General features: G+C 52.6%; 59 protein-coding genes and 1 tRNA gene (2 of these 60 only partly in view). 21 read left to right on the top strand and 39 right to left on the bottom strand.

Features of this window, described 5'->3' with window-relative positions; genetic code table 11:
- Both pgaB and pgaA read right to left on the bottom strand, forming a co-directional pair.
- Positions 1-1,592, bottom strand: partial view of a poly-beta-1,6-N-acetyl-D-glucosamine N-deacetylase PgaB gene (gene pgaB / locus ACOTZB_RS17250; RefSeq protein ID WP_421627896.1) — the 5' portion only. Its footprint begins 346 nt before the window's first position; 1,592 of the gene's 1,938 nt are visible here — the first part of the coding sequence; it begins with the start codon at positions 1,590-1,592; its stop codon lies off the left edge, out of view.
- An 8-nt stretch (positions 1,593-1,600) separates the two neighbouring features.
- On the bottom strand, positions 1,601-4,039 hold the full coding sequence (gene pgaA / locus ACOTZB_RS17245; protein ID WP_421627895.1) for a poly-beta-1,6 N-acetyl-D-glucosamine export porin PgaA: 2,439 nt from the start codon (positions 4,037-4,039) through the stop codon (positions 1,601-1,603).
- Between the two features lie 672 nt (positions 4,040-4,711).
- Between pgaA and ACOTZB_RS17240 the strand changes: the two genes are divergently transcribed.
- Positions 4,712-5,263 carry a helix-turn-helix domain-containing protein gene (locus ACOTZB_RS17240; protein ID WP_421627957.1) on the top strand — a complete coding sequence of 184 codons (552 nt, stop codon included), beginning with the start codon at positions 4,712-4,714 and terminating at the stop codon, positions 5,261-5,263.
- A 190-nt stretch (positions 5,264-5,453) separates the two neighbouring features.
- Here the strand turns inward: ACOTZB_RS17240 and tssD are convergent, their stop codons facing one another.
- Entirely contained in the window at positions 5,454-5,921 is a 468-nt protein-coding gene (gene tssD / locus ACOTZB_RS17235; protein WP_421627894.1) for a type VI secretion system tube protein TssD, read from the bottom strand.
- Positions 5,922-6,176: 255 nt separating this feature from the next.
- Here tssD and ACOTZB_RS17230 point away from each other — a divergent pair, with 255 nt between their 5' ends.
- The gene (locus ACOTZB_RS17230) at positions 6,177-6,569 is read left to right on the top strand and encodes a hypothetical protein (RefSeq protein WP_421627892.1); all 393 of its coding nucleotides are present in this window, start codon (positions 6,177-6,179) and stop codon (positions 6,567-6,569) included.
- A gap of 260 nt (positions 6,570-6,829) precedes the next feature.
- On the opposite strand, the gene ACOTZB_RS17225 is transcribed toward ACOTZB_RS17230, so the two are convergent.
- The 6 genes from ACOTZB_RS17225 to ACOTZB_RS17200 all read right to left on the bottom strand — a co-directional run bounded on the left by ACOTZB_RS17225 (position 6,830) and on the right by ACOTZB_RS17200 (position 12,628).
- Positions 6,830-7,312, bottom strand: coding sequence for a Mov34/MPN/PAD-1 family protein (locus tag ACOTZB_RS17225; RefSeq protein WP_194401767.1), 483 nt, complete (start codon positions 7,310-7,312; stop codon positions 6,830-6,832).
- A complete protein-coding gene (locus ACOTZB_RS17220) occupies positions 7,299-9,104 on the bottom strand; it encodes a ThiF family adenylyltransferase (protein ID WP_421627891.1) in 1,806 nt (601 codons plus the stop codon). Before ACOTZB_RS17220 ends, ACOTZB_RS17225 begins: the two co-directional genes overlap by 14 nt.
- The gene (locus ACOTZB_RS17215; protein WP_194401769.1) at positions 9,023-10,324 is read right to left on the bottom strand and encodes a CBASS cGAMP synthase; all 1,302 of its coding nucleotides are present in this window, start codon (positions 10,322-10,324) and stop codon (positions 9,023-9,025) included. Before ACOTZB_RS17215 ends, ACOTZB_RS17220 begins: the two co-directional genes overlap by 82 nt.
- Positions 10,321-11,409, bottom strand: a complete 1,089-nt coding sequence (locus tag ACOTZB_RS17210) for a CBASS cGAMP-activated phospholipase (RefSeq protein WP_194401770.1) — start codon at positions 11,407-11,409, stop codon at positions 10,321-10,323. Before ACOTZB_RS17210 ends, ACOTZB_RS17215 begins: the two co-directional genes overlap by 4 nt.
- 191 nt (positions 11,410-11,600) lie before the next feature.
- Entirely contained in the window at positions 11,601-12,194 is a 594-nt protein-coding gene (locus ACOTZB_RS17205; protein WP_194401771.1) for a hypothetical protein, read from the bottom strand.
- Entirely contained in the window at positions 12,191-12,628 is a 438-nt protein-coding gene (locus tag ACOTZB_RS17200; RefSeq protein WP_194401772.1) for a diadenylate cyclase, read from the bottom strand. Before ACOTZB_RS17200 ends, ACOTZB_RS17205 begins: the two co-directional genes overlap by 4 nt.
- Before the next feature lie 283 nt (positions 12,629-12,911).
- On the opposite strand from ACOTZB_RS17200, the gene ACOTZB_RS17195 reads away from it, so the two are divergent.
- Complete coding sequence (locus ACOTZB_RS17195) at positions 12,912-13,823, top strand: helix-turn-helix transcriptional regulator (RefSeq protein ID WP_421627890.1); 912 nt, start codon at positions 12,912-12,914, stop codon at positions 13,821-13,823.
- On the top strand, positions 13,816-14,250 hold the full coding sequence (locus ACOTZB_RS17190) for a hypothetical protein (protein WP_194401774.1): 435 nt from the start codon (positions 13,816-13,818) through the stop codon (positions 14,248-14,250). Before ACOTZB_RS17195 ends, ACOTZB_RS17190 begins: the two co-directional genes overlap by 8 nt.
- A 64-nt stretch (positions 14,251-14,314) precedes the next feature.
- On the opposite strand, the gene ACOTZB_RS17185 is transcribed toward ACOTZB_RS17190, so the two are convergent.
- The 7 genes from ACOTZB_RS17185 to ACOTZB_RS17155 form a co-directional block, all read right to left on the bottom strand.
- A complete protein-coding gene (locus ACOTZB_RS17185) occupies positions 14,315-14,707 on the bottom strand; it encodes a hypothetical protein (RefSeq protein ID WP_194401775.1) in 393 nt (130 codons plus the stop codon).
- A 62-nt stretch (positions 14,708-14,769) separates the two neighbouring features.
- Positions 14,770-15,096, bottom strand: a complete 327-nt coding sequence (locus ACOTZB_RS17180; RefSeq protein ID WP_194401776.1) for a hypothetical protein — start codon at positions 15,094-15,096, stop codon at positions 14,770-14,772.
- 94 nt (positions 15,097-15,190) lie between these two features.
- A complete protein-coding gene (locus tag ACOTZB_RS17175; RefSeq protein WP_265095231.1) occupies positions 15,191-15,409 on the bottom strand; it encodes a DeoR family transcriptional regulator in 219 nt (72 codons plus the stop codon).
- The gene (locus tag ACOTZB_RS17170) at positions 15,409-15,900 is read right to left on the bottom strand and encodes a hypothetical protein (protein ID WP_421627888.1); all 492 of its coding nucleotides are present in this window, start codon (positions 15,898-15,900) and stop codon (positions 15,409-15,411) included. The genes ACOTZB_RS17175 and ACOTZB_RS17170 overlap by 1 nt, the downstream gene beginning before the upstream one ends.
- A gap of 12 nt (positions 15,901-15,912) precedes the next feature.
- Positions 15,913-16,344 carry a DUF2787 family protein gene (locus tag ACOTZB_RS17165; RefSeq protein WP_320715364.1) on the bottom strand — a complete coding sequence of 144 codons (432 nt, stop codon included), beginning with the start codon at positions 16,342-16,344 and terminating at the stop codon, positions 15,913-15,915.
- Between the two features lie 91 nt (positions 16,345-16,435).
- Positions 16,436-16,873, bottom strand: a complete 438-nt coding sequence (locus ACOTZB_RS17160; RefSeq protein ID WP_194401778.1) for a hypothetical protein — start codon at positions 16,871-16,873, stop codon at positions 16,436-16,438.
- Between the two features lie 3 nt (positions 16,874-16,876).
- Entirely contained in the window at positions 16,877-17,251 is a 375-nt protein-coding gene (locus ACOTZB_RS17155) for a hypothetical protein (RefSeq protein WP_194401779.1), read from the bottom strand.
- A 75-nt stretch (positions 17,252-17,326) separates the two neighbouring features.
- On the opposite strand from ACOTZB_RS17155, the gene ACOTZB_RS17150 reads away from it, so the two are divergent.
- From ACOTZB_RS17150 to ACOTZB_RS17140, 3 genes are all read left to right on the top strand, one after another.
- Positions 17,327-18,502: a hypothetical protein gene (locus tag ACOTZB_RS17150; protein WP_421627887.1), complete on the top strand. Its 1,176-nt coding sequence runs from the start codon at positions 17,327-17,329 to the stop codon at positions 18,500-18,502.
- Positions 18,503-18,810: 308 nt separating this feature from the next.
- The gene (locus ACOTZB_RS17145) at positions 18,811-19,665 is read left to right on the top strand and encodes a tyrosine-type recombinase/integrase (RefSeq protein ID WP_063162089.1); all 855 of its coding nucleotides are present in this window, start codon (positions 18,811-18,813) and stop codon (positions 19,663-19,665) included.
- Positions 19,666-19,763: 98 nt separating this feature from the next.
- Positions 19,764-21,533 (top strand): DUF927 domain-containing protein, encoded by a 1,770-nt coding sequence (locus ACOTZB_RS17140; RefSeq protein WP_194401781.1) that lies wholly within the window; start codon positions 19,764-19,766, stop codon positions 21,531-21,533.
- 148 nt (positions 21,534-21,681) lie between these two features.
- On the opposite strand, the gene ACOTZB_RS17135 is transcribed toward ACOTZB_RS17140, so the two are convergent.
- Positions 21,682-22,293 carry a hypothetical protein gene (locus ACOTZB_RS17135; RefSeq protein WP_194401782.1) on the bottom strand — a complete coding sequence of 204 codons (612 nt, stop codon included), beginning with the start codon at positions 22,291-22,293 and terminating at the stop codon, positions 21,682-21,684.
- Positions 22,294-22,631: 338 nt separating this feature from the next.
- Positions 22,632-23,828 carry a tyrosine-type recombinase/integrase gene (locus tag ACOTZB_RS17130; RefSeq protein WP_421627885.1) on the bottom strand — a complete coding sequence of 399 codons (1,197 nt, stop codon included), beginning with the start codon at positions 23,826-23,828 and terminating at the stop codon, positions 22,632-22,634.
- Between the two features lie 163 nt (positions 23,829-23,991).
- Between ACOTZB_RS17130 and ACOTZB_RS17125 the strand changes: the two genes are divergently transcribed.
- Positions 23,992-24,114, top strand: a complete 123-nt coding sequence (locus tag ACOTZB_RS17125) for a hypothetical protein (protein ID WP_421627884.1) — start codon at positions 23,992-23,994, stop codon at positions 24,112-24,114.
- A gap of 866 nt (positions 24,115-24,980) precedes the next feature.
- Here the strand turns inward: ACOTZB_RS17125 and ACOTZB_RS17120 are convergent.
- The 5 genes from ACOTZB_RS17120 to ACOTZB_RS17100 form a co-directional block, all read right to left on the bottom strand.
- Complete coding sequence (locus ACOTZB_RS17120) at positions 24,981-26,459, bottom strand: HNH endonuclease (protein WP_421627883.1); 1,479 nt, start codon at positions 26,457-26,459, stop codon at positions 24,981-24,983.
- 472 nt (positions 26,460-26,931) lie between these two features.
- Positions 26,932-27,330 carry a hypothetical protein gene (locus tag ACOTZB_RS17115; protein ID WP_125183079.1) on the bottom strand — a complete coding sequence of 133 codons (399 nt, stop codon included), beginning with the start codon at positions 27,328-27,330 and terminating at the stop codon, positions 26,932-26,934.
- Positions 27,327-27,629 carry a hypothetical protein gene (locus tag ACOTZB_RS17110; RefSeq protein ID WP_032619060.1) on the bottom strand — a complete coding sequence of 101 codons (303 nt, stop codon included), beginning with the start codon at positions 27,627-27,629 and terminating at the stop codon, positions 27,327-27,329. Before ACOTZB_RS17110 ends, ACOTZB_RS17115 begins: the two co-directional genes overlap by 4 nt.
- A gap of 800 nt (positions 27,630-28,429) precedes the next feature.
- Positions 28,430-28,505 (bottom strand) — tRNA-Phe (locus tag ACOTZB_RS17105).
- Positions 28,506-28,600: 95 nt separating this feature from the next.
- Positions 28,601-29,317 carry a DUF554 domain-containing protein gene (locus ACOTZB_RS17100; protein ID WP_421627881.1) on the bottom strand — a complete coding sequence of 239 codons (717 nt, stop codon included), beginning with the start codon at positions 29,315-29,317 and terminating at the stop codon, positions 28,601-28,603.
- A gap of 181 nt (positions 29,318-29,498) precedes the next feature.
- On the opposite strand from ACOTZB_RS17100, the gene ACOTZB_RS17095 reads away from it, so the two are divergent.
- The gene (locus ACOTZB_RS17095) at positions 29,499-31,634 is read left to right on the top strand and encodes an ornithine decarboxylase (RefSeq protein ID WP_421627880.1); all 2,136 of its coding nucleotides are present in this window, start codon (positions 29,499-29,501) and stop codon (positions 31,632-31,634) included.
- Positions 31,635-31,688: 54 nt separating this feature from the next.
- On the opposite strand, the gene ACOTZB_RS17090 is transcribed toward ACOTZB_RS17095, so the two are convergent.
- Both ACOTZB_RS17090 and ACOTZB_RS17085 read right to left on the bottom strand, forming a co-directional pair.
- Positions 31,689-32,381, bottom strand: coding sequence for a response regulator (locus ACOTZB_RS17090; RefSeq protein WP_337281105.1), 693 nt, complete (start codon positions 32,379-32,381; stop codon positions 31,689-31,691).
- Positions 32,371-33,996, bottom strand: a complete 1,626-nt coding sequence (locus ACOTZB_RS17085) for an ATP-binding protein (protein WP_421627878.1) — start codon at positions 33,994-33,996, stop codon at positions 32,371-32,373. The genes ACOTZB_RS17090 and ACOTZB_RS17085 overlap by 11 nt, the downstream gene beginning before the upstream one ends.
- Positions 33,997-34,341: 345 nt before the next feature.
- On the opposite strand from ACOTZB_RS17085, the gene ACOTZB_RS17080 reads away from it, so the two are divergent.
- Genes ACOTZB_RS17080 through citG form a run of 8 tightly spaced genes read left to right on the top strand, consistent with a single transcriptional unit; the run spans position 34,342 to position 41,656 of the window.
- Positions 34,342-35,703 (top strand): 2-hydroxycarboxylate transporter family protein, encoded by a 1,362-nt coding sequence (locus ACOTZB_RS17080; protein ID WP_047650160.1) that lies wholly within the window; start codon positions 34,342-34,344, stop codon positions 35,701-35,703.
- A 17-nt stretch (positions 35,704-35,720) separates the two neighbouring features.
- A complete protein-coding gene (locus ACOTZB_RS17075; RefSeq protein WP_021242089.1) occupies positions 35,721-36,584 on the top strand; it encodes a fumarylacetoacetate hydrolase family protein in 864 nt (287 codons plus the stop codon).
- 10 nt (positions 36,585-36,594) lie between these two features.
- Positions 36,595-37,617 carry a [citrate (pro-3S)-lyase] ligase gene (gene citC / locus ACOTZB_RS17070; RefSeq protein ID WP_193805657.1) on the top strand — a complete coding sequence of 341 codons (1,023 nt, stop codon included), beginning with the start codon at positions 36,595-36,597 and terminating at the stop codon, positions 37,615-37,617.
- Positions 37,618-37,633: 16 nt separating this feature from the next.
- Complete coding sequence (gene citD, locus ACOTZB_RS17065) at positions 37,634-37,927, top strand: citrate lyase acyl carrier protein (protein ID WP_008499773.1); 294 nt, start codon at positions 37,634-37,636, stop codon at positions 37,925-37,927.
- Positions 37,924-38,799 (top strand): citrate (pro-3S)-lyase subunit beta, encoded by an 876-nt coding sequence (gene citE / locus ACOTZB_RS17060; protein WP_194401890.1) that lies wholly within the window; start codon positions 37,924-37,926, stop codon positions 38,797-38,799. The genes citD and citE overlap by 4 nt, the downstream gene beginning before the upstream one ends.
- A 10-nt stretch (positions 38,800-38,809) precedes the next feature.
- Positions 38,810-40,327, top strand: a complete 1,518-nt coding sequence (gene citF, locus ACOTZB_RS17055) for a citrate lyase subunit alpha (RefSeq protein ID WP_368525393.1) — start codon at positions 38,810-38,812, stop codon at positions 40,325-40,327.
- A 2-nt stretch (positions 40,328-40,329) separates the two neighbouring features.
- Positions 40,330-40,869, top strand: a complete 540-nt coding sequence (gene citX, locus ACOTZB_RS17050) for a citrate lyase holo-[acyl-carrier protein] synthase (RefSeq protein ID WP_421627875.1) — start codon at positions 40,330-40,332, stop codon at positions 40,867-40,869.
- Positions 40,847-41,656, top strand: a complete 810-nt coding sequence (citG, locus tag ACOTZB_RS17045) for a triphosphoribosyl-dephospho-CoA synthase CitG (protein WP_421627874.1) — start codon at positions 40,847-40,849, stop codon at positions 41,654-41,656. The genes citX and citG overlap by 23 nt, the downstream gene beginning before the upstream one ends.
- A gap of 18 nt (positions 41,657-41,674) precedes the next feature.
- Here citG and ACOTZB_RS17040 read toward each other — a convergent pair whose 3' ends face one another.
- The 4 genes from ACOTZB_RS17040 to mutY form a co-directional block, all read right to left on the bottom strand.
- Entirely contained in the window at positions 41,675-42,931 is a 1,257-nt protein-coding gene (locus ACOTZB_RS17040; protein ID WP_421627872.1) for a nucleoside permease, read from the bottom strand.
- Positions 42,932-43,156: 225 nt separating this feature from the next.
- Positions 43,157-44,233 (bottom strand): membrane-bound lytic murein transglycosylase MltC, encoded by a 1,077-nt coding sequence (gene mltC / locus ACOTZB_RS17035; protein WP_033146615.1) that lies wholly within the window; start codon positions 44,231-44,233, stop codon positions 43,157-43,159.
- Between the two features lie 56 nt (positions 44,234-44,289).
- Positions 44,290-44,562 carry an oxidative damage protection protein gene (locus ACOTZB_RS17030; RefSeq protein ID WP_008499765.1) on the bottom strand — a complete coding sequence of 91 codons (273 nt, stop codon included), beginning with the start codon at positions 44,560-44,562 and terminating at the stop codon, positions 44,290-44,292.
- Between the two features lie 26 nt (positions 44,563-44,588).
- A complete protein-coding gene (gene mutY, locus ACOTZB_RS17025) occupies positions 44,589-45,641 on the bottom strand; it encodes an A/G-specific adenine glycosylase (RefSeq protein ID WP_421627871.1) in 1,053 nt (350 codons plus the stop codon).
- A gap of 144 nt (positions 45,642-45,785) precedes the next feature.
- Between mutY and trmB the strand changes: the two genes are divergently transcribed.
- From trmB to ACOTZB_RS17010, 3 genes are read left to right on the top strand one after another with little or no spacing between them, the layout of a single operon-like run.
- Positions 45,786-46,505, top strand: coding sequence for a tRNA (guanosine(46)-N7)-methyltransferase TrmB (gene trmB / locus ACOTZB_RS17020; RefSeq protein ID WP_033146613.1), 720 nt, complete (start codon positions 45,786-45,788; stop codon positions 46,503-46,505).
- Positions 46,505-46,831, top strand: coding sequence for a YggL family protein (locus ACOTZB_RS17015; RefSeq protein ID WP_014885198.1), 327 nt, complete (start codon positions 46,505-46,507; stop codon positions 46,829-46,831). The genes trmB and ACOTZB_RS17015 overlap by 1 nt, the downstream gene beginning before the upstream one ends.
- 56 nt (positions 46,832-46,887) lie before the next feature.
- Complete coding sequence (locus ACOTZB_RS17010; RefSeq protein ID WP_058841913.1) at positions 46,888-47,604, top strand: DUF2884 domain-containing protein; 717 nt, start codon at positions 46,888-46,890, stop codon at positions 47,602-47,604.
- Between the two features lie 82 nt (positions 47,605-47,686).
- Here ACOTZB_RS17010 and ACOTZB_RS17005 read toward each other — a convergent pair whose 3' ends face one another.
- The 6 genes from ACOTZB_RS17005 to ACOTZB_RS16980 are packed head-to-tail and all read right to left on the bottom strand — an operon-like array spanning position 47,687 to position 51,402.
- On the bottom strand, positions 47,687-48,025 hold the full coding sequence (locus tag ACOTZB_RS17005; RefSeq protein WP_421627868.1) for an endonuclease domain-containing protein: 339 nt from the start codon (positions 48,023-48,025) through the stop codon (positions 47,687-47,689).
- Between the two features lie 56 nt (positions 48,026-48,081).
- On the bottom strand, positions 48,082-49,230 hold the full coding sequence (gene hemW / locus ACOTZB_RS17000) for a radical SAM family heme chaperone HemW (RefSeq protein ID WP_126329739.1): 1,149 nt from the start codon (positions 49,228-49,230) through the stop codon (positions 48,082-48,084).
- Complete coding sequence (locus ACOTZB_RS16995) at positions 49,223-49,816, bottom strand: XTP/dITP diphosphatase (RefSeq protein ID WP_048979374.1); 594 nt, start codon at positions 49,814-49,816, stop codon at positions 49,223-49,225. Before ACOTZB_RS16995 ends, hemW begins: the two co-directional genes overlap by 8 nt.
- A gap of 3 nt (positions 49,817-49,819) precedes the next feature.
- Positions 49,820-50,116 carry a DUF167 family protein YggU gene (gene yggU, locus ACOTZB_RS16990; RefSeq protein WP_023333349.1) on the bottom strand — a complete coding sequence of 99 codons (297 nt, stop codon included), beginning with the start codon at positions 50,114-50,116 and terminating at the stop codon, positions 49,820-49,822.
- A complete protein-coding gene (locus tag ACOTZB_RS16985; protein WP_023309130.1) occupies positions 50,113-50,679 on the bottom strand; it encodes a YggT family protein in 567 nt (188 codons plus the stop codon). The genes yggU and ACOTZB_RS16985 overlap by 4 nt, the downstream gene beginning before the upstream one ends.
- Positions 50,680-50,700: 21 nt before the next feature.
- Complete coding sequence (locus tag ACOTZB_RS16980; RefSeq protein ID WP_193805664.1) at positions 50,701-51,402, bottom strand: YggS family pyridoxal phosphate-dependent enzyme; 702 nt, start codon at positions 51,400-51,402, stop codon at positions 50,701-50,703.
- A 17-nt stretch (positions 51,403-51,419) separates the two neighbouring features.
- Here ACOTZB_RS16980 and ACOTZB_RS16975 point away from each other — a divergent pair, with 17 nt between their 5' ends.
- Positions 51,420-52,400, top strand: coding sequence for a type IV pilus twitching motility protein PilT (locus ACOTZB_RS16975; protein ID WP_421627865.1), 981 nt, complete (start codon positions 51,420-51,422; stop codon positions 52,398-52,400).
- Positions 52,401-52,410: 10 nt separating this feature from the next.
- Here ACOTZB_RS16975 and ruvX read toward each other — a convergent pair whose 3' ends face one another.
- The 4 genes from ruvX to rsmE form a co-directional block, all read right to left on the bottom strand.
- On the bottom strand, positions 52,411-52,827 hold the full coding sequence (gene ruvX, locus ACOTZB_RS16970; protein WP_021242076.1) for a Holliday junction resolvase RuvX: 417 nt from the start codon (positions 52,825-52,827) through the stop codon (positions 52,411-52,413).
- On the bottom strand, positions 52,827-53,387 hold the full coding sequence (locus ACOTZB_RS16965) for a YqgE/AlgH family protein (protein WP_008499752.1): 561 nt from the start codon (positions 53,385-53,387) through the stop codon (positions 52,827-52,829). The genes ruvX and ACOTZB_RS16965 overlap by 1 nt, the downstream gene beginning before the upstream one ends.
- Before the next feature lie 87 nt (positions 53,388-53,474).
- The gene (gene gshB / locus ACOTZB_RS16960) at positions 53,475-54,422 is read right to left on the bottom strand and encodes a glutathione synthase (RefSeq protein WP_045329321.1); all 948 of its coding nucleotides are present in this window, start codon (positions 54,420-54,422) and stop codon (positions 53,475-53,477) included.
- Between the two features lie 19 nt (positions 54,423-54,441).
- Positions 54,442-54,942, bottom strand: the 3' portion of a protein-coding gene (gene rsmE, locus ACOTZB_RS16955; protein ID WP_045403915.1) for a 16S rRNA (uracil(1498)-N(3))-methyltransferase. Its footprint extends 231 nt past the window's final position; the window shows 501 of its 732 coding nt (coding positions 232-732); its start codon lies beyond the right edge, outside the window — the gene reads right to left on this strand; the stop codon is at positions 54,442-54,444.

Below are 54,942 nucleotides of genomic sequence, written 5' to 3'. Positions count from 1 at the left end.
AGATTCTGCGCAAACCACGCTTCGCTTTCGGGCTGCAGAATGGGTAAGGCGAACATATTGCGCGCGGTTTTTATCTGCGGGCCACGGATATGCTTCACCGCCAGGCTCAGGGCGTGGGTAAGTCCGATAAGCGTCTGGCTTTTCTGACGCGTGGTGTTCTGACCGGCATCGTCCACGTCCGTCAGCGCCGCATCGTCATGGAACAAAATCCCGTTGAAGCTGGCATAGCGGGCCAGATCTTCATAGATGTCCGTCACCTGCTGGCGCACCTGCGGGTCCCACGGGGAAAGCCGGATATAGGGCTCGGTGGCTTCGCGCAGTTGGCCGGTTTGACGATCCCGGCGCTGCACGCGCGGCAGGGAAGGATCGAGATCGAACGAGAGCACCGGCATCCACGCGAAGACTTTTACCCCCGCGCGGGTTTGCAGCTGCCAGGCGACAAAATTAAAGAGATCGGCCCGGACCGGCAGCCGGCGGTTGGGGAAATAGAGAGCCTTGATCCTGCCGTCGCCCTGCGGGTCGGCAAACGCCTGCAGGAAAACATGGCTGATCTTCATGTCGTAGACCCGCTGGATCAGCCTGTTGATGTTTTGGGTCTGCTGGGCCGGATCGGGATCGTAAACGTAGTCGAGATCGACGTGCATGACGCGCACCGGATCGCGCTCCTGAACCTGGCTGACCGTGCTGGCAAACGCCTTGAGCGAGGGATTTCCGGCGATCAGCAGACGGGGGATGTTGCCCAGATCCTGCACGTTCCCCAGTCCGTCCTCAAGGGTGAAGGCCAGCTGATAACCCTGCTGTCTGGCGATAGCGAGCGACGTACCGTTAGCGGCGCCGTAGGGCCACACCCAGGCGCGCGGCGCTTTGCCCGTCACCTGCGTGATTTTTTCAGTCACTTTGCGAACGTCATCGCCGATCCGCTGGTTGAACTGCCGATCGGTTTCATAGCGACCCGTCGCGCTGTCATAAAAGCGATTGGCGATCGCCGGCTCGCGGCTGCCCTGCGGGTTGGCCGGAATGCCGTAATGCGAAGCCCAGGTATGAGATCCGATCTCAATCAGCGGGGACTGGCTGAGCTCGCGCACCATGTCCCACGTCGCGAAGCGATCCCGGGGCGTCATCAGGCCGCCAAAATTCACCTTTTGATTCGCTGGCGTATCGACCCAGCTGCCCACCGGCGCCCACAGCGCGGGAACGTTCCAGGCCTGAAGCAGCGGCCAGACGCGGGTGTAAAAGCTGCTGTAGCCGTCGTCAAAGCTAAGCAGAACTGCTTTTGGCGGCAGCGTTTTTTTCCCGTCATGCGCGTCCAGAATGTCCTGCACGCTGATGGCGTGGTAGCCGTTGTGCAGCAGCCAGCTTATCTGCTCGTTTAACGCGCTGGTGCGGACGGAGAGATAGCGCTGATCGGCGGCATCGTCTTCGACGTCGTGGTAGGCCAGAACCAGAAACTGGTTCTTCGGCCAGGGTTTGCTCGCCTCCAGCTGCGGCCGATCTTTGGGCGCCATGAACGAGATCGCCTGCGCGCAGACGCTCGCGCTGAGGCAGAGCCAGCCGAGGAGTATCAGGCTCACGGAAAAACGTGTGTTCAGCATATTCATCCTTAAAAGCGTAAAGTCGCGTCAAACGTGACGGAGAGGTTGCTCTCGCGTTTGCCGTCGTAAGGGCGTTTATCCCAGTTCAGCATCACGCCGGTATCAATGACGTTGTTCCACTGGACGCGCTGTCCGTAACCCAGCAGGGCGATGGCGCCAGCGGACTGATTTTTCTGCCAGTAGCTGCCGCCTCCCGCCACAAACTGCTGGCTCCAGAGGGTGTCGTAATGGCGGACCATCTCATGGTCAACGGCCAGGGCGGCCGTCACGGACAGATCCCGCGCCGGGTTGTAATACAGCGTGTCCCGCAGGCTGTTTTTACTGGCGGCTATCCCCGGCTCGAGATCCAGCGTCAGGGACGGGGTCTGCCAGAGACGCTCCTTGCCCGTGAGGGTGTATTCCTGGCGACGGTTATGGTCGGAGAAGCGGCTGAGGGCGGCGCTGAACTGGTACTCTCGCCGCTCGTTTTGATACCAGCGCACCCCGCCTTCCCCCCGGTTGGCGCTAATTCCGTTACGTAACGCTCGCAGGGGCGTGGTGCGCGACAGGCGTTCCAGGCTGCCGCTGACCTGCCAGCTATCGGTCACAAAATAGGTTGTTGAGAGTCGAGCGCCCGGCTTGTTTTCACCGTGATAGCGGTTGCTGGAGAGCTCGGCTTCAAGCTGAAGATCGCGTGGCCGCCATTCGACGCCGCCCAACAGGTGACGGCTGGTGCCTTTGCCTTCATCGAAATTACCCTCTGCATAGCGGGTGCCGGCAAACAGCCGCCATTTGTCTGCCAGAGACGGGCCATAGAGCGTGGCGTCCCAGTTGAGGTCGTGCGTCCCGCTGACGGGGTTATCGGAGTGCAAACCCTTGCTCGCGTTGAGGCGCAGCTCGGACATATGGTGGACCGTTCTGAGCCTGTCGAGACGCCTGGCGCTGCGGTCGGCTGGCGCGCGGGCAAGCACGTCGTCGGCCAGTAAATCCATCTGTCGCCACTCCTGCAGATCCATGGCGACGTAAGCCTGCTGCTGCTCAAGCTCCAGATTCGAGGGCTCCAGCGCCTCCGCCTTTTTCAGCTTTTGCTCGGCCGCGCGCGGCAGGCCCCGCGCCTGAAGCAGGGTGGCGTAGTCAATCTGTAACCCCTGATTGCCCGGCGCCGTTGTCGCCAGATGGTGCGCCAGCTTTTCGGCTTCCGGCAGGGCATTCGTCGCCAGCAAATAGTTAAAGCGGAGCGACTGTCCGGTAAGCCACCGATCGTTCGGCTGAGGAGTTGGGGAGCCGAAATCGTAGCGGGTCCACGGGACGTTGCGGGTCTGGCGCTCTACATACTGGCGGGCGGACTGATACTGTCCCGTATCCAGCCAGGCGTAGAAAAGCGCGTGCTCCTCGTCCTGCGGGTCGGAAGCGTATTGCGGATAGCGTTGCAGAAGCGCGAAGGCGGCGGCCGCATTTTTCTCCTGCAGATATGCGGAGATGACCCAGCCGATTGCCCAGCCCGGCACCGGATGCTGGGCTGCCGTAAGATCCTGATATTCGCTAATCACCTGTGGGTAATCAGCATGGGCGTACAGCGCGCCAAGCCTGTCGAGACGCGCAAGGACGACGTCTTCCGCCGCCTGCGGCTCGTTTTGCCAGCGGGAAAGCAGGGCGTCGTAACGATTCAGCGCAGATTGCGCAAGCTGCAGGCGTTCCTTTTCTGTTCTGCCGGGCACATCGGCAAGGCGAACCCGTTCGGCGGCGGCATTACGCTCAAGACGACGACGCTCCGCGGGGGACAGCGTAACGCTTTGTGAAAGCTGGAGCGCGGGGGTATTCACCCGGCTATCCGTTAGCGCGTCGATCAGCTCGCTGAGGAGCGCTTTATTCTCAGGTGCGATATTCAGCGCGCGGGTGTCTGCCAGAAGCCGATCCCAGCTTTTTCCCTGGCGTAACCAGACATACGAGAGCGTCTGGAGATGCGCCTGAGAGGAATTTTCCGCTACCAGCCGTTGGGCTTCCTGCAGGGCAAGCGTATCCATGCGGGCATCGGCCAGGGTTTTGATATAGCCGATACGATAATCATCGTTATCCGGCGCAAGGCTATGCGCCTCTTTCCAGAGCGCCAGGGCCGGCTGCCACGCTTTTTGATTTCGCCTGGACTGCGCGACGGCAGCAACGCCGCGGGCGGGCAGCGGCATATAAATGCCGTAACGCTGCCAGACCTGAATAACCTCGTTATCATGACCCGCCCAGGCTGCAACCTGTAACCAGTCCGCAACTTGTTCAGGCGTCAGGGCATGCTGCTGCTGATAACGCTGAAGATAATCGAGAAACGGCGTATAATTACCGTTACGCGCCTGTTGAATCTGTTGCTCATAAACGGATTCAGTCGCCTGAGCCAGAACAGGAAAGAGGAATAACAGAAACAATAATGTTGGGGTGCGATAAAAGAATAACGTATTGAAGCGAAGTGAACTTTCCATATCTATTTGCCATTTGTTTATCATGAATCCATTGCATAACACGGCCGCCTTTAAACTCAGGGTTAAAGGCCATAAATGAGAACATTAAATCTGAATGCAGTGATGTTACGGGGTACTTACCTAAAGGTAATTATGGATCCTTATCTCAGTGTGCTGGGTGAAAGCTAATGTACACCTGATATGTTGCCGGATAAATATGTTGAAAAGCCGGTGTGTCGTTTTGAGATAATTCTGGATTGAGCGCTTTGTGACGTTTTTATTGAATTAGGTGTTTATTTTTAACTCATTGAAATTGCTGTGTATTATTTTTATTGTGACAGCTTTGTATATATTTTTAATGGGGTTTGCCTGCCTCAATTAAAGTACTTTCTGGTGCATGTTTGGGAAGTTTCATGACAAAAACTCTTAATGTTTAGAGAAGTGACTTTTCTGCGATTGTTTTTTATTTATAATTAATGGCAGCCATTGAATGATAGTCTACAGGAAGTCTTACTCATCAATGTCTGTATTGAGGGATGTCCAAAGCCAGAATACATTTATCGTTAATATAACAGCGCTATAAAACGAAGGCGGCCTTCTTTGCGAGGGATCGTGCTTGCTTTAATCTAAAAGGGATGGTTAGTGGCAACTTCAATTGTTTTAGTGACTCAGGATCGCTACCTTGTCAGAGGGATGCGGATATTTTTCCCGGATATTATCCTGCTCGACTCGATTGACAGAAACATATTTGATAACGGTGCAGATGAATATTCTGTATTGATTGATAGTCGTTCTCCGCTCCGTTTATATGATTACCTGATACGCCATCCGGCCAGAACGAAAAAAACAATCTGCTGCGTTATGCTCGATATGCGACACCGGGAGGAGAATCTGCTCAGTATGAAGTTATTTATGAACACGTCGCTGACCGCGCCGGATATGGCGTCGTTATTTAACCTGGTGCTCAATATGAAAGGCCGGCGCCTGACCACGAAGTGGCTGCTTAATTTACGTCTTAGCACGCACGAAGCGATCATGCTGCGGTTGCTGCGGGCAGGGATGCCGATGGAAGCCATCGCCGATGAGCTGAATACGTCGGTGAAAAGCCTCTATCGCAAACGAACAGCGCTCTCGGAACGCCTGGGGGCGGAGAACTTCAACGAGGCGTGTTTGTTTATCTTTAAAAACAAACTGCTGGACGCAGGTGGGAACGATCCCTGGGCTGGGGAGAAACCAAAAGCATAAAACTGACTTGCGGGCGGTATTCTGAGTTTTAAGAAAACTGGACGGTGACGACATCCTTGTTTTAGCTATGGATTTACTCTGGCTCAAAACGAGAGAAAGGACGTTGTAATGGACACGGTTGAAGAGTCTGGTTGGAAATTTTTCTGATGCTACATGATGAGCAAGAATTACTAGATTACCTCACTGAGAATTACAGTGACCGTAAATCTCCGGCAAAGAAAGAATGGACCTTCCAGGTGATTTTCTCATACCTGAGTTCGACGGTTTCCATAGGGTTTTCGTTAGGGTTATCGCCTGTAGTCATCGCAGGGGAAATCGACACTATCCTGACGTCTTCAGGCAACATGTTGAAATACTCTTCTTCAAGGCCAGAGTAATTTATTCGATACCACTTTATCTCAGCTGATGACAGGTTTTGACCTGTCGCAACAGCTTTGTATAGGTATGGGCTTGAACAATCGATTTCCTGACCGCTAATCCTCTCTGCGGATAAGGGGGGAGATAGCCCTGCCGCCAGTTCCGGGCAGTGGGTGACCAGATGGCCTTCTTTGCGCCAGTGTTGCAGCAGATCTGAGGAACAGGATTTATCGGTACCGTTGTAGCGGACAAGGTGCACTGACAGGCAGGCGCTAAGCGGGATTATTTCTTTGACGGGCATGGGAGATACCTTTGATAAGGTGCGTGGTAACGCGCTTATCTCGATACCGGCGGATATAAGGTGGCAGAAAATGAGCGGGTGGCGGTTGGATTTTGGGGGAGAGGAAACGCGTATTATAATGAAAAACGAATAGTATCTTCTGCTCTTTAACCCCGTTATGAACTGCCAGAGGCTAAGCCATGTGTTTTATCCTGAGCGGGTGATACCAGAAGGAGACTCCTGGAAGTGATTGAAAAATTTAAAAGGACGTTAGAAATGAATAAATATCTGTCTGGTCTGTGTGTTGTTTCTTTTTTTTATTTTTCTTCAATAGGTTACGCGCACTCTGCGGGGCTAAATAAAGTTCAGGTTAGTATCAAACCCAGCAGCGCTAATGGAGGATATATCCCGGTAATTTCTGATGCAGATGAAATCGAGCCTTCTGATTTCAGGGAGTCGGATCTACAGGAGATGCAGGATAGCCTGAGGAAGATGAAGTCCGACAACCGCAAAGTCGACGAGCTAACTCAGAAGGTTTTACAGCTTGAGAGAAAGAATTCTGAGCAGGAGAGTAAGATCGAGCGATTGCAAAGAAGCCTTGATGACATGAAGCGGAGCAACGACAACCTTTCAAATCAGGTCAGCAGTTTATCCGGCAAAATTAAGTGATAAAAAGAGCCACCGCCTGTATTAACTTACCGGGCTATTAGCGTAAGCGTGCCTGCATTAAAGCCACGCTTATCAGCGCCCAGAAATCGGCCGAAGCCATATAGCAAAAACCCGCCACGAGGGCGGGTTCTTTAAATAGTGGTGCCCGGACTCGGAATCGAACCAAGGACACGGGGATTTTCAAAACTCGTGTCAAGTTTATGGTTCGATGTGGCCGCTTTTATCAGCCAAGGAAGCTCCGTGATTCTGGATGGAGCAAGTCAACCAGCATGTTCATTGGTGAGTGTTAAGCATTTGCCTTTCTCATAATAACCCCACCAGTCAAGTTGCTGACCAATGATAACTACGATAGATGGTCTGTCGTAGGGTAACCCTTTTTTCCAGCTTGAAAGATCGATGCCAGAAGGCGTTGGATTTGGTTCAGGGTGTGTGTGCCATTCGCCTATATAGGTAAGGAAGCCGCCAGACGTTAACCAGTGTTGATCAACTTGATGTTGATGGTGCTGTTTTTTACGAGTAAAGCCAAAGCGAGTTGCAACATCAGCAGGGCCTGGTTCTGTGATTTGAGTGATGATTATATGAGGTGGGCGAACTTCTCCGATTAGAACCCCTCCTTGTTCGCACTGATTCTTATGCAATTGGCGATATTTATTTAAAGCTCTCAGAGCAGCGGTTTCAACAATAACCAATCCTCCGCTCTGATTTCTTAGGACCAGCTCGGAATTGAGATCAGGAGCAAACACTACAACCTCCATATTTGGCTAGCTTTCGTCGTTTATGATGTACAACTTTACCTGTTGAATGCTGAGCGTAGGTCCATGGTAGTTTTTCATTGAGAGTATTCAAAACAGCTTCCTGAATCAGTGCTGCTGTGATTGTACTCACACTTGCGTCATAAGGCGTAAAAACGCTGCCACAAGAGTTACGATAGGGTGAGGGGGGCTTGTTGGATTCGCCGAGTACCGTAAGCTGTTGAGTACAGCCATAACAGGCCTTCCCATCATCGATCATCACAACAGATGCCATACCATAGGCGTCGTTATACCCGTGAATGAGAAAAGGTGGACGTCGAGACGAGCTGCGCATTAAATGGCTAAGCATTTTACCTGTGGGAGCATGTCCTGTTGCATCAATTACAATATCATAGCCATGAATCTTTTCTTCTTTCATTTCCATGCGATATGGTAGTGCATGGATGTTCAGACGACCTAAGGCGTCTCGTTTAAGATATTCACTCAAAGCTTCAGATTTATTCCAGCCTATATAAGTTGCTGGTAGAGCATGCCTGCTAAGATTACCTGGGGATAAGAAATCTCCATCGCAGAGGGTTAGTTTGCCTATGCTTCCTCGTCCGGCACCAACTTTAGCCAGTAGTTGGGCGGCAAAGCCCCCAATTGTTCCACAGCCGATTATTAGGATTTTCTTATTCTCAAGATCTAGAGGGGAAACGCGGTTTCTTTGTTGTATTTCTTGTCTACTTATTGAACGAACACTCAGGCGCAGCATTGCACTTGTTGCGTGTTTTGCTCTTAACATCGGGAGGACTGTACGAAGCTTTTGCCCATTCTTTTTTCCACCATGCTTGGTTTTTCTTTGGGCGTGGTGTTGCAAGACAGTACGTGCACTTGACTGGAAGTTGATCTCAAAACCAATTATTCCCTCATTAGCGATATCCAGTAAAGCGATCTGCCTGTCTTTAGTTAAATTTTTGAGTATTCCTCTCGCGAGGGAATCATGGGCAGCAAGGTCAGCAGATTTAAGCCAATCAAAAACTTCGCTAAGTGATTCTGGAGGCCATCTGACAGGAGCTAAATCGTTATGAGCTACTCTGACAATTGTCACATTGCTGTCTTTTTCCAGAGTTAATTCTTGGTTTCGTAGCCTGTACCAATCGTCCCTTTGCTGGGAGTCAGTGAATATAACTATTTCCTTGCTAGCTTGTCCTCCACTTGAGGTTACCGCTTGCAGGGATCTGTAGGAGAAATCTTCACTTGAAAGTACACCTGCATTCCCATAGATATAGGCATCAGTAAGCCCATCCCAATAATTTACAAATTCCCCCTGAAATTCCATTTGTCGCAGATCTCCAGCAGAGACAGCATTATTTAGGGCTTGCTGTATAAGGTGATCTAGCATCTCAATTACTGCTGGGGGATACTGTGGATTCCAGTCAGCGGTGTCTTGATTTACAAGACATAATCTCTGAAAACTACTGATGTGTGGAAGGGCTATACTAATAAACTTTTCTGGCCTACTGAGAATATAAACTTCCGGAAGGTGACTAAAATCTTCATCTGGATCTATGACGGCAACAGTAAAGTTACCCTCCTTGGTCTGGTAGATTTTGGTGTAAACATCCCAGTCCCTGTGCAAGGTAACTGGCAGATCGGTAATGTAGCGGCTTTCAGAATATTGAAAGCCGCTTTGCAGGAAAAGATTATGGATAGTCACTATTAACCGCTCGTCATAGAATCTTTCATTTGGTTTTGCGGCTGAGGTTGTCGCGGCTGCTGGTAGGCTGGCATTGAAGCCCAAGGCTTGATTATCTCCTCATTAAAGACCCCATCCCCAAACAGTTCATTTAAGAGTTGCAGTGCCTGGCTTTTGGTCGGCGAGTCTTTGAGTGCTTTATGAAGCGTTGAATGCAACTCCTCAGCCCTAGAAATTATCTTTTGGCTCGCAACCGTGTCCGTATTTGCTTTAGGGAATAATAAGCGTCCATCATCCGATGTGTCTGGACTTTTAACACCTTCTGTTAACTGTGATGACAACCTTTCTGTTACTGCTAACAAAAGCTCACTATGATCTAGTGAGTTTGGCATTTCAATGTTGTCGAAAGTATCGACCACACACTTCATTAGAGCGATAGAAGATAAGTGTGGGTGTTCCCATTGGACGTCACGCCAGGCTTTCAGATAACGACAGATTTGTCGCATCGGTTCCTTGTGGCGTTTTACTGCGTTTCTAAACCAGGTGGCAACTGTTTCAGGGTCTGATTTGATCCATTTATCACTTCCTCGGACGGCGAGATAAACGCAATCCTCATCAAGTTTCACGCTAGCAGATTTTGACATATAGCTTGCATTGCCCACTATGGAGTCCATTGCTATTCTTTTTGCTGCGGCCTTTCTGATTTCAAACTGGTCCTTAGGGATCGCGTACATAGGGACATCTACGTGTACATTCCTATTTTCAATGATTATGCGCCCGCAGTTAGGCATTTTTGATGCTTTCCATCCGGGATTTTCCTCAGCAAGTGACGCTAAGGACGCATCGACAAGTAAAAGTAGCAGACGGTGCCCAACCAACGGTTGCTCTCTGAACATATCCATTGGCATATATGTGCCATCATCGATGTCCATCTGTTGTGGAGGCATGTGGTAGGGCTTATTTAATGTCTTATAGTTATAGCTACCCTGAACCCAGAACCAGGGCTCAGTGTCGAGAAAGGCTCTGCGTGCATCATCGCCCATATTAAGTATGAGTGTTGCAACCTTCTGGATGTCTTCTTCGTCAAGATATCGCAGAAAGGTTTTCTTAACAGCGCTTTCAACAAGCAGCATATTAGTTGAATTATAAAGTGTGCTGTTCATCGTATTGATTACGTCTTTCGCTTCAGCAAACACGTTCTTTATACGGTTTCTTATCTTTTTCTTCAGTTCTTCAAGAAAATCTATATCGGCTTTAGACGGTTCCAATCTTTTCATGAGTCCATCGTTGGAGCCGGTAAAATATAAGTGTGCTGACCACTTCATTCTGGTTTTTCCTTACGATCAAGTGGATGGATGAAAGCCGGAGCCTCCATGCTAAAGAATGTCTTAAAGAGGTTATCATCACCGGTTGCCGTTGTTGCGACGGATTTTCCCCAGGCTACAAGAGCTTTCAATGATTCAGTACTCGCGTTATCCAGTGATATGAGTTGTGCCTGCTGATCGGGTACTGTTTCATCAAGTGAGAAATATCGCTCGGGGGCACCTTCATGATTGAGTGTTTTGTTTGCCATGAAGCCATGCATTTTCTGAGAGGAAGACATTACAGTTTCTATGAGTGCTTTGCCTCCGCCCCATAGCCCAACGTAACCCGGTGATAATTTAGTGATATTGTTGGGATTGATACAGAAATCATTCGATAGGGTACCGATATTTAGAATTTTGATATCTTCTGGTGCTAAACCCAAAAATTCTTCATCGTCAAGGTAGTTGAGTGCTTCATGGTACGCAACAAAGGAAGGGTTGTTTGCCAGTAACCCTCCATCAGCAAAATAGGCACTTTGGTTTTCAATATAATGAGGCAGGAAATATGTAGGTGCAGCGGATGTAGCCATTGCAACATCAATTAGATTAAATTGATCATCCCTTGTGAATCGAGAGTTATGGCAAGTTTTGATGTATAAAGGACGACCTGTACTAAGGTTGATCGTAGGGATAAGTAGGCGTCGTTTCAGCATCCGAACCGTTTTGCCATCTCCTATAATCCCCGTTACTTCTTTTTTGAGATGAGCAGCATTGTAGAGGGGGCACCATAAGCGTTTAACAAACTGATGGATACCTCGTAGCCAGCCGGGAATCCAACTATATCGAGGGAAGATTGCTGGGGCAGCAGTATGAAATTTAATCTGTAAATCTCTGGCTTTCTGTCCGTCAGCTAAAGCAATTGCAATGATCCCGCCAATAGAGGCACCTGTGATCATGTCAAAGTAGCTACCTATGGCCAGATCAGGGTTGTTGGTACGCTCAGCCATAACTCTTTCAAGTTCAGCAAGTATAGTTATCGAGAACAAACCGCGAACACCGCCCCCATTCAGGGACAGTATTTTGAATTGTTTTTGAGAGTCGTCCATGGAACCTCCATCGTTTTCAAACGTAGAATATGGGGTAATCTGAACAACATTCAAGGTCTTAATGAAAGAAATTTGAAGATAAAATCATCATTTTGTATAAAAAAACAGCAATAAGGCTTTGGGTACTATCTGTGATAAATATCTTAGGATATTTGCCCCCAGTGAGAGGGCTCTCAACTGCTGGCAGGTGCTTAGTCAAGACGTGTCAGCTCGTAATAGCCAACAGTTTTACGGCTTGTGAAGTAGTTCCCATTAAGTTTACGTTTACCTTTTAGGCTTAGTTTAAGAATTGCCGTTCCTCTATATGGGGCTTCTTCGTCAAAATTTGCTTTATGTTTAGGAGTTGTTAAAAAGACATAATAGAGTACTGCACGCCCAGTTTCTTCATCCTTCTTAGGTTTAGCCACCAAAGTCTGTGAGTCTGAGCCTTCGGCTTCAACATCCATTCCAATTTTAAGAAAGGTTTGCTTAATCGTTGCATTTGCTCGTGATGTACCTTTTTTATCTCCCCATTCCCAATGGATAACCATATCCCAGGTTCCATTTAAATCAGGGAAGAGCAGATCGTTTAATATAGGTAAAGCTTTCCATAGCCAGCGCCAACCAAAGTAAATAAGTGACAACAAAAGGGCATTGAGAAGTAGTGAACCTCCTGTTGCAATTGATACAGCAGATGAAAAAGTCATATTTTCATCGTATACAGCCCATAAAATCAGGCAGCATATAACTGCATAGGCTACTGCAATCAAGGATATAACTTTTCCGATCGGGATTAAATTTATCATTGTAGCTCCTCATAATGAATTTCCTTTCCGTTCTCAAATATAGAAAGACGCCCTCCTTCGCTTACAATGCCTGTAAGTTGTATTTCCTCGATGAAAGAACCATATAGAGCTGCAACGAAACGCCCTCCCACAAATCTTGATCTATCAAACCATACGTTAGGTATTATTTGAGGAGAAAAGTATTGTGCTATATATTTTATTTTTCCTGAGTCATCTAAAATGTGAAAGCCATCATGATATGTATTGTTTTTATTTGATATCTCGGAAAGTAAATCTAAGGTAGAACCATTCTGTATAGGATTTGTATCCCGCAGATTTGTTATGGAAAGGTTTTTGGTATCATTACAAATAATTACTCCGATCCCAGAGAAATCACTATGGCTAGATGTTTTCCAAATATCATGGAGTAATTCATACAGTAACTCTTTTGTCATTATTTGTTGTATGCTTATTGTTAGGGTGAGTGATTAATGCACATTATCCGATACCTTTTTTTATAAGGGAAGGGGTGATTTTCAACTGCATGAATTTTCAGTAGTAGAAGTATGCGCATCTATTGATGTGCATTGATGGACAGGTTGTGTCCCTTTTGTGATTGTTTTGCAAGATATTGATTTTAATGTTTTTTATTTTACTTGTGTATTGCAATGTGTGGACATAACCCGTCCACACGACTGCACATAATCCCGTTCCTGCTTCAGCAACCCGGATGCTGGAATGGACCGACACGACAAACTTGGATACCGACTTGGATTGATACTGACGCGCCTCAATAATGGCGAGTCACTGACCGTGAGGGATCTTGCTGACGAATTTAACGTTTGCGAAAAAACAATACGGCGTGATCTGACCGAGCGCCTTGCCTATCTTAATCTGCTCCGACAGGGTAAACAGTATCGGCTGCCTAAAGGTATACTGGGACAACGCAGCAACACGGATTTGCGCCGTTTTACCCGCATTCTCGGTATCGAAGGGCTGTTCCCCCGCTGGGAAGATCGCCTGCTGAACGTGCTCCTGGGAGACACCGAAAACAATCCCTTCCTGATCAAGCAACGCCCTTATGAGAATTGCGGTGCTTTCATGTCCACCCTCAACGCGATCTCCGGGGCGATTCAGGCATCACAGAAAATAACTTTTACCTATAAAGACAAAACGTTTTCGGCCACTGAACCTTATCGTGTCGTGAATGACAGAGGGCTCTGGTATCTCGCCGCCCGGCACGAAGGAACGTTGAAGAGTTTTGCCGTTTCCACGATGGCCCATGTGCAGGTCAGCAATATGCGATTCAGTCCTGATCCCTTAGTCAGTCAGCAGGTGGAACTTGCGGAAAGCATCTGGTATGGCGATGAACTCACCGAAGTGCTGATCGCTGTATCTGCCCGCGCGGCATCCTATTTCTCTCGCCGCAACATTTATCCCGGTCAGGAAATTATCCATACAACACCAGCCGGTGATTTGCTCATTATTTCCCGTGTGGCGCACCCCCGGCAGATTATTCCTCTTATCAAATACTGGTTGCCTGAGGTGGAAGTCATTAAGCCAGCTTCCATCCGCAATCAGATTATTGACGACATGCGCAGTGCGCTCACCCGATATGATGAAATGAATAGAGAAACATCAGATGAATAACGAAACGACTTTATACGACGATAATGACGCGGAAAATGCTTTTGAGGCGCTTGCAGTGGACTTACTGAGCGGGTTGCTGGGGGCGCATGATAATGCGCAAAATGCCGGACTGAAAGACTGGCTGGACAGCCCTTTCCCCGTTCAGCCAGAGGTTTTACTCAAACATGCCGCATTTATCTGTGAGCGATTTCAGGCCGGGGACGACAGCCACCTGCTGATGCACGGCATTGATGAACAACTGGCGGCGATGACGCTTTCCCGTAAGGAACGCTTCAGCCCGATGAATAAAGGGGTGGTTGGATATTCTGCTCCTCGTGACCTGGATAAAGTGAATGCGTTACTGAAGGTCATTATCACCTGGTATGAGTGCGAAATCGTCCGGTTGAAGGTGAAGTATGGCGAAATCACGCCGCCGGGCAAAAAATAAACCGCACCAGTGAGTCATTGAGAAGGGAGAGCACAACGCTCTCCCTTCTGTTATTGATTGGCTGTCACAGTTTGACGATGCCACTTTTTAGCGCCAGCCGGACACACTTGTTAGCTTCCTGCATAATGACATCGTGCGGATACATATTCATTGCACGATACCCGTCTGATTTCGCCATTTTTCCTTCCATGCCTGCATTATCCAGAATGGCTTTCCACGCATCACGTATTTTCTTCGAGTCCTTTTCGCCCACGCCGCCGGAAAGCGTGCCAAACAGCTCCTTGTTGTTGTCGCCAATATTTTTGTATTCCTTTGCATCCGGGTCCAGCAGCATGGCCATTTGCGTTGACTGACGGGTGGCCTCATAGCAACGGCCCGCTGTTTCCAGTGGGATTAGAGCGGCGGATGCTGAAGCAGATGCTGCCAGAATGCATGTGGTGAGAATGATGTTTTTCATTAATTTAACCTGTGAAAAATGAAGAGGTTTGAATTCAGTTATTGATAGCGTCAGGCCGATGACTATTCATCGCCTTTGCGGTTGGCGGAGGAACTGTAATAGCTGACGCATTTATCGGAGAAAGCTGCCTTCTGATAAGCCCGGGGAAGCTCATTTTCCAGAGCATCAGAGTTTTCATTAATTGATTCCTGGTCAACGCCGTGGCGGGCCAGTTCGTTGTGCAGCCAGCTTTTGGTGAAAGCGATGTCACTTCCACTGGACTTCATAAGCCCTTCATTGCCGTCCAGAGCCAGATAACAGCTCACCCGGTTTTCAACCTGAACCAGTCCGGCATGAGCGCTGACAAGCGGGATGAACGAAATAAACAGTGCAGTACAAATCTTGTTCATGATGTTTTTTCCTTAAATAACAAGCCATGCGGGATATCGCCGAATAAGCATATCGGGTGGGCTGGACAGGTTATGACCACAGGGGAAAGAATTTTCAGCGATGGATGAAAGCACGTCGAAGTTGTGCTGAGAGACGCCAGCAACCGGGGGAAGCGGGCTCCATGATGCAGCCCATGCGGGCAAGGTCACGGCGGGCTGTGCGGGATGAAATCCCGAAGTGTTGTGTGAGCACACGGACTGACAACGTCTTCCCCTGACAGAGCAAAATGACGCAGTGGCAGAGGCGTTCAGCAAGTTTTTCAGCGCGGGCCATCAGTCCTCCCATACGCGCCAGGTATTCCCGCGTTGCAGTCGTTTAAGCTGGCGATGCAGGACTACGGCATTATCCGGTCTTCCGGTCAGGCACTCTGCTGTGAAACGGTGGCAGTTCTCCTTCAGCAGGTGATACTGACGTCTGGAGCCCAGCGCCCGTAATGCCCGACCGGCTGCGGCGATATTTCCAACCGGCAACCGTCCCTGACAGTCGGTATAGACCGACATGGCAGGGTTCAGGCCATTCAGCCTGGCCATAAATCCTTTGCGGTTGCTGCACAGCACCTCGCCATCACCGGACAAATGCACAATCCGGTTATTGCCGGTGTAGATACCGCTGTGGGTGGCATAGCCGCCTGCCAGTTCGCACCAGACGATACCGCCTCTTGCCGGTTCGTCCACCGTGTCACGAATAACATTGTCGGCAAAGCTTTCCGCAAGACTGAACAGAGGCCGGTATATCACCAGCCGGGAAATAAGCGTGAACAGCATAAAGCCTCCTTATTAGTCCGGGGAAACGGTGACGGTGAAGACATCCATCGCGCAGTACGCCACAAAATTTTCCTGCCAGAGCGTCCAGAACTCGCTCAGCTCATGGTTGAGCGGCAGCTCTCCGATAAGGTAGTGCCAGGCATAGCGCTGCGACCAGCAGATATCAAATTCCTTTGCCAGTTCGGGCCAGACCCGGCCCTGCCAGCTGAAGTCGGTGAGGTAATCCAGTTGCCATATTTCAGGCTGTTCGCTGCGGATAAGGCGAATTTCTACCGGATGCCAGCCACCGTTTTCAGCGCTGTACTCCGGGTCACGAAAGTTCAGCACGACATTCTGACAAGTGTCAGGCAGTGCCGCGAGGTGTGTGGTTATCAGCGCGATAAATTCGTTACTCAGGGGAAGGTCAAGAGTGGGCTGGTGCAACGTGGGTGAATTAGGGATCACAGATAATCTCCTTTATAGCGATATAAATTAGGTTGCCTTCGGCAGTGCAAAGGTCATGAAGGAAGGGGGAGAGCAAGGGGGATAAAGGGGGTCAGGCAGAAGGGGGGATTGTCAGCAGTTTTTCCAAGCGCTTTTCCCAGTCCGGGTAACAGCGATGACTGAACGCCCCGCCTGAACCCTCTTCGGTGAGACAGATATCAGCACAACGAAGAATGGCGGCGAGGAAACCCGCATTATTGCGGCTGGCGCTGGTAAACAACGGGCGCAGAGCCGTAGAGGTGAAATCGCCGTTTTCATGGGCTTTCAGAACACCAGATATAGCGCTCAGGGCAATCCATTCCCGGGAAAACAGACCGCCACTGTCGTTGGCGGTAATGCGCACCCCCCGTTCCCCGTCCTGATTTTCAGTCATCTCCCAGTGCAGCAGGCCAGTGGAATGCGGATTAATTTTCTCGGCCTCACCAGTAAGAACGCAGAGGTCGTTTTGGGTTTCAGTTGTGGAAACTGGTACAGGTTTGGTCTTTTTCATTGGTTAATATCCTGAAGGTGCAGCCATAGCGATAAGTTCAGCAGCCCTGGTAAAGGTCGCAGACGACGGGAACAGCAGATAAAAGCCCTGCCCTGAGTCGCTGAGAATGGTCAGGGCAAGAAACAGCGAAGCATCCAGACGAATGACGTATTCGACATTGCAGGCCAGATGGTGCAGGTAAGTGGTCAGTTGTTCAGAAAGGTGCTTCTCCTCGCGGGGAAGCAGATACAGCAGTTGGGTTTGAGTTTCCTCCCACAGCGCCGTTGCCGCAGTGAGGCTGCTGTCAGCGCATTCAGTGAGTTCGTTTACCAGTTGCAATTGCTGAACCGGTGACACGGGCAGGCAGAAAGCGTCTGCCGGAGACTGTATAATGTGCATTGCGGTGTCCTTATTAATAATGGGCACCAGAATAATATGTGTCTGATTTGAATATTTATTACAGGGAAAATACGTATGAGTCTGGATAAGGAACTGAATTATTTTCTGGCAAAACTGAGAAAGCATCAGGATATACGTTATCTTCAGGGTGTCACGCCTGCGACCTTGTTCCGTTTTTTAAATGGCAGCGTCCATCTTAGTCACATCGCGGAACCGGCCAAAAATTCCGTGCTGAACGTTCTGCAGGACCCGGACCAGGCTGATTTTATCTCTTCCTTTTTTTCCGATTTACGTTACCGGGGGAAGGGGCTAAAAACACAGGCCTTCAGGGATAGCCTGATGTGGAGTTATATCCGGCTGTATCACCCGCAGCACCTTAAGGTAAATATTTATCATGATGCTTATGTTTTTAATCAGATAAATGCACTGGAGACATTCTTTGATACTTATTGTTTAGGCACCAGTGGCGTTTATTTTCCGGCAATGGATAATCTTTATGCAAATGGCAGCCTGTCTTTTTTCCCCACTATCAGGGGCCTTTCACATTCTCCCTTTGACCGTCGCACGTGTAATGATGCCCTGAAGACCATCCGAAAGACGGGGATGGACTCTCTGTATGTGCTGGATAAGGATTTAATGAAGGTACTGAGTTTTTCCGCCCAGGACGGGATACAGCAGGTTATGCAGCTCTGCCAGCCGGCGGATCCGGCATCGGCGACAGCGATTATTGAATATGCGCTGCAGCTGTACCGGGAATGCAGAAAGGATGCTGATGATTTTGCAAATAACTTTTCTGTCAGTGATTACAATGAAAAAAGAAAGGTGCTGGAAAAGAAAATCGCCTTTGATACCGTTTTCCTCTATGTGCTGTTGACCGACTTTTGTGATGCAGGCGGGTTTGGGGCCTTTGACAAAAAGGCGCTGAACACGATTAAGCCTGTCCGGCCAACACTTTCCTATATAAAAAACCGTTTCGGTTTATCCAGCGATAACGTTCTTTCCCTGCAAAAATACATTGTCGTGAAGGCGGTGCTTTATGCTGTGCTGAAAAGAATGCAGGCAGACAGCAGTACGCAATATACCCGGCTACGTTTTCTCCGGGAGATTGATAAACATTATGCCTGGCTGGATGCAAATACTTCTCGCCGGAATGAGGATATAAACAAGCTGATAGACAGTGACACCCATGAGCATTGTATCAAAGCGCTGTGGAATGTCAGAACGTCTGTTGAACTCTTCACTGTGGGGTAGCCACATACCCCGCACCGGGGCCGTTGGTCCGCGTGCCCGGTGCTGTGCACCTGTTACATTCGACATCACATCTGGTAAATAAAAGCAAGCGCCTTCAAAATTAAATGTCTGTTTTTATTGGTTTTTTTATGTGGGCTGGACATGAAATCCCGGTATTTAATCCGGGCTGACTGGCTTCCCATAAGAGAACGGCTCCGATAAAGTTAGCCCCGTGCTGTAGACGGAAGCACACACCTTAACGGCGTTACACTAACGGAGGATAATTAATATGAAGACATTATGCCTTACCCTGAATACTGCTGACTGTGATGAAGCTTGCTGACTTGTTCTTGAGGTATCTGGAATACTCCAGAATACACAAGAAATCTTTTGCCTCAGACCAGTCAAAAGTTAACAACTACTTTTTGCCGAAACTGGGGCATATTGACCTGGATATGATAAGCAGGCGTGATATTGCTGATTATATCCAGGGGCTTAATGGCCTGAAGCTCTCAACGCGAAATCGCCACATTTCGCTACTCAAGGCCATTTTTACCTGGAGCGTGGAGTTTAATTATATTTCATCGTCTCCGGTAGCCGGATTTAAAACATTCCGGGAACCGGCATCATTACGGCGGGCTATGGAGCCGTCGCAATTTTCTGCCTTTATGCTGGTGCTGGATGATGACATTAAGCAGGAGCCCCGGGACACGCTTTTAATTCTGGCTTTTCTTGCGCTGACCGGCATGAGGCTGGGCGAGGCGCGCTCTGCTGATATAAAGAATATTAACATGAGCAAGAAAACACTGTTCCTCAATGATACAAAATCAGGGGATTCGAGGCTAGTGCCCTTATGCCAGAAAGCAATGGATATTGTTCTGCTGCAGATGAGCAGATATGGCAATGCGGGGCTGCTTTTTCGCTCGGGAGCCGGTGGCAGAGTCAGCGAGCCCCGACGGCTTATGACGGCAATATGTGAAAGGGCGGGGATTGAGCGCTTTACTATCCACGAGCTTCGCTATACCGCCGGAAGTGCAATGCTGGCTGCGACCCGGGACGTTTATGCCGTTAAACGGTTTCTCGGACATAAATGCATTAGTACGACCACTTTATATGCGCAGTACTTTGGCATTCAGCAGCACGACGATGTCGAACGCGCAATGGCGCTGATGCTGAACCGCTGAGAGTAGTCATTAAACCTTAAATCTGTATTACGGAATTCATTCCCTTTAACCGGGAAGGGGATTCTACAACCTGAATTTAACCTGAATAAGGATTTATCATGTCTAACATTAATAAAAAAAATGAACGTCGTTTACCGGAAGGTTTTGCTGAAGAGAATGGTAGATTGTATTTTTGCCATGAAGATGACGATAAAAAGAAACTTGTGTCCAGTCATTCACTTGAACCTGTGGCAAAGGCCTGTAATCGTGCCGGTAACGGGAACTGGCATATTATTTTAAAGTGCGCCAACCATAGTGGTGCAGAAGTTGAAATGATTATCTGCATGAAAAAGGTGAAGAAGAGCACCGATTCTGTTATCAGCCAGCTTGCAGGTAAAGGTATTTTCGTTGATGACAGTAAGTTATTCCTGGTGTTCCTGCAACGGTCATGTGAAATGGACCTTCCAGTCTATCGTGTGGCGATCCGCCCGGGCTTCCAGCCTGAAGAGCTGGTGTTTCAGTTTGGTCCTTATCCCATTTTTGTGGCCGGGCGGGAGGGGATCCAGGGTGTGATTCCGGGCGAAGGGATGATGGTAAATAACACCATTGCAGTCGCGGGCTCGCTTGAACAATGGCAGGAACAGGTTGCCAGGAAAGTCTGCGGCATGGCACCAAAACTTGCCATTCTGGTGGGGCTGAGTTCATTCCTTCTGCCTTTGCTGGGCGAAAGTGGCGCTATTTTTCATCTGTGTGGCGACAGTTCGACCGGCAAAACCGCGGCATTACAGGTAGGCGCAAGCGTGAATGGTCAGGCTGCTGAGCCCGGCAGCGGAAGTCCAACCCAAATCCAGCGCTGGAACGCGACCTCAAATGGACTGGAATTGCTGATGGTCATGAATAATGGCACCACATTAGCCCTCGATGAGCTGGGTTCTTTCACGGGTAAATTTTTTGCTGAAACGCTGTATGACATTGTATCCGGTGCAACGAAATCGAGAATGGACCCGGAGACTCTGGGGATGGCGCGACAATCTACGTGGGTGCAAAACGTACTGTCTACGGGCGAGCTGACGATTGTAGACAGAATTCGCCTTGAAAAGTCTCAGGTGATGGATGGAATGTTACATCGTGCCCTGTCGATCCCCGTCATGGCGGAGGACTCCCGCAGCGAGAATGAAAGCATTGATGCAGCCAGACAGCGTATCAGCGATATCAAGACTAGTCTGCTGACCTGCCATGGTAGTGCCGGTTATGAGTTCGTGCAGTGCCTGACGCATCTGGCAGACGAAAGTGAGAACTATTTCGACTGGAAAACGACATCGGATATTATGAAGTCATCGCTGAACGAATTTCATGATGAAATGAACCGGCGGCTGCACGCGGGGCTCACTACTCTCAGCTCTGTTGAAAGCCGGGCGCTGCGTCGTTTTGCCATTCTGTATATGACCGGAGCCTTCGCCGCGGACTGGGGTATCCTGCCATGGCAATGCTCAGATATTGCTGATGTGACATTCGAAGCGTTCGGACGCTGGTTGCAGCACTATCGCAGCGATGCAGGCCGCAAGGAGAATATCCTGATTGCTGTTCAGAACTTTATCGCTGTGAACCGTTCAAAACTGATTGACGCAAAAATGCCCTCTTTTGCGTCTCAGAAAACCGATATTGCCGGGTATATACTGGATGACGGAAGCTATTTGCTCCTCCCCGATACGCTCGATAAACTGGGCAATAAGTGGGGGTTGTCTGCGAAAAATTTGGCCCGCCTGGTCGATGAGGCTGGCTATCTTACTCGCCCGGAAGGCGATCGGCTCACTGCACGCAGGACCATCCGCAAAGTCAATGTGACGGGCTACTGTTTCTCCGCTGATTTTGCAAAAGCCAGACTCTGAGTTCTTACTCATTGATATCAAAGGCCGCCCGCGCAGGCGGCCTTTATCATGTCACTTATTAATCAGATGACCCGGCAAATGTCCTGGCATTGCACGTGATTCGCCCTGTCGACTTCCTTCCATAAAAATACGCCGGAAACGACTAGTTTTAGATTGTAAATACATTTAACGCTCTTAAATCAACGAGGGCACCAATCCGCTTTAAATAATCGTCACCAACCAGCTGGGGATGGTAAACCATGTTTTCATTAAATGCAGAGTAGTGTTGAAACGCACAGCGGCCAATTGCCGATGGAACATTATTCACAATGCCATATGTGGTACCAAATGTAAGGTCTATTATTTCCATGTTCGGCGTCGTCAGCCACGCATGCAAATTTATCGTTCCGATACCTGACGTCGGATCGCCCAGATTATTTTTTAGTGTTTCTTCACATGTATAAAAGACCGGACTTTTATCATAATCCACATAGCCTAAAGTATAATAGAGCGGAGTTTGTAAGGCTTCCTCTAAAGCATCCTGTGCGAAATACATGTATCCAAAGCACTGCTGTGAGACCTCTTTTGGCGTGTGGTTTGAAGCGATTTCCTGAATGACGTTGAGTGCGGCTTCGCCCTTATCACCCGTCAGAAAAGGTGTTTTGCTCAACCTGACCCTGGGGACTTCAAGTCCCCATTTTTTTGAGCGTTTTACAGCAGATGTGAACTCAGTCTCATAGTTCACGTTCTTACTCAGCCTGCCCATTAATCTTCTGAACATCACACCCTCCTTGAACTGGTTAAACCGACTGTTCTTTAGCAATCCGCGTTTCCATGCTAACAGTGGTATTGTGCTTAAAAAGTTGTTACCAGTATAATGGTAAGAAATTCTCAATAATATTATAAATAATATAAATTTCTATTATAACCCGATTTATTATTGGGTAGGCTGGCTGAGATAACATGAGTCTGGCAATCCCTGACGACACGCATAATCATTAGTGAGACTAATGGGGTGGAGCACTGTTCTTCCCTCTGAATTTGCCAAAGCCAGCTTCAGCATTCTTGCCGGTCGATGCTGCAGGTCGCCCGCAAAAGCGACCTGTATTCTGCCTGCGGTCAGTCTGGTTGCCCGGAAAGGGCCAACGCATTGCCGATATGCTGCTCAATCAACTGTCCGGTCGCTTTCAGTCGCTGTGGATGCAGATGGGCATAACGCTGTGATGACTGGATACTGCGATGCCCGAGCTGAGCCTGAACGTCATATAAGGTGCCTCCCCGTGAAACGATTAATGCGGCAACCGAATGACGGCAGGTGTGAATGCAGACCTCCTCATCGTAGATACCTGCCCGCCGGATAATGCGCCTGAAGGCCTTGGTCACATTGCAGACCGGTTTACCCGGAATTTTGCCACCAAACATCCAGATATTGCCGCCGAAGCGGGGTAGTTCATCAATCAGCTTTACCGCCCAGTTGTTGAGGTGAACCAGTCGCCCTGAGCCGTTCTTGGTTTCCGGTAGCCACAGCGTTCCCTGTTGCTTATTGTAATGTACCCATTTTGCCAGCCTCAGCTCGTCACGCCGCAATCCGGTCAGCAGTAGTAAACGAATATAAATCCCGACTACACGGCTGTTGTCCTCGCTGGCAGCCTCGAATATGCGCCGGATTTCCGTTTCCGAGAAATAACGCTGGCGGGCGTTATTTTCACGCAGAAGTGGGATGTTTGCCGCCGGGTTCACCGTCACCATCTCATGACGCAGTGACCATCTGAGGAGGGCTTTCAGCAGAGCAATCACCCGGTTATTGGTGGCGGGCTGACAGGTTTCGCAGAGCGATGACTGAAGATGAGTAACGTGACGGGGCGTAATTTCATTAAGCAGTAGATTTCCCATCACTGGGGCTATATGGTCGCGAAAGCGCTGCTCATCCTTATTCCAGCTCTTTTTATGCAGCCTCGCCCACGGGAAATAATACTGACTGAAGGCTTCCTGAAGGGTAGGAATGGCCCGGCATTTGTCCCGCTCGTAACGCGGGTCAGTGCCGGTGGCTATCTGGCGTTTCATCTCAGTGGCAATCTTTCGGGCGGTCGTGACATCAATCTCCGGCCAGTGACCAATACTGATGGCGCGTTTGCGGCCCTGCCAGAGATAGCGTAAGAGAAATTTCTTTTTGCCTTCTCCTTTGCCAACCAGACATTTGAGCCCGCTGATTTCGGTATCGCTGTATTCCGCTTCACGGGAGAGGGCATCAGGTTCATTAGGGGGCAGGCCATCAATGAGGCGGTGAGTAAACTTAAAACGGCGTGGTGTGGACATGCAGAAGTCTCCTTATGCAGGGGTGATTAATACGTTAGTGAGGTCAGAAAGTGAGGCAGGGAGGGAAGAGTCCCGTGCCTCAGCGTGTTATGTGAGCCGTGGAAGAAAAGGCTGCATGGATATGTTGTGGCAATGACGATCCTCAGTTAGTGGGGGAGGTGAGATGAAATTCTCCGGTCTTTCTCTGGTCTTCTCCGCAATTTTCCCGGTGAAATTCCCGAAAACGGGAGGTGAAAAAGCGTTGCACCATAACGGTTTAACTGGTCATTTCCCCGTTTCCCCGTGAAAATGACATTGGGTTAGCATTGAATGAAAGAGATTGGTATTCGATTAACTGAAAGATACTGATAGCAATTGATTCATATGAATAATATATAAGTGAACGTGTATGTGAAATCAGTTGTTAAATAGTATGCTGCTATGATATGTCGCAAAAAACCTAACTAATTGAGGTGAATATTAATGATTGATGTGACTGCAAAAAAATATTAATCTCGCTAAGTTTCCACGTTTACAGGAGTCCAAAATACAAATAGGTTTCGATGAGTTATAGAATTTATGAAGATATATTGTGAAAGGATTTCATGTCAGAATTATTTTTTTGATGTTTTAGTTATGGTTCTTGTTTAAAATGAGTTTGTTAAGTTTAATCAATGCACGTAACCATAAAAATATAAAAATTCACTCAGGAGTAATCATTTATCTACGCACTGTAAAAAATAAGCGGGAAAACGGGAGATTTGAATCAAAGCGTTGGTATGCAAGGGATGTGTCGATCTCTCTAGCGGGAAAACTGCGGAGGAATTGCGGGGAAGTGGCGGGGAAAAACTTCACTGTTGATGCTGATCAGTCTTTTTGGTTGGCTCTTGCTCGCATTATGTATAGTGTTAGTCTGACTAAACTCGGTGAGTGTGACAAAGACAGTAATTTTTGCAGTTTTAGGTGAAGTCTAATGGGTTGAGTGATTTCGGCTATGCTCCCGACAGATTAACATGCTACATCGTTAACTACGTCAGCGCTTGGCTAACGAAGCTAAATGTTCGCTGTGAGCGAGAAGCGGAAGTTGGCACTTTTGTGGGGTCAGTCCAAAGTTCCCACAAAAGTGATTACAGAAAAAGTTGCTATTCAGTGTTTCAATTGCCCTAAATACTCTCAAGTATTAAAGCTAAGCCAGCGTTCTAACAATCCTGATTTGTTCAAAGAAACTGAGTGATCATTTATTTTTTTACCTTCCAACGTACTTTTAGCAAAGTATGTACAATTAGCTTTGAAATGCACTGTAAGAGCATCAGGCTTGATAGCCATCAATCCAGCGTCAAAAAGACGATGCAAACAAGCAAGCATAAGCACCCCATTCGAAGTGTTATTATTCCCCGTTCCTACTGGCTCAATATGAGCGGCTTCTAACGCTTCTCCGCTATTCGTAATGGCGCAACGATAACCAAAGTTAGCGGCTACACGTTCTTTAAAATCGTTCTGATTGGTACGGGTACGAACAATGCGATCAGCAAACAAAGCTTGCTCGATAGAATCATCTAGGGTAACAGCGTAGGAGGAATCATTAGCAACAGATGCTATAGGTGCTTCTACAAGCGTTTCTACGGCCTCTGTAATGGTGCTAGTGTATTCAGAGGTAATAATCGTTTCTAGAGGACGTACAGGCGTTTCTACAGGGGCTTTATAAGGCTTACAGACACTAAGAAAATCATGTATCTGTAATGCTGTCATATTCTCTTTAATTGCATCACGTTTAAACGCTTCAACCATTGCAGCACTGTAACCTTTCTCTACAAACAACCTGATCCACTTATCACTAAATGCTTCTGGTGTTTTGGCAACAGGAATAGAAACAACGGGCTCTCCTGGCTCGTTAGCTGGCAATACAGGCAACTCAATGACAATATCAACAGAGTCAATAGGTGCTTCATTTTTTACAACTAGCTTAGGTGTACTTACGCTAGCATGATGAACATCTTTAGTATGATCTACAAATCCACCAAATGATTTAAAGTCAATTTTGCATTCAATACATGAAATAGGACGTCTTAATAATGCCGTGTCGATCCGTCTTTGTTCTACTTTAGATAAATTGATCTCATCTTGCTTAACTTTTGCTATGTGCCAGGGATCAGATTTAATCTTTCCCTCATTAAGTAAAGTATTAGATTTAACAATTCTTTTTGTTCTGACTGAAGGAGGTTTTTTATCGTTATTGAGTTTATCTAGGGTTGCACTTAAAATAATTGCTTTAGCTTTCTTAGTGGCTTGTTTTTTAGATAAACCAGATACAATAAAGTCTTGTATTAGCTTTGAATAAAGTTGAGGGTTATTTTTACGCTTTTGGTTATCTAACTTGCGTTTTTGGTTGTATATTTCCATTTTTTCAGGAGTTAAAGCACCTCCCGCACTACGGATAGTACCTGATGTAGCGAACGGCCTCTTGCCGTTCATATTCTTTTTTACTTGCTCTTTTCTAACTCTAACTTTAGCTGTAGGAGCTTCTACACCGAAATCATGAAGGCTATCATCTTGAGTGCTGATCAGAACCTTTCTAACATCATCGGGAATAGGTTTACCTTCACGGCTTGCTCTACCCCATGCCTTGATAGCTTCTAAGCGTGTCATTTTCATGTGAACACCTGAAAAATATGTAGATATGCGCGAGTATATAAACCATTCTTATCAATCGTCTAGCCCTGCTGTAAGTATCCCTATAAAACGAACCATTATTTTTAGAGGGCTTCTGGCACTCCAAGTTCCGCTTTTGGCACGGAACGGACCTTCATTGACGCTATGCCAGACCTAAATTGCTGCTCAGCAGGGATTTTAACGCCGCCATTAACTTCACTTACTGGAGGCTTAACAGTGGCTGGGAAAAGTTGGTTGACGGAGGGCTGATAACCGATTTTATTGAGAACCGTGAACAAGTCCGGGAATCCTTTCCGGGATTGTGAGGGGTTGAGTAAGCCTAGCTGCGCGGTATGTTGGCGCTGGCCTGTATTTGAATAAGATTATTGTAGCATCCAAGATTGGTACTCCAGTGAAAATGGCAGAACTTGTCATCTGCCTTGAAATTAATTTTCATCTCCAGCTATTGCCACATTTATTTGCGCTTGCGCAGTGATTTACGGATCGGGGTAGGTGCCGAAGATTTAGATTTCAGACGCTCCCATTTTTCGCGCAGTGATGGACTAAGGCGAGGGAAATGCACTATATGAGAGGACGATAGCCGTCCTTGTATCTTCATAATTGGCATTGCACAGGAATCGCTTGCTACCTCCATCTCAACCAGAGCTAAATCTCGCTGAACTGTATTTTCGAACGTCCAGACAAAGCCATCAGGGTGGCAAAGGATTTCATCAGAAAAACCTTTGTTGGCAGCAAATCCGTTGCTCCAGAGTTCCATGTTGATACGCCGAATAGTGTTTGCAGCGTATTTCTGACGGTTAGACCCATCAAGTTCATTGATGCAAACTAACAACGAGGGTGTACGTGAATTCAATCTGGGTTCCCTCCATTAATGCATGACAAAAGATATTCACTGCTAAGTTTGCGAAATTTCGACGCTGATTCATGGCGGATCAGACTGTAGCTGGTATGGCTGATCTGAAACATGCACCAACCGCGTACAATTAATTCTGATGAAAGCATCATCAAAAAACTCTGGTCAACAAAGTCGCGTTGAGCGAGCACTCCAATACCTTTCAGTGACATTTGAAAGCGAGTGATGGCTTTTTGTTCGTTTAGGTTTTCCATTGCATCATGGATCAGCTCTGCAACCTCTGAAGGCGGTTTGGTCATACTGTATTCCTCTGTAAAGTGATACAACTATCCTAGTCATCTCTCGATAAATAATCAATTTAAATGTGAGTGATAAGGGTATCCGGTATCCTTATTGCTGTATTTATCGATTTTGACGCGTTCTGTTGGATAAGATAGAAAAAGCGGTTTAGTAGCAAAATGCGAATGCGCGAGCAGCCATTTGCGGGTGTACCGCTGCTTGAAAAACTAGCAGGCTTCCCGATGATCGCTACTCCGGCAATAGATACAAGGTGGGGCTATTTTTCCATTCTTAAATAGCGGTTTCGTGACCTTTCCACTCACTTGTTAGTAGCCGGAAAACTATTTCCATCAAGCCATGACTTGCTTCCTATTGATTTGCACAGTGGTGATTGCAACATCTACTTCTGGCTGTGAGTCCAAACAGAATTGTTAATAGCATTACTAGTACTGAATTTAGCTGGAAGTGAGCAAATTATTTGCGAACAGCGCTCTAGTAAAATGAAGTCATACCAGGCGCAGTTACGCAAATGATCTGGAGCGAAGCAATTAGGTTTTCCTTCTCCAGACCGGACAAAGACCGGATTTTGCCTTGCTGTGATGAATCCACCAGACAGGCATAGAAGTTGGAGTTGTGTTTATTGCCCGTTTGAAACCCAAAAGAAGACGGCACTGTGACCGCAAGGGCAGGGAGTAGCTAAAAGGAAATGCTCAGGCTGGATGGAAGAGGCCGAGTGATGGTAACTGTGGCTAAGATGACCAGAAATCTACCGGAACCCCAGAAAGCAAAAACCCAGCCATAGGCTGGGTTCTTTAAAGAGTGGTGCCCGGACTCGGAATCGAACCAAGGACACGGGGATTTTCAATCCCCTGCTCTACCGACTGAGCTATCCGGGCAACGGGGCGCATTAAACCCGATCTGCCCCGTGGCGTCAACGAAAAATGTTGTTTTCGTTACAGACTGCGCAATCTCTCACCATTTCGCCGCATCCTTAAGCGAAAAAGTGCGTCCAGAGCGCGGAGAGCGGTATGGCGAGCAGCAAGGCGGGCAGCATGTTCACCACGGCAAACATCTTGATCCCACAGATGCGCAGCCCGGTAGCCAGCAGCAGCAGGCCGCCGACGGCGGTAAAGTCTGCCATCATCGCCGGCGTGGTTAGCGGGAGAATCAACGTGGCGCAGGTCGCGAGCGCGAGCTGGATAAGCAGCATCGGGACGCAAATCGCCGCCACGGCAACGCCAAGAGTAGTGGCGAAAATGGTGGCGGTGAAGAAATCAAGAAACGCTTTCGCAATCAATATGCTTGGGTCGCCGGTCATCCCTTCCTGCATTGAACCGAAAATCCCGGTGCCGCTGGCGCAAAACAGAATGATGATGGCGACATAGTTTTGAATAAACGACTCGTGCGTGCCGTGTTTCGCCTTGCCGCCCGGTCGGGTAATCAGGTTTTTGGCTCTGCTCACCGCGCTGTTAATGCCTTTTTCCAGATAGCAGAACTCGCCAATCAGCGCGCCGAGCAGGGTGGCCAGCACCATCACCGGCAGGTTGGCGCATTTGATGACTAAAAGAATACCGATCCCTAACGATGCCAGGCCGAATATTGAGGGCATGGAGGTGCGAATACGCTCCGGCAACCGCTGGCTCAGCACGGCGCCGAGTATGCCGCCCAGCAATACGGCGCCTGCGTTAATAAATGGCCCGATAACCAAAGTTAACTCCTGTTATTTAATCATTGATAGTGCATTATTATGGCACGGCAGGGCTGCGCGAGCCTTAGCTTTGGTTGGTTTAGTGCATACTGATTCCTTCTTGCACCTCAAAATAAAAGGTGACATTATTGCGCGAATTTTCTCCTTCCTGTCTCACCGCCCGGTGAGGGTAACTGCGCCTATGAAAACCATGAAAATTGCCGTCAGCCGCGAGCTGCTCTCCACTGTGTCTACGCACCGCGAAAAGGTGACGCTGGACAGCACTGATTTTACCGATGTGGCGGCCGTCGTCATCACAACAGCTGAAAGTCGCAGCGGCATTCTTGCACTGCTGAAACGCACGGGCTTTCATTTACCAGTGTTTATTTTCTCGCAGGAGCCAACGGACGTACCCGACGGCGCCACCGCGGTCATCTCAGGTAAAGCTCAGGAGTTTCTGGAACTGGAGAGCGCTGCCAGCCGTTACGAAGAGAATCTGCTGCCGCCTTTTTTCGACACCCTGAGCCAGTATGTGGAGATGGGCAACAGCACTTTCGCCTGTCCCGGACACCAGCACGGCGCCTTTTTCAAAAAACACCCGGCAGGGCGACAGTTCTATGATTTCTTCGGTGAGAACGTGTTTCGCGCCGATATGTGCAATGCCGACGTGAAGCTGGGCGATCTGCTGATCCATGAAGGGTCCGCCAAGCACGCGCAAAAGTTCGCGGCAAAAGTGTTCAATGCGGACAAAACCTACTTCGTGCTGAACGGTACGTCAGCGGCCAACAAGGTGGTGACCAACGCGCTGCTGACCCGCGGCGACCTGGTGCTGTTCGACCGCAATAACCATAAGTCTAACCACCACGGGGCGCTGATCCAGGCGGGCGCCACGCCGGTTTATCTTGAGGCCGCGCGTAACCCGTTTGGCTTTATTGGCGGAATTGACGACCACTGCTTTGACGATGCCTATCTGCGGGATCTTATCCGCGAGGCGGCGCGGGAAAAGGCCGACGAGGCGCGTCCGTTCCGCCTGGCGATCATTCAGCTTGGCACCTACGACGGGACGATCTACAACGCCCGCCAGGTGATCGACAAGATCGGTCATCTCTGCGACTACATCCTCTTTGACTCCGCATGGGTGGGCTACGAGCAGTTTATTCCAATGATGGCGGAAACGTCCCCGCTTTTGCTGGAGCTGAACGAGAACGATCCGGGGATTTTCGTGACCCAGTCGGTGCACAAACAGCAGGCCGGGTTCTCGCAAACGTCGCAGATCCATAAAAAGGATAACCACATTCGCGGTCAGGCGCGCTTCTGTCCGCACAAGCGGCTGAACAACGCGTTTATGCTGCATGCCTCCACCAGCCCGTTTTATCCGCTGTTCGCAGCGCTGGATGTGAATGCCAAGATCCACGAAGGTGAAAGCGGACGCAGGCTGTGGGCGGAGTGCGTCGAGCTGGGGATTGAAGCGCGCAAGGCGATCATTGCGAATTGCCATATGATCAAACCGTTTATCCCGCCGGTGGTGGCGGGGCGGCCGTGGCAGGATCATCCGACGCACGCCATCGCCCGCGAGCTGCGCTTCTTCAGCTTTGAACCGGGGGCCAAATGGCACGGCTTTGAGGGCTATGCCCGCGAGCAGTACTTTGTCGACCCGTGCAAGCTCCTGCTGACCACGCCGGGCATTGATGCCGAAACCGGGGAGTACACCGATTTCGGGATCCCGGCGACGATTCTGGCGCACTACCTGCGCGAAAACGGCATCGTACCGGAGAAATGCGACCTCAATTCGATCCTGTTCCTGCTGACGCCTGCCGAAAGCAGCGAGAAGCTGGCGCAGCTGGTGGCGATGCTGGGCCAGTTCGAACAGCATATTGAAGACGACACGCCGCTGGCGGACGTGCTGCCGACGATCTTCCAGAAATACCCGGTGCGCTACCGGGATTACACACTTCGCCAGCTGTGCCAGGAGATGCACGATCTCTACGTCAGCTTTGACGTGAAGGATCTGCAGAAGGCGATGTTCCGCAAGGAGAGCCTGCCGGAGGTGGTGATGAACCCGCAGGATGCAAACCGGGCCTATATTCGCGGTGACGTGGAGCTGGTTCGCATTCGGGATGCCGCAGGGCGCATTGCTGCCGAAGGGGCGCTGCCCTATCCGCCGGGCGTGCTGTGCGTGGTGCCGGGTGAGGTCTGGGGCGGGGCGGTACAGCGTTACTTCCTCGCGCTGGAGGAGGGCGTCAACCTGCTGCCGGGCTTCTCGCCGGAGCTGCAGGGAGTTTACAGCGAGAAGGATGCTGACGGGATTAAGCGGCTGTATGGGTATGTATTGAGATAGTGCGGGCTGTTGCCCTCACCCTAACCCTCTCCCACAGGGAGAGGGAACCTTTCATCAAACCGCACTACGCTTGTACATCCTCCTCGGATGCCCAATCTTGCCGTACAGCATCTCCACCGTCAGAAAACCCGCCTCGACGCAGTGTTCCAGATAGCGCCGGGTGGTGGTTTTGCTTAATCCCGTCTCGCTCACAACCTCATCCACGGTAAAGCAGTGCGTTGCCTTGTCGTTGAACAGCGTCTGCACCCGCGCCAGCGTATTTTCCTCAATGCCTTTACTGCCGTTGTCCAGGCGGAAGTTTTTCGCCTGGAGCTGATACAGAGAATCCACGTTTTGCTGGTCGACAATCTTCCAGACGCGCTGCTGTTCGGCAAACTGCACAAACCGCTCCAGCGACTGGCTAAGCCGCTTCCAGGAGACGGGTTTAAGGATGTAGTCGAACGCGCCGTTGCGAATCGCCTGGCTGCAGGTGTCCATATCGCTGGCGGCAGTAATAAAAATCACCGAGCAGTTGGCGCGGGCCAGCATCGGGTTATTGATAAGCGAGATCCCTTTGCCGTCCGGCAGGTAGTTATCCAGCAGCATCAGCTGCGGCTGTTTGTTTGCAAGCTCTGCCTGGGCCGCAGCCAGCGACGAGGCAATGCCCACCAGCCTCAGACGCGGGTGTTTGCCTATCAGCTCCGCGTGCAGTTGCGCCAGTTCGTTCTCGTCTTCAACAATCAGTACGTCGATAAGTTCATGTTGCATAGTCGGTATCTTCCAGTTGCCGGGCGGTTCCCGTGGCCGGGATAAACAAGGAGAAAATGGCGCCGCGCGGGGTATTATCGGCAACTTCTATCGCGCCGCCAGCCTGTGTGACATAGCTTTCGATCAGATACAGACCAATCCCATGATCGCCGCGTGTTTTGGTGGTGATGCCGCGTTCAAAGATCCGCTCACGGATCTCGGGCTTGATGCCAACGCCCTGGTCGGCGACTTCAATAATCAGCTCCTGATCGCTAAGTTTAATCAGCACTTCTACCGGCGCATGGGGAAGCGGCGACCGCTGTGTCGCTTCGATGGCGTTATCCAGCAGGTTGCCAATAATTGAAATCAGCTCTTGCTCCCCAAGGCGCAGGAACGGTCTGTCCAGCCGGCAGGCCGGGTCGAAACACAGTTCGACGCCTTTCTCCCGCGCGCGGGCAGCTTTCCCCAGCAGCAGGCCGCACAGGGTCGGGGAGCTGAAGCGCGAAGAGATAAAGTCCAGCAGCTCCTGGGCGTGTTCAGACTGCGCCTGAATGTAGCCAATGGCTTCCTCATAGCGGCCCATGTGCAGCAGGCCGGAGAGGGTGGTCATCCTGTTTAACTGCTCGTGGCGCATGATGCGCAGGTTATCGACATAGCGTTTTACCTGGCTGAGCTGGGCGCTCAGCGAGTCGATCTCGTTGCGATCGCGGAAGGTGATCACCCAGCCCTGTAGCGAACCCTCAAGCATGATGTGCACCCGGCTGGCAATCACCGTGAGATCGTTAAAACGGCAAATCTCGTCATGGGTATCTTTCGCCAGCATCGTCTGCGTGTCGAAGAACGGGACCGGATCGATCACCTGGCTTATCAGTTGTCCGCGCAGTTCACGGGCGGGCTGGCTCAGGCCCAGCAGCTTGCGCGCCGCCTGGTTGATCACTTCAATCCGCCGCCGATCGTCAATGGCAATCACCCCTTCATAAATAGACTCCATCATCGCCTTCTGCTGGCGTACCAGCAGGCCGATCTCGCGCGGCTCAAGGGAGAAGATCTGCTTCTTGATGCTGCGGGTAAAGAACCAGGAGAAGATAAAGAGAGCGATAAGCAGCAGCACGGCGGCAATCAGGATATTGACCACTTTACTGACGGTAATGGTGTCCAGGTAGCTGGTGAGATAGCCAACCGAAACAATGCCGACCACCTGTCCGGCAGCGTTGAAGATGGGGGCTTTACTGCGCAGCGAAATGCCCAGCCCGCCTTTGCGGATGGTGGTAATGCTTTTACCCTGCAATACGGCTTCATTGTCTCCGCCAACCAGGGTTGTGCCCACTCTGTCGGCAAAGACGGAGTGAAAAAGATGCTGCCCCTTATTATCGCCAATCACAATAAAGCTGGCGTCACTGTGCGCAGAAATTTTCTGCATAAAATCATGGATGGCGTTGATATTCTTTTGTTCAACTTCATGACGCAATGTCGGAATAAGCGCAATCTCTTCAGCCTGTATTTTGGCTCGCGTACTCATTTCCTGATAAAGCTGTTTCCCGACGTCGGCATAATAATATCCACCCAGTAACGAGAAAAGCACTGAGAAAAAGGCAACCAGCGAAATAAACAGCTTAATCTGGAAGGAGAGTTTCATAACTATCACGCGAGGTAGCAGCAAAGATCGCCAATATATCATCTTTTTTTGCGCTGACGCCCGCTTTGCCGAAAACTTGTGATCCCTTGCACAGCGGGCGCTGTAAAAGCGTTATCCTGAAGGCTAACGTGCTTCGGGCTGCACGAACAAATGTTATTTGTTTGTTCAATTCGGAAAAGAAACCATAAAAACCACGGCAATAAATAAGGTATAAATCACATTAAATAAAAGAAACCATTAAAACCATAGCTGCCATTAAAACTTCGCTTTTAATATGCCATTCCTCACATAAAGTAAGCCTTTGTGACTCTAAGCTGAACGCACAAAATAACCAAGGGGCTTATTATGAGCACAACTGACGATTCTTTCTCTGTTACCCACGACCCGATTGAAATTCAGCGACCTTCGCTCAAAGAGCGCTGGTGGCATATTATGGATACCTGGAAAATTGGGATTATTCCTCTGCCGCTGTTTGTTCTGGCGGGCGCGCTGATCGCCATTGATTGCCTGGGCGGAAAACTGCCAAGCGATATCGTGGTCATGGTGGCAACGCTGGCCTTCTTCGGCTTTGCCTGCGGCGAGTTCGGCAAACGCCTGCCGATTGTCGGCAAGCTCGGCGCGGCGGCGATTTGCGCCACCTTTATCCCTTCCGCGCTGGTCTATTATGGCCTGCTGCCGGACGTGGTGGTCGAGTCCACCACCAAGTTCTACAAATCCACCAACATTCTTTACCTCTACATCTGCTGCATTATCGTCGGCAGCATCATGAGCATGAACCGCACGGTGCTGATTCAGGGCTTCCTGCGCATCTTCTTCCCGATGCTGTGCGGCGAAATCGTCGGCATGCTGGTGGGGATGGGCGTCGGCCTGGCGCTGGGTCTTGAGCCGTTCCAGATCTTCTTCTTTATCATTCTGCCGATTATGGCGGGCGGCGTCGGGGAAGGGGCGATCCCGCTTTCCATCGGCTATGCCACCCTGCTGCACATGGACCAGGGCGTAGCGCTCGGCCGCGTGCTGCCAATGGTGATGCTCGGCGGTCTGACGGCAATCATCATCTCCGGCTGCCTGAACCAGCTCGGTAAACGCTTCCCGCACCTGACCGGTGAAGGCCAGCTGATGCCTAACCGCGCGAATGCCGATGCTACGGTCTCTCAGCCTGCGTTTTCCGGCAAAGCGGACGTCACCACTATCGCCTCTGGCGCGCTGCTGGCGGTGCTGCTCTACATGCTGGGCATGCTCGGCCACAAGCTGATTGGCCTGCCTGCACCAGTTGGCATGCTGTTTATGGCGGTCCTGGTTAAGCTCTGCAACGGCGCCTCTCCGCGCCTGCTTGAAGGCTCTCAGGTGGTGTACAAATTCTTCCAGACCTCAGTGACCTACCCCATTCTCTTTGCGGTCGGCGTGGCCATCACCCCGTGGCATGAGCTGGTGGCGGCGTTCACCGTCAGCAACCTGCTGGTGATTGTCAGCACCGTTTCCGCACTGGTGGCAACCGGCTTCTTCGTCGGCAAAAAGATTGGTATGCACCCGATTGATGTCGCCATCGTCTCCTGCTGCCAGAGTGGCCAGGGCGGTACCGGCGACGTGGCGATCCTGACCGCAGGCAACCGCATGAGCCTGATGCCGTTCGCCCAGATTGCTACCCGTATCGGCGGAGCGATTAACGTCTCCGTCTCACTGCTGATTCTGGGCAACTTCCTCGTTTAAGTTTTCAGGAAAGAACAATGAAACTCGCAAGCTTTTTATACCAGGGAAAACGCAGCTACGGCATCGTCCAGGCCGACGGCGTGATTGATTTAGGCCGCCGTCTCGGCGACCGCTACAGCGACCTCAAGGCGCTGCTGCAGGGCAACGGGCTGGCGCAGGCCACCCGCTACCTGAACGATGCCGTGGACGTGCCGATGAGCGCCATCACCTTCTTACCGGTGATCGAGCAGCCGGAAAAAATCCTCTGCGTGGGCATGAACTACGCCGACAAGCGCAAGGAGTTTGACCAGCACAACCCGGCCCCAACGCTGTTTGTCCGCTTCCCGGATTCACAGACCGGCCACAACGAGCCGGTGCTGAAGCCGCGCCACTCCAGCGAATTCGACTACGAAGGCGAGCTGGCGGTGATCATCGGCAAAGGCGGGGAGAACATCAGCCGCGATGACGCCCTGCGCCACGTGGCGGGCTACAGCTGCTACATGGACGGCTCCGCCCGCGACTGGCAGCACACCTGGTTTACCGCCGGTAAAAACTGGCGCAAAACCGGTGCGTTTGGGCCGTGGATGGCCACGGCAGATGAGATCCCCGATCCGCACCAGCTGGCAATCCGCACCTGGCTGAACGGCCGCATGGTGCAGGAAGACAACACCAGCAGCATGATCCACAAGGTTGCGGAGCTGATCGAGTACATCAGCACCTTCACCCGCCTCAGCCCGGGCGATGTGATCATCACCGGCTCCCCTGGCGGCGTGGGTAAAAAGCGCAATCCGCCGCTGTTTATGAAAGAGGGGGATCGCATTGAGGTGGAGATCGAGCATATCGGTCATCTCAGCAACGTGATCGTGGAAGCGCCAGCCGTCGGGCTTGCGGCAGCACACTGAGTAAGGCGGCATGAACAGTCAACCCATCGATTTTCGCCACACCGTCGTGGCGAAACACCCGGAACGCTTAAGCCAGATTCGCTACCTGCTGGCAGACAGCGGCCTTGGCCTGGACAACGACATCACGCTGTTTGTCGAAGCCTGGTCCGGCTCGCAGCTGGTGGGTTGCGCAGGGCTTGCTGCCAACGTCATCAAATGCGTGGCGGTCAATGAGCAGCTTCGCGGCGAGAACCTCAGCGCGCGGCTGCTGGCAGAGGTGGAAAATGCGGCGCTGGAGTGCGGCCATTTTCACCTCTTCCTCTGCACCCGTCCGTGCAACCGGGAGCGCTTTGCCCGCAGCGGATTCTGGCCGATTGCCCAGAGCGGGAACAACGCCGTGCTGATGGAGAACACCCCGCAGGGGATCGAACGCTACTGCCGTTCCCTGCGCGCGAAGCGCAAGTGCGGAGAGAACATTGGCGCGATAGTGATGAACGCCAATCCGTTCACCCTCGGCCACCGCCATCTGGTTGAGCAGGCGGCGCAGCGGTGCGATGCCCTGCACCTGTTCGTGGTGCGTGAAGACGCCTCGTTCTTCCCGTTCAGCGCGCGCCTCGAGATGGTGCGCGCGGGCGTGGCGCATCTGCCGAACGTGGTAGTGCATGAAGGCTCGCAGTACATCATCTCCCGCGCCACCTTCCCGGCCTACTTCCTGAAGGAGACCGGCAAAGTGCAGCAGGCGTGGAGCGAAATCGACGTGCTGATCTTCCGGGACTTTATCGCCCCGGCGCTCGGCATCACGCACCGCTTCATCGGCTCGGAGCCGTTCTGCGATATCACCCGCCAGTACAACCAGACGCTGCACGACCTGCTGGCCTCGCATATCGAGGTGGTGGAAATGCCGCGCATCAAGGCCACCGGCAACGCTATTTCAGCGTCCGAAGTGCGCCGCTTACTGAAGACACAGCAGTTTTCCCGGATCCGGGAGATTGTCCCGGACTCCACCTTCGCGCATCTCGAAACGCATTACCGTGCGAGTGCGGAAGTCGCTTAACTACCAGGAATTTATCATGAAAATTGTAAGGGAGGCGCTGGCCGGAACGCAGGAGTCCAGCGACCTGATGGTGAAAATCGCTCCCGCTCACGGCGAGCTGGAGATAGTCATCCACAGTGAAGTGATTAAGCAGTTTGGCGAACAAATTCGCCAGGTGGTCAACGACACGTTGCGCGCCATGAACGTGCACCAGGGATTAATCATTATTGAAGACAAAGGGGCGCTGGACTGTGTGATCCGCGCCCGCCTGCAAAGCGCGCTGATGCGTGCCGCCGATGAACAGGCCATCAACTGGGGGGCGCTGAAATGAGCAAACTCCGCCGCAGTATGCTGTTCCTGCCGGGCGCTAACGCCGCCATGCTTTCCACCGCATTTATCTACCGTCCCGACTCCATCATGTTTGATCTTGAGGACGCCGTTGCCCTGCGCGAGAAGGATACCGCGCGCATGCTGGTGTTCCATGCCCTGCAGCATCCGATGTATCAGGATATCGAAACCGTGGTGCGCATTAACCCGCTCAGCACGCCGTTTGGCCTGCTGGATCTGGAGGCCGCCGTGCGGGCCGGCGTGGACGTGATCCGCCTGCCGAAAACCGACACGCCGGACGATATCTACGAGCTGGAAGGCCACCTCGAGCGTATCGAGCAGGCGTGCGGCCGCGAGGTCGGCTCCACCCGCGTGATGGCGGCGATTGAATCGGCCATTGGCGTCATCAACGCCGTGGCGATTGCCCGCAGCTCTGTGCGCCTCATCGGGATTGCGCTTGCCGCCTTTGACTACGTGATGGACATGCAAACCGAGCGCGGCGATGGCACCGAGCTGTTCTACGCCCGCTGCGCCGTGCTGCACGCCGCCCGCGCGGCGGGCATTGACGCCTTCGACGTGGTGTGGTCAGACGTTAACGACGAGGCCGGGTTCCTGCGCGAGGTCGATCTGATCCGCAAGATGGGCTTTAACGGCAAATCGCTGATTAACCCGCGCCAGATTGACCTGTTGCACAACGCCTACGCCCCGACTCAGGAAGAGGTGGATCACGCCAAAAGGGTGATTGAGGCTGCAGAAGAGGGCGAGCGTAACGGCCTGGGCGTGGTGTCGCTTAACGGCAAAATGGTGGATGCACCGATTATTAACCATGCGCAGGTGGTGCTGGAGCGCGCGGCGGCCTCCGGCGTGCGTCGGTAAGGATGAGATGATGAATCAGACAGAACTTCTTCACGTGAATTTTCCCCATCTGCGGGACCTAAAACCCTTCGATACCGCCCACAGCACTACGCCGTGGCTGGCGGACAGCGACGCGAAGCACAGCCGCAAGCTCTGCGCCTCTGTTGAAGAGGCGGTTAAGCGCTGCGGCCTGCAGGACGGGATGACCATCTCCTTCCACCATGCGTTTCGCGAAGGCGACCGGGTGATCAACACCGTTGTGGCGCTGCTGGCGCGCATGGGCTTCAAAAACCTGACGCTGGCCTCCAGCTCGCTGATGACCTGCAACGACGCGCTGATCGAGCATATTGAAAGCGGCGTCATCACCCGGATTTACACCTCGGGCATGCGCGGCAGGCTGGCGGATGCCATCTCCCACGGCCTGATGGACGAGCCGGTGCAAATTCACTCCCACGGCGGGCGCGTAAAGCTGCTTCAGGACGGCGAGCTGAATATCGACGTGGCGTTTCTCGGCGTGCCGTGCAGCGATGAGTTTGGCAATGCCAACGGGACGCACGGTAAATCGTGCTGCGGCTCCCTCGGCTACGCCATGGTGGACGCGCACTTTGCCCGTAAGGTGGTGTTGCTGACTGAAGAACTGGTGCCGTTCCCCAATATGCCCGCCAGCCTGGTGCAGGACCAGGTGGACTACATCGTGCAGGTTGAAAGCGTGGGCGACCCGGCGAAAATCAGCGTCGGCGCGGCGCGCGTCACCAGCAACCCGCGCGAGCTGATGATCGCCCGCTATGCGGCGGACGTCATTGAACACTCTGGCTACTTCAAACCGGGCTTCTCGATGCAGACCGGTTCCGGCGCGGCGGCGACCGCCTGTACGCGCTTTATGGAAGAGAAGATGGAGCGCAGCGGCGTGAAGGCGCGCTTTGCGCTCGGCGGCATCACCGGGAGCCTGGTGGATCTGCACGAAAAGGGGCTCATCGAAAAGCTGCTCGATACCCAGTGCTTTGACGGCCAGGCGGCGGCTTCGCTGGCACGTAACCCGAACCACGTGGAGATCTCCACCAACGTTTACGCCAACCCTGGCAGCAAGGCGGCAAGCTGCGACCAGCTCGACGTGGTGATCCTCAGCGCGCTGGAAATCGACGTCGATTTCAACGTCAACGTTATCACCGGCTCCGACGGGGTGATGCGCGGGGCGTCAGGCGGACACTGCGACGTGGCCGCCGCGGCGAACCTGACCATCGTCGTCGCGCCGCTGCTGCGTAGCCGCATTCCAACGGTCGTGAAGCGGGTTACCACGCGCCTCACGCCGGGCGAAAGCATCGACGTGCTGGTTACCGACCACGGCATTGCGGTCAACCCGGCGCGGCCGGAGATCCGCGAGCGCCTGCTGGAGGCCGGGCTCAAAGTTGTGGATATCAGCGCGCTTTACGAGCGGGCGATTTCCCTGACCGGCGTACCGAAACCGATTGAATTTACCGACAAAATCGTCGGGGTGATCCGCTACCGCGACGGCAGCGTGATCGACACCGTGCGACAGGTAAAGGAGTAGTTATGACAATAGCGACACCCGTGCGGGCGGGTGTCAGCCTGGACGAACTGCTGGCGGCGAAAGATCGCCGCGCGGCGCGACAGGCTGACATGCTTGAGCACTATCAACAACCGGTGATTTCCCTCACGCTGGTCACGCCGGGGGAAATCAAAGACAGCCTGCGCTATCGCAATACCATGGGCGTGGCGCTGCAGATGTGCGACCAGCTGCTGTGGGAAAACCGCTGGCCGGTGCTGGACCGCCAGGTGCTGTGGCTCCCGACCGGGCCAGAAGCCCTGTGGTGCGTGGCCCATCCCGCGGTGGAAATCAAAGCGCACTGCGCGGAGCTGGAGCAGACGCACCCGCTCGGCAGGCTGTGGGATCTGGACGTGATCTGTCCTCAGCACGGCCACGTCGGGCGTCAGTCGCTGGGGGCGAATCTCAGACGCTGCCTGATCTGCGACGAACCCGCTCATGCCTGTTCCCGTTCGCGCAATCACCCCCTTGAACAGGTGGTTTCCCGCGTGGAGAAGACGATCGATGACTGGTTTGCTCGCGACTAAACCGCGCCCGGTTGATATGCCTGCGCTTGCCGAAGCGGCGCTGTGGCAGGAGCTGGAGCTGACGCCCAAGCCGGGGCTGGTGGACAAGCTCAATAACGGTTCCCATCGCGATATGAACCACGCGCTGTTCGTCCGCAGCATTGCGGCGATCACGCCGTGGTTTTCGCGTTTTGCCGAGCTGGGCAGCGCGCATGCGGATAAACCCGCTGACGCGCAGTTACGGATTATCCGCCCGATGGGGATGGCCTGCGAGCAGGCGATGTACGCCGCGACGAACGGAGTGAACACCCACAAGGGCGGGATTTTTGCCCTGGGTTTACTGTGCTTCACCGCCGGGCGTGTGAAAAATATCTCCGCAGACAGCCTCTGCTGTGAGGTGAGTAACATCTGCAGCGGGCTGGTGTCGCGTGAGCTGGCCGCCCGCGGCGGACAGGCGACGGCGGGCGAGCGGCAGTTTCATCTGTACGGCTTAACCGGCGCGCGCGGCGAGGCGGAAAGCGGCTTTGCGACGGCGCGTAAGGCGCTGGCGCAGTGGAACGGACAGTCGCTTCACGGCCTGCTGTTACGCCTGATGGCGGTTAATCAGGACAGCAATCTGGTTTCACGCGGCGGCATGGAAGGACTGCGCTACGTTCAGGGCTATGCGCGGGAATTACTGGCTAACGGCTGGGATCGCGAGGCGCTGCTTAAGATGGATAAAGCATTGATTGAGCGTAATCTGAGCCCGGGCGGCAGCGCGGATTTGCTGTCGGTGGGGTGGGTGCTGTCGAAATTACCCCTCTCCTGAAAGGAGAGGGGATCGTCATTAATGTGCGACTGGCTGTGCACCATTCGGCACGCGTACGTGCTTGTACTTGAACAGCGCGATGAACGCGAAGAACAGCACCAGCGAGTACGCCGCGAAGATCAGCCACACAGGCTGCCAGTTGGTAATGCCGTTGGTGGTGTACATCTCAACCACTTTACCGCTTACCACGCCGCCCAGAATACAGCCGAAGCCGTTGGTCATCATCAGGAACATACCCTGCGCGCTGGCGCGAATTTCAGGCTTCACCTCTTTTTCCACAAACACCGAACCGGAGATGTTGAAGAAGTCGAAGGCGCAGCCGTAAACAATCATCGACAGCACCAGCAGCACGGTGCCGAACGGGCTTGGGTCGCCGTAGGCGAACAGGCCGAAGCGCAACATCCATGCCGCGATACTGATCAGCATGACGTTTTTGATGCCGTAGCGGCTCAGGAAGAACGGGATGGTCAGGATGAAGAGCGTCTCAGAGATCTGAGAGATGGACATCATCACCGACGCATGTTCAACGATAAAGCTGCCGGAGAACAGCGGGTTGTTATCGAAGCTGTGCAGGAAGGTATTGCCGAACATGTTGGTGATCTGCAGCTCTGCGCCCAGCAGCATGGAGAAGATAAAGAAGATCGCCATGCGTTTGTTTTTAAACAGCGCGAACGCGTCCAGGCCGAGCATGGTGCTCCAGCTCTGGTTTTTCTGCTGGTTAGAAACCGGAATGGCTGGCAGCGTCAGGGTGAAGATCGCCAGCACCACGGAGAGCGCCGCACCGATATAGAGCTGCATATGGCTCAGTTCGAAGCCTGCGAAGCTCACGCCCCACATCGCCATGATAAAGCCGATGGTGCCCCAGATACGGATTGGCGGGAAATCGGTCACGATATCCATATCCGCAGACTTCAGGCGATAGTAGGAGATGGTGTTGATCAGGCCAAGCGTTGGCATATAGGCCAGCGAGTTAAGCAGGATCACCATGAACATCGCCCCCGGCGTGGTCACCTGGGCTGCCATAAACAGCGTCCCCGCGCCCACCAGATGGCAAAGCATGTACAGCCATTTCGCACTCAACCATTTATCCGCCACGATGCCCAGCAGCGTTGGCATGAAGACAGCCGCAATACCGAGCGAGCTGTATACGGCACCGATTGACGCACCATCGAACTTGAGCGTCACAAACATATAGGAGCCGAGTGTAGTCAGCCAGCTACCCCACAGGCAGAACTGCAGAAACGACAAAATTTTAAGCTGCAGCTTAAGGTTCATGTTACTTTCCTCACAAGTGAGCGGGAGATATGTTGTTCTGGGAACATTCAGGGTTGTTATTTGATGCAATTCTATCAGTTGGCAACAATATGTTTTGTTACCTCCCGCAAAAAAATGCAATCCACATTAATTTGCAGTTTGGATTGTGATGCAAATAACATTTTCGTATGGGTGTTCACGTTCCCTCTCCCTTTTGGGGAGAGGGTTAGGGTGAGGGGGAGTTTTCTAGCGGCGACGATAGTTCTTCTGCGCCGTATTCACCTTATACAGATAGCGGCGGGATTCCGCAGACGGGTGGCGGGTGGTGAGGGTCGAGTAGACATCCCCCGGCGCCATGCTGTTGATGATGTTTGCGGCCTGCACTTTGTCATTCGAGAAGACGCGCAGCACGCTGCCCGCACCGCCGTTATAGGCGGTGATCACCGCATAGCGGCGCGAAGTAGGGTTATCAATTCCGCCCAGGTACACATTGTTCAGCATCGCCAGATAGGCCGTGCCGGTATCAATGTTGCTCTGCGGATCGAACAGATAGCTGCGGCTCGGCGTGCCGGATTTCCCCTGCGCGCGGAAGACGTCTTTCCCGGCGCTGTGCTGCACAACCTGCATCAGCCCCAGGGCGTCGGAACGGCTTACCGCGTACGGGTTGAACGAGGATTCGGTCTGCATAATCGCCAGGATCAGCGACTCATCCACGCCGTATTTGCGTGAGGCCTGACGCACCATCCCAATGTACTTATGCGCACGCTTGTCGAGGTGGTTCGGGACAAGGTTGATGGTGACGCTATAGATAATCTTCAGACCGTTAGAGCGGCTTTTCAGGCGAGTCTGCAGCAGGTAGTCGGCAAATTTCGTGGCGCGACCTTCCCAGCGGATCGGCTGACCGGTCTGATCGACGACCTGGCCGTACAGGAACGGCTCTTTCGAGATAGTGATATCGTCGGCATCGGAGTAGAGATCGATAGATCCCGGATCGTCACCCATCAGCAGGGTTTTGACGATCGCCTGACGCAGTCGTGCCGCAGGGTCGGTGCCTGCGATGGTCTCAATCGTGATCGTCCCCTCATCAAAGTTGATGTGGCTACGGGTCTGATAGGCGTCGGTGTACTTAACGTAGTCCTTTGGTCCGGCAATAAGAACTTCGTTAAATCCCCATATATTCTCGATGTTGTGGGCAAACTGCCCCATCAAAATGTCAAAACCGTTGGTGTCCTTGATCCAGGCTTCGTTGTAATCTTCGCCTTTTTTTGACGAACACGAGACAAGCAACGGCGCAACAAGGGCTAGCGCTAAAAGTTTTTTCATCATTCCGGGAGTGCGTGTTGTGTTTGCTTTAACGGCGGGGTTTCCCCCGCACGCTGTTATTTTTCCGGTGGCGTATAGCCTTCGATGTGCACGTCTTTACCTTCGAACAGGAAGCTCACCATCTCCTGCTCCAGCAGCTTGCGGTGTTCCGGGTTCATCATGCTGAGTTTTTTCTCGTTGATCAGCATGGTCTGCTTTTTCTGCCACTGTCCCCAGGCTTCTTTGGAGATTTCATTGTAGATGCGTTTACCCAGCTCGCCCGGATAAAGCTGGAAATCCTGGCCTTCAGCGTCACGCTGCAGGAAAGTACAAAAAATCGTTCTGGCCATACTCATTCCTCTTTTTCTTGTCGATGCTAAACCATTGCACCGGCACGTAATTGCTGTAACAGGCGCTCCACGGGAGCCGCCAGTCCGACTGATGGCGGTTGCGCTAAGTTATACCAGAGAGCGGTGCCTTCATCCATGCACGAGGCAAATGACGACACGGGAAGCCACATGGGTACAATATCCAGGTGGAAATGGCTGAACGTATGGCGAAACGCGGTCAGCTGCGTCAGGTTATCGGCAGCAATCCCGCGCTGTTTAAGCCATTCACGCAGCAAATCTTCATCTTCAAACTGTGGGAAGCAGTATAGACCACCCCACAGACCGCTCGGCGGACGCTGGGCGAGGAAGACCTGGTCGCCGTGCTGCATCAGCAGCATATAGCCGGTGCGCTCCGGTAGCGTCTGTTTGGGTTTCTTACCCGGATATTGCGCCCATGAATGGTTGGCATACGCCACGCAGAGATTATTCACCGGGCAGAGTTCGCATTTTGGTTTTGAGCGCGTGCAGACCAACGCGCCGAGATCCATCATCGCCTGGTTGAAACGCTCGACGCCGTTAGCCGGGGTGACCGCTTCACTTATTTCCCAAAGACGTTTTTCTACGTCTTTCTTACCCGGCCAGCCGTCGATGGCATAGCAGCGTGCCAGCACGCGCTTCACGTTGCCGTCGAGGATCGGGAAATGCTTGCCTAATGAAAGGGAAAGGATCGCGCCTGCGGTGGAGCGCCCGACGCCGGGGAGATCGGCCACCTCGTCAAAGGTTTCCGGGAATTTACCGTTATGGCGCGCCGCGACCTGCTGCGCGGCCTTGTGAAGATTACGCGCGCGGGCGTAATAGCCCAGGCCTGTCCACAGGTGCAGCACTTCGTCTAATGGCGCGTTTGCCAGATCGGTGACCGTCGGGAAGCGCGCCATAAAACGCTCGAAGTAAGGAATGACCGTGGCGACCTGCGTTTGTTGCAACATCACCTCGGAGAGCCATACTTTGTAAGGTGTTTTTTCAATTTGCCAGGGCAGGGTTTTACGCCCGTATTTGTCGTACCAGTCCAGCACCTGGGCTGAAAATTGAGAGGCTTGCATGGTCATCGATTCGCATAATCAGGGACGCAGATTGCAGCACAGCGTCAATCTGCTGTAAACCGGATCTTTCCCATGCTTGCATAGAAGCCTTAACTTTGGATAATGCCCGTTTCCCGAACATTCTCACAAGCAGACAACTCTTTTATGAAAAACGACGTCATTTCACCGGAATTTGATGAAAACGGTCGCCCGCTGCGCCGTATTCGCAGCTTTGTCCGCCGTCAGGGTCGCCTGACAAAAGGGCAGCAACATGCGCTGGACAACTACTGGCCGGTGATGGGCGTTGAGTTCAGCGAGCAGCCTCTGGACTTTACCGAACTGTTCGGCCGCGAAGCACCCGTCACGCTGGAGATCGGGTTTGGTATGGGCACCTCGCTGGTGGCCATGGCGAAAGCGCGACCGGAGCAGAACTTCCTCGGTATCGAAGTCCACTCCCCGGGCGTGGGTGCATGCCTGGCTACGGCTCATGAAGAGGGCGTTGAGAACCTGCGCGTGATGTGTCACGACGCGGTGGAAGTGCTGCATAAAATGATTCCTGACAATTCTTTAACCATGGTTCAGCTCTTTTTCCCTGACCCGTGGCACAAAGCACGTCATAATAAACGCCGTATCGTTCAGGCGCCGTTTGCCGAGCTGGTGAAAAGTAAGCTGAAGCTGGGCGGTGTCTTCCATATGGCGACCGACTGGGAACCGTATGCGGAACATATGCTGGAAGTGATGTCGTCGCTGGACGGGTATAAAAACCAGTCTGAGAGCAACGACTATGTACCGCGTCCGGAATCGCGTCCGGTAACGAAATTTGAACAGCGTGGCCATCGTCTTGGTCACGGTGTATGGGACTTAATGTTCGAGAGGGTGAAATAATGGCAAAGAATCGTAGCCGTCGTCTGCGTAAAAAGATGCACATCGAAGAATTCCAGGAAGTGGGTTTCTCCGTTGCGTGGCGTTTCCCGGAAGGCACCAGTGTAGAACAGATCGATCAGGACGTGGATGCGTTCATCAATGACGTGATTGAGCCAAACAAGCTGGCCTTCGACGGTAGCGGTTACCTGGCCTGGGAAGGTCTGATCTGCACCCAGGAAGTGGGTAAATGCACCGAAGAACATCAGGCGCTGGTACGTAAATGGCTTGAAGACCACAAGCTCGAAGATGTCCGCGTCAGCGAACTTTTCGACGTTTGGTGGGACTAATAAAGCAGTAAGGGGCCAGCATTAGCTGGCCCATTTTGTCTGAGGGAGTGTTTAAGATGCGCAAAACGTTGCTGGCTGTTGCTTTGATGGCAACCGGATTCACCGCCCATGCGGATTATCAATGTAGCGTCACCCCGCGTGATGACGTGGTGTTAAGCCCGCAGACCGTGCAGGTCAAAGGCGAGAACGGCAATCTGGTGATTACGCCGGATGGTAACGTGACGTTTAACGGCAAGCCGCAAAACCTGACTGCCGCGCAGCGCGAGCAGGCGAAGGATTATCAGGCTGAGCTGCGTACCGCACTGCCGTGGATTAACGACGGCGCGCTGACCCGCGTTGAGAAAAGCCGCGTCGCGCTGGATAAGATCATCACCAAAGAGGTGGGGGAGAGCAGCAACATGCGCACCCGCCTGACGAAGCTCGATAAGCAGCTTAAAGAGCAGATGAACCGCATTATCGAGACGCGCTCCGACGGCCTGACGTTCCACTACAAGGCGATCGATCAGGTCCGCGCTGACGGGCAGCAACTGGTGAACCAGGCAATGGGCGGCATTCTCCAGGACAGCATCAACGAGATGGGCGCCAAAGCGGTTCTGAAAGGCGGCGGTAACCCGCTGCAGGGCGTGCTGGGCAGTCTGGGCGGCCTGCAGACCTCCATTCAGAACGAGTGGAAGAACCAGGAAGATGATTTCCAGCAGTTCGGCAAAGACGTGTGTAAACGCGTGGTGTCGCTGGAAGATAGCCGGAAGGCGCTGGTGGGGACGCTGAAGTAAGATCTCTGCGCGCTGGGCCCTTCACCCCGGCCCTCTCCCCATGGGAGAGGGTGTAATCGTTCCCTCTCCCTGTGGGAGAGGGTTAGGGTGAGGGCATCAGGCTCTGCAGTCGTTGAAGTATAACCATCATCACTTCATCCTCATTTGCCCTAAATTCATTATTCCAGAACCGCAAAACTTCCCAGCCGTTTGCGTTTAAGAATGCTGTTCTTCGTAAGTCATACGCCTCTTCATTCTGATGTTGTCCCCCGTCCAGCTCAACGATCAGCTTCGCCTTAAAGCAGGCAAAATCGACGATATATGTGCCAATAGGCATCTGCCGACGAAACTTATACCCAAAGAAACGACGACCTCTGAACAAATACCAGAGGCGTAATTCTTCGGGCGTAATTTGTTTGCGGAGTTGTTTTGATTTTTCCATCCCCACACTCTGCCAGCCTTTCCCTCAGCCAGCAGAACGGGATGCAAAATCCTGAATCAGCCTTCAGAATCGTCGGCGAGGAACAGCTCAAGAAGGGAATTTAAGAACAGCTTGCCGTGCTCGGTGATCTGCCAGTATTCCTCATTCTCGGTGAGATACCCCTGCGCCAGCGCCTCGTCGATCTGCGGGCGAATCACCGACTCCGGCAGCCCGGTGTAACGCGCAAATTCCGCGCGCGGCGCGGCTTCCAGCAGACGGAAGCGGTTCATGAAGAACTCAAACGGTTTATCCTCCGCCTCAACGTCGTGCTGACGCTCCAGGTAGCGGCCTTCCATGTATCCGCGCGGGTGGCGGGTTTTGGCGGTGCGCAGAATGCGCCCGTCCGGGAAGGTCACCTTGCCGTGCGCGCCGCAGCCAATCCCCAGATAGTCACCAAAGCGCCAGTAGTTCAGGTTGTGCTGACACTGGTATCCCGGCTTCGCATACGCGGACGTTTCATACTGCTGATAGCCCGCAGCGGTGAGAAGCCTGTGACCCTGCTCGAAGATATCCCACAGCGCGTCGTCGTCCGGCAGCACCGGCGGGCGGGAACCGAACAGCGTGTTTGGCTCGATGGTGAGCTGATACCACGACAGGTGCGGTGGGTTCAGTTCGATCGCCTGGCGCAGGTCGTCCAGCGCCTCTTCCAGCGACTGATCCGGCAGGCCGTGCATCAGATCGAGGTTAAAGCTGCGCAGGCCCAGACCGGTCGCCAGGTTTGCCGCGCGCTTCGCCTCTTCCGGGCCGTGAATGCGCCCCAGACGTTTCAGCTTCGGTTCGCTAAAGCTCTGCACGCCGATGGAGATGCGGTTCACGCCCGCGCGCTGATAGTCGACAAAACGGTCGGCCTCAACGGTGCCGGGGTTGGCTTCCATCGTAATTTCAGCATCCGCCGCCAGGTTCAGGCGCGAACGCACGCCGTCCAGCAGCGTTTGCATCGCCGGGCCTGACAGCAGGCTCGGCGTACCGCCACCAATGAAAATGGTCTTAACTTCACGTCCCTGTGCGTAAGGTACATCGGCGTCCAGGTCGGCCAGCAGATGCGCAACGTAGTCATCGTGCGGCACTTCGCCCTTCAGCGCGTGCGAGTTGAAATCGCAGTACGGGCATTTCTGCACGCACCACGGGATGTGAATATACAGACTCAAAGGCGGCAAATTAGCCATTACGCAGTGCTTCCAGTAACAGTTTCAGCGCGCGTCCACGGTGGGAAATTGCGCTTTTCTCTTCGCGGGTCAGTTCCGCAGCGGTTTTGCCCTCGGTCGGGACAAAGAAAATAGGGTCGTAGCCAAAGCCGCCGTTGCCAGCCGCTTCACGGGTAATCACGCCCGGCCAGCTGCCGTGGCAGACAATCGGCGTCGGGTCTTCCGCGTGACGCATATAAACCAGAACGCAGTGGAACTGCGCGGTGCGCTGTTCGTCCGGTACGTCTTTCAGGGCGACAAGCAGCTTTTCCAGATTCTGCTGGTCGGTGGCGTCAACGCCGGAATAGCGCGCAGAGTAAATCCCCGGCGCACCGCCGAGAAAATCCACGGCCAGGCCGGAGTCGTCGGCAATCGCAGGCAGGCCGGTAATCTGCGCGGCGTGGCGCGCTTTCAGGATCGCGTTTTCGATAAACGTCAGACCCGTCTCTTCGGCGGACTCCACGCCCAGATCGGTCTGGGCGACCACGTCCAGCCCAAAATCATTTAATAGCGAGGCCAGCTCGCGCACTTTACCGGCGTTGCCGGTCGCGAGAACAACTTTCTGCATGGTTTAGTCCTGTTCTTTCAGAGCCGCGACTTCCGTCGGGATAGATTGCGGATTAAGGATTTTTACCTGTTTATGTCGCCCAAGTTCACCTTTTTCAATGATGACCTGGCTTTTGGCGACGCGAAACTGTTTTGCCAGATATTTGGTCAGATGCGCGTTCGCCTGGCCGTCAACCGGCGGGGCGGTGATGGCGACTTTTAACTCGTCGCCATGCAGCCCGACAATACTGTCACGGCTGGCCTTCGGCTGAATATACAGCCGCAAAACCAGCCCGTCAGCGCAGGTGCTTACGGCACTCATAGCGCCATCCACAGCCCCGGCAGCAGCATATCGCCCGTAGACTGTAACAGCTCAGCGATCCCCATGTTGACCACATAGAGCAGCAGAACCAGGATCATCGGCGAGAAATCAATACCGCCCATCGAAGGCAGCAGATTGCGAATCGGGCGCAGCAGCGGTTCGGCCAGTTGGATCAGCGCATATTCTACCGGACTACGCCCCTGGCTTACCCAGCTCATGATGGCCATGACCAGCAGCACCCAGAAAATCAGCAGGCCGATGGTTTTGATTAAAATCAGGACCGCAGCAATCCAGATAATCGGCTGGAAGGTGATGACCATAAACAGCACGATCGCTTTGATAACGCTCAGAATAAACGCCACCAGCAGAGACGAACTGTCGATGGGACCCATCGCCGGGATAATGCGGCGCAGCGGTCCGACAACAGGTTGCGTGATTTTCACGACAAACTGCGAGAACGGATTGTAAAAATCACAGCGGGCCCACTGCATCCAGACGCGCAGCAAAAGCGCCATCGTATACAGCTCAAGCACTGTTGAGAGCAGGAAAGTCAACGTCTTCATGGCGTTCCTCAGGTTTCCTTATTATTTTGAGTAGTCGCGCGCACCGAAAATTGCCGTGCCGATGCGCACCATAGTGCTGCCTGCCGCGATGGCGGCTTCCATATCATCCGACATGCCCAGCGAAAGCGTGTCTACCGTGTTATAGCGCGCTTTAAGCGCCTCAAATGCTACAGCCATTTGCTGTGCCACGGCAAATTGCCTTTCATAACTTGACTCAGGCGCCGGAATTGCCATCAGCCCGCGCAGGGTCAAGCGCGGAAGGGCGGCCACGTCTGCGGCCAGCGTATCCAGCTCACTCAGAGCAATGCCGGACTTGCTGTTTTCATCGCTGATGTTGACCTGAATCAGCACGTTGAGTGCCGGCATTTCTGCCGGACGCTGGTCATTCAGGCGGGTAGCGATACGCAGGCGGTCGATGGTGTGGCACCAGTCGAAGTGCTCTGCCACCAGACGGCTTTTGTTCGACTGCAGGGGGCCAATAAAGTGCCACTGCAGATCCGTATTCCCCTGTTCCTGGAAGTAGCGAATTTTATCCACGCCTTCCTGAACGTAGTTTTCACCAAACGCCCGCTGGCCTGCATCAATGGCTTCTGCGATGGCGCTCGCAGGCTTGGTTTTGCTGACTGCAAGCAGCGTAATTTCTTCTGAAGCACGGCCGCAGCGCGCTGCGGCGGCTGAGATTTTGTCCCGGACCTGTGCCAGGTTATGCGCAATGTCGTTCATTTTCCGAGGAGTAGTCTATGGATGTGGAAGAAATTGTGGCCCTTAGTGTAAAGCATAACGTCTCCGATCTACACCTGTGCAGTGATTCGCCACCGCGCTGGCGCAGATTAGGTCGGCTTGAACCCGCTCCTTTTCCGCCTCCCGATGTCGGAGCGTTATTAAAAGCGTGGCTCAACGATGAGCAGCAGGGAATCTGGTGGGCAAAGGGGCAGGTGGATTTTGCCGCGACGGTAACGGGAGGCCAGCGGCTGCGCGGCAGTGCCTTTAAGCAGATGAGAGGTTTCTCTTTGACGCTGCGGCTGTTGCCGCGTAGCTGCCCACAGCTCTCTTCGCTGGGCGCGCCGCGGGCGATCCCGGAACTGTTGTCCAATGACGCCGGGCTGATTCTGGTCACGGGGGCGACCGGCAGCGGCAAATCCACTACGCTGGCGGCGATGGTCGATTTTCTCAATCACCATGCTGACGGCCATATCCTCACGCTTGAAGATCCGGTGGAGTTTATCTACCAGAGCGAACGTTGCCTGATCCAGCAGCGTGAGATAGGCCAGCACAGCCCGTCATTTGCCGAAGCGTTGCGCAGTGCCTTACGCCAGGATCCGGACGTTATTCTGCTGGGGGAGCTGCGCGACAGCGAAACGATCCGCCTGGCGCTGACGGCGGCGGAAACCGGACACCTGGTGCTGGCGACGCTGCATACGCGCGGGGCATCGCAGGCGATTGAACGGCTGGTCGATACGTTCCCGGCGCAGGAGAAAGATCCGGTGCGTAACCAGCTGGCCGGCAGCCTGCGGGCGGTGCTGGCGCAGAGGCTGCTTCCCGATCTACAGGGCGGGCGCGTCGCGTTGTATGAACTGCTGGTGAACACTGCGGCGGCGGCGAATTTGATTCGTGAAGGGAAAACGTGGCAACTGCCCGGCATCATTCAAACCGGTCAGCAGGCAGGAATGCAGAACTTTGACCAGAGCCTGGCGGAGAGACGGGCGCAGGGGCGGCTGTAGGCCCCTGTGGTTAAAAGCCCTGTTCGAAATAGCTTTCGAGGATAATCACGGCAGAAGCGGAGTCCACGCTGCCTTTGTTGAGCGCACGGAAGCCGCCGTGCTCAAACAGGCCCGCACGCGCTTCGACGGTGCTAAGACGCTCGTCGTGAAGCTTCACGGAGACGCCAAAGCGGCCATGGATTTTATTGGCGAACTTACGCGCCCGGGCGGTAAGCGGCTGTTCTGTGCCGTCCATGTTCAGCGGGAGCCCAACAATCACGTCATCCGGCTGCCACTCTTTGAGCAGACGCTCGATAAGATTCCAGTCTGGCGTGCCGTCATTAGCCTTCAGGGCCGTAAGCGGACGCGCGGTACCGGTGATGCGCTGACCCACGGCGACGCCAATGCTTTTGGTACCAAAATCGAAGGCCAGAAGCGTTCCGCTCATCAGGCGTGCCCCGCTACGCCAGGCATGGTCAGGATATCAATGCCAATCAGCTTCGCCGCGTCACGCCAGCGATCGGCGATAGGGGTTTTAAACAGGATATTCATGTCCGCAGGCGCGGTAAGCCAGGCGTTATCGAGGATCTCTTGCTCAAGCTGGCCTTTCTCCCACGACGAATAGCCCAGCGCCACCAGCACTTCAGAAGGCTGTTCAGCGGTGCCCAGCGTTTCAAGCACGTCGCGCGAGGTTGTGATGACGGTGTTATCCGAAATTCGGATGCTTGAAGAGAATACCGGCGGCGTATGCAGGATAAAGCCGCGATCTTCTGCAAGAGGTCCACCCAGCATCACCGGTTTATCAAGCCGGATTTCCGGCAGTCGCGCTTCAGCCGGTATTTTCAGCTTGTCCAGAATTCCTTCAACCTGAAGATTTTCCAGTGGTTTATTGATGATAATACCCATCGCGCCGTCTTCATTGTATTCACAAATATAAACCACGGCGCGGCGAAAAATCGGGTCCTGGAGAGCAGGCATGGCAATAAGAAAGTGATGCTGTAAATTCATTGTCAGAGGTACTGTTTCCTGGTTTAAAAAGCGACAGCGCCCAGTATGGGGACAAACACAGGCGCTGTCACTAATAGTATTGTTAGGTTATTTCTGTAAACGTTTTTCGATAGCGTCCATCAGCATTCCGGTGATCGAAATCGGGAATTCCGCTTCAATTTCACGAATGCAGGTCGGGCTGGTGACGTTCACTTCGGTCAGACGATCGCCGATGATATCCAGGCCAACGAAGATCAGGCCTTTGGCTTTCAGCGTCGGGCCAACGCGGCGGGCAATTTCCCAGTCGCTTTCGGTCAGCGGGCGCGGCTCACCGCGGCCACCGGCTGCCAGGTTCCCACGAGTTTCGCCACCCTGCGGGATACGCGCCAGGCAGTAAGGAACCGGTTCGCCATCCACCACCAGAACACGTTTGTCACCGTCTTTGATCGCCGGAATATAGTTCTGCGCCATGCAGTAACGCGTGCCCAGCTCGGTCAGCGTTTCGGCAATCACGCCAATATTCGGGTCGCCTTCTTTCACACGGAAAATCGATGCGCCGCCCATGCCGTCCAGCGGCTTCATAATGATATCGCCGTGTTTCTGCCAGAATTCTTTCAGCTGCGCTTTGCTGCGGGTCACCAGGGTTTCCGGCGTCAGGTCAGAGAACCAGGCGGTGTAGAGCTTCTCGTTGCAGTCGCGCAGGCTCTGCGGCTTGTTGACGATCAGCGTTCCTTTCTCTTCAGCACGTTCGAGGATATAGGTGCAGTAGATGTATTCGGTGTCGAACGGCGGATCTTTACGCATCAGGATCACGTTGAGATCGGCCAGGGCAATGTCCTGCTCGGTGCCGAACTCGTACCATTTGTCGTAGTTCTGCTCGACGTTAACGATGCGGGTGCGCGCGCGGGCCTCACCGTTGATCAGGTAAAGATCGTTCATCTCCATATAGTGGAGTTCATAGCCGCGACGCTGCGCTTCCAGCAGCATGGCGAAGCTGGAATCTTTCTTGATGTTGATGTTTGCGATGGGGTCCATCACGATGCCGAGCTTGATCATGTTCTTCTCCGTTAATGCTTCAACCCAGATCGCCAAACCGTACCTGTAGCGCGGTAATGGCCGTGAGTGCCGTTGTCTCAGTGCGCAGAACGCGAGGTCCCAACAGAATATCAGTAAACTGGTAACGTGCCGTCATCGCAATTTCATCCGCCGACAGGCCGCCTTCGGGGCCAATCAGCAGGCGAACGCGCTCAACGGGCAGGGGCAGCGTATTGATGCTGGCGCTGGCGCGCGGATGAAGGTTGAGTTTCAGCCCACTTTCTTCTTCTGCACACCACTCCTCCAGATCCATCGCCGGGCGGATCTCCGGAATACGGTTGCGTCCACTCTGTTCACAAGCCGCAATGGCAATTTTCTGCCACTGCTGGATCTTTTTGTTCAGACGTTCCGCATCCAGTTTAACGCCACAGCGTTCAGAAAAAAGTGGCGTAATGAGGCTTACACCCAGTTCAATGGATTTCTGAATGGTGAACTCCATTTTCTCGCCGCGCGACATCACCTGGCCCAGATGGATGTGCAG

The organism is Enterobacter cloacae complex sp. SHL020, from assembly GCF_049236945.1.
GTDB classification, from domain to species: Bacteria; Pseudomonadota; Gammaproteobacteria; order Enterobacterales; family Enterobacteriaceae; genus Enterobacter; species Enterobacter dykesii.
The sequence above is the reverse complement of the archived record's forward strand: the minus strand, read 5'-3'. Positions and strand labels throughout refer to the sequence as shown.

What these genes read in the sequence shown, in the direction of transcription:
- citG (WP_421627874.1), top strand. Translation starts at nt 40,847, where the DNA reads ATGACTGGTTTGCTCGCGACTAAACCGCGCCCGGTTGATATGCCTGCG.
- ACOTZB_RS17205 (WP_194401771.1), bottom strand. Translation starts at nt 12,194, where the DNA reads ATGATAAATTTAATCCCGATCGGAAAAGTTATATCCTTGATTGCAGTA.
- ACOTZB_RS17075 (WP_021242089.1), top strand. Translation starts at nt 35,721, where the DNA reads ATGAAACTCGCAAGCTTTTTATACCAGGGAAAACGCAGCTACGGCATC.
- ACOTZB_RS17125 (WP_421627884.1), top strand. Translation starts at nt 23,992, where the DNA reads ATGAAATTCTCCGGTCTTTCTCTGGTCTTCTCCGCAATTTTCCCGGTG.
- ACOTZB_RS17230 (WP_421627892.1), top strand. Translation starts at nt 6,177, where the DNA reads ATGAATAAATATCTGTCTGGTCTGTGTGTTGTTTCTTTTTTTTATTTT.
- ACOTZB_RS17145 (WP_063162089.1), top strand. Translation starts at nt 18,811, where the DNA reads ATGAAGCTTGCTGACTTGTTCTTGAGGTATCTGGAATACTCCAGAATA.
- ACOTZB_RS16980 (WP_193805664.1), bottom strand. Translation starts at nt 51,402, where the DNA reads ATGAACGACATTGCGCATAACCTGGCACAGGTCCGGGACAAAATCTCA.
- citE (WP_194401890.1), top strand. Translation starts at nt 37,924, where the DNA reads ATGAGCAAACTCCGCCGCAGTATGCTGTTCCTGCCGGGCGCTAACGCC.
- ACOTZB_RS17175 (WP_265095231.1), bottom strand. Translation starts at nt 15,409, where the DNA reads ATGGCCCGCGCTGAAAAACTTGCTGAACGCCTCTGCCACTGCGTCATT.
- tssD (WP_421627894.1), bottom strand. Translation starts at nt 5,921, where the DNA reads ATGCCCGTCAAAGAAATAATCCCGCTTAGCGCCTGCCTGTCAGTGCAC.
- ACOTZB_RS17130 (WP_421627885.1), bottom strand. Translation starts at nt 23,828, where the DNA reads ATGTCCACACCACGCCGTTTTAAGTTTACTCACCGCCTCATTGATGGC.
- ACOTZB_RS17040 (WP_421627872.1), bottom strand. Translation starts at nt 42,931, where the DNA reads ATGAACCTTAAGCTGCAGCTTAAAATTTTGTCGTTTCTGCAGTTCTGC.
- citC (WP_193805657.1), top strand. Translation starts at nt 36,595, where the DNA reads ATGAACAGTCAACCCATCGATTTTCGCCACACCGTCGTGGCGAAACAC.
- ACOTZB_RS17215 (WP_194401769.1), bottom strand. Translation starts at nt 10,324, where the DNA reads ATGAAGTGGTCAGCACACTTATATTTTACCGGCTCCAACGATGGACTC.
- ACOTZB_RS17240 (WP_421627957.1), top strand. Translation starts at nt 4,712, where the DNA reads ATGCGGATATTTTTCCCGGATATTATCCTGCTCGACTCGATTGACAGA.
- ACOTZB_RS17005 (WP_421627868.1), bottom strand. Translation starts at nt 48,025, where the DNA reads ATGGAAAAATCAAAACAACTCCGCAAACAAATTACGCCCGAAGAATTA.
- ACOTZB_RS17095 (WP_421627880.1), top strand. Translation starts at nt 29,499, where the DNA reads ATGAAAACCATGAAAATTGCCGTCAGCCGCGAGCTGCTCTCCACTGTG.
- ACOTZB_RS17090 (WP_337281105.1), bottom strand. Translation starts at nt 32,381, where the DNA reads ATGCAACATGAACTTATCGACGTACTGATTGTTGAAGACGAGAACGAA.
- ACOTZB_RS16975 (WP_421627865.1), top strand. Translation starts at nt 51,420, where the DNA reads ATGGATGTGGAAGAAATTGTGGCCCTTAGTGTAAAGCATAACGTCTCC.
- ACOTZB_RS17195 (WP_421627890.1), top strand. Translation starts at nt 12,912, where the DNA reads ATGGACCGACACGACAAACTTGGATACCGACTTGGATTGATACTGACG.
- ACOTZB_RS17140 (WP_194401781.1), top strand. Translation starts at nt 19,764, where the DNA reads ATGTCTAACATTAATAAAAAAAATGAACGTCGTTTACCGGAAGGTTTT.
- trmB (WP_033146613.1), top strand. Translation starts at nt 45,786, where the DNA reads ATGAAAAACGACGTCATTTCACCGGAATTTGATGAAAACGGTCGCCCG.
- mltC (WP_033146615.1), bottom strand. Translation starts at nt 44,233, where the DNA reads ATGAAAAAACTTTTAGCGCTAGCCCTTGTTGCGCCGTTGCTTGTCTCG.
- ACOTZB_RS16965 (WP_008499752.1), bottom strand. Translation starts at nt 53,387, where the DNA reads ATGAATTTACAGCATCACTTTCTTATTGCCATGCCTGCTCTCCAGGAC.
- ACOTZB_RS17080 (WP_047650160.1), top strand. Translation starts at nt 34,342, where the DNA reads ATGAGCACAACTGACGATTCTTTCTCTGTTACCCACGACCCGATTGAA.
- ACOTZB_RS17120 (WP_421627883.1), bottom strand. Translation starts at nt 26,459, where the DNA reads ATGAAAATGACACGCTTAGAAGCTATCAAGGCATGGGGTAGAGCAAGC.
- hemW (WP_126329739.1), bottom strand. Translation starts at nt 49,230, where the DNA reads ATGGCTAATTTGCCGCCTTTGAGTCTGTATATTCACATCCCGTGGTGC.
- ACOTZB_RS17085 (WP_421627878.1), bottom strand. Translation starts at nt 33,996, where the DNA reads ATGAAACTCTCCTTCCAGATTAAGCTGTTTATTTCGCTGGTTGCCTTT.
- ACOTZB_RS17135 (WP_194401782.1), bottom strand. Translation starts at nt 22,293, where the DNA reads ATGTTCAGAAGATTAATGGGCAGGCTGAGTAAGAACGTGAACTATGAG.
- ACOTZB_RS17210 (WP_194401770.1), bottom strand. Translation starts at nt 11,409, where the DNA reads ATGGACGACTCTCAAAAACAATTCAAAATACTGTCCCTGAATGGGGGC.
- ACOTZB_RS17150 (WP_421627887.1), top strand. Translation starts at nt 17,327, where the DNA reads ATGAGTCTGGATAAGGAACTGAATTATTTTCTGGCAAAACTGAGAAAG.
- ruvX (WP_021242076.1), bottom strand. Translation starts at nt 52,827, where the DNA reads ATGAGCGGAACGCTTCTGGCCTTCGATTTTGGTACCAAAAGCATTGGC.
- yggU (WP_023333349.1), bottom strand. Translation starts at nt 50,116, where the DNA reads ATGAGTGCCGTAAGCACCTGCGCTGACGGGCTGGTTTTGCGGCTGTAT.
- ACOTZB_RS17190 (WP_194401774.1), top strand. Translation starts at nt 13,816, where the DNA reads ATGAATAACGAAACGACTTTATACGACGATAATGACGCGGAAAATGCT.
- ACOTZB_RS17200 (WP_194401772.1), bottom strand. Translation starts at nt 12,628, where the DNA reads ATGACAAAAGAGTTACTGTATGAATTACTCCATGATATTTGGAAAACA.
- ACOTZB_RS17010 (WP_058841913.1), top strand. Translation starts at nt 46,888, where the DNA reads ATGCGCAAAACGTTGCTGGCTGTTGCTTTGATGGCAACCGGATTCACC.
- ACOTZB_RS17170 (WP_421627888.1), bottom strand. Translation starts at nt 15,900, where the DNA reads ATGCTGTTCACGCTTATTTCCCGGCTGGTGATATACCGGCCTCTGTTC.
- ACOTZB_RS17185 (WP_194401775.1), bottom strand. Translation starts at nt 14,707, where the DNA reads ATGAAAAACATCATTCTCACCACATGCATTCTGGCAGCATCTGCTTCA.
- mutY (WP_421627871.1), bottom strand. Translation starts at nt 45,641, where the DNA reads ATGCAAGCCTCTCAATTTTCAGCCCAGGTGCTGGACTGGTACGACAAA.
- ACOTZB_RS16995 (WP_048979374.1), bottom strand. Translation starts at nt 49,816, where the DNA reads ATGCAGAAAGTTGTTCTCGCGACCGGCAACGCCGGTAAAGTGCGCGAG.
- citD (WP_008499773.1), top strand. Translation starts at nt 37,634, where the DNA reads ATGAAAATTGTAAGGGAGGCGCTGGCCGGAACGCAGGAGTCCAGCGAC.
- pgaA (WP_421627895.1), bottom strand. Translation starts at nt 4,039, where the DNA reads ATGGAAAGTTCACTTCGCTTCAATACGTTATTCTTTTATCGCACCCCA.
- ACOTZB_RS17015 (WP_014885198.1), top strand. Translation starts at nt 46,505, where the DNA reads ATGGCAAAGAATCGTAGCCGTCGTCTGCGTAAAAAGATGCACATCGAA.
- ACOTZB_RS17110 (WP_032619060.1), bottom strand. Translation starts at nt 27,629, where the DNA reads ATGACCAAACCGCCTTCAGAGGTTGCAGAGCTGATCCATGATGCAATG.
- citX (WP_421627875.1), top strand. Translation starts at nt 40,330, where the DNA reads ATGACAATAGCGACACCCGTGCGGGCGGGTGTCAGCCTGGACGAACTG.
- ACOTZB_RS16985 (WP_023309130.1), bottom strand. Translation starts at nt 50,679, where the DNA reads ATGAAGACGTTGACTTTCCTGCTCTCAACAGTGCTTGAGCTGTATACG.
- ACOTZB_RS17180 (WP_194401776.1), bottom strand. Translation starts at nt 15,096, where the DNA reads ATGAACAAGATTTGTACTGCACTGTTTATTTCGTTCATCCCGCTTGTC.
- ACOTZB_RS17160 (WP_194401778.1), bottom strand. Translation starts at nt 16,873, where the DNA reads ATGAAAAAGACCAAACCTGTACCAGTTTCCACAACTGAAACCCAAAAC.
- gshB (WP_045329321.1), bottom strand. Translation starts at nt 54,422, where the DNA reads ATGATCAAGCTCGGCATCGTGATGGACCCCATCGCAAACATCAACATC.
- ACOTZB_RS17030 (WP_008499765.1), bottom strand. Translation starts at nt 44,562, where the DNA reads ATGGCCAGAACGATTTTTTGTACTTTCCTGCAGCGTGACGCTGAAGGC.
- ACOTZB_RS17155 (WP_194401779.1), bottom strand. Translation starts at nt 17,251, where the DNA reads ATGCACATTATACAGTCTCCGGCAGACGCTTTCTGCCTGCCCGTGTCA.
- citF (WP_368525393.1), top strand. Translation starts at nt 38,810, where the DNA reads ATGAATCAGACAGAACTTCTTCACGTGAATTTTCCCCATCTGCGGGAC.